The 56,558-nt window shown below is 60.5% G+C and carries 52 protein-coding genes and 1 riboswitch (2 of these 53 cut by a window edge); of the genes, 18 read left to right on the top strand and 34 right to left on the bottom strand.

All coding sequences use genetic code 11. The features are described from left to right. On the top strand, positions 1-268 hold the end of the coding sequence (locus D7S44_RS02225) for a MerR family transcriptional regulator (RefSeq protein WP_120451627.1). It extends 473 nt beyond the left edge of the window; 268 of the gene's 741 nt are visible here — the last part of the coding sequence; its start codon lies beyond the left edge, outside the window; the stop codon is at positions 266-268. 165 nt (positions 269-433) lie between these two features. Here D7S44_RS02225 and D7S44_RS02220 read toward each other — a convergent pair whose 3' ends face one another. The 4 genes from D7S44_RS02220 to osmF are packed head-to-tail and all read right to left on the bottom strand — an operon-like array spanning position 434 to position 4,186. Next, the gene (locus tag D7S44_RS02220; RefSeq protein ID WP_120451625.1) at positions 434-1,165 is read right to left on the bottom strand and encodes an ABC transporter permease; all 732 of its coding nucleotides are present in this window, start codon (positions 1,163-1,165) and stop codon (positions 434-436) included. After that, positions 1,165-2,100 (bottom strand): ABC transporter ATP-binding protein, encoded by a 936-nt coding sequence (locus D7S44_RS02215; protein WP_120451624.1) that lies wholly within the window; start codon positions 2,098-2,100, stop codon positions 1,165-1,167. The genes D7S44_RS02220 and D7S44_RS02215 overlap by 1 nt, the downstream gene beginning before the upstream one ends. Next, positions 2,087-3,268, bottom strand: a complete 1,182-nt coding sequence (locus tag D7S44_RS02210; protein WP_120451622.1) for an ABC transporter permease — start codon at positions 3,266-3,268, stop codon at positions 2,087-2,089. Before D7S44_RS02210 ends, D7S44_RS02215 begins: the two co-directional genes overlap by 14 nt. Positions 3,269-3,271: 3 nt before the next feature. Then, complete coding sequence (gene osmF, locus D7S44_RS02205; RefSeq protein ID WP_120451620.1) at positions 3,272-4,186, bottom strand: glycine betaine ABC transporter substrate-binding protein OsmF; 915 nt, start codon at positions 4,184-4,186, stop codon at positions 3,272-3,274. Between the two features lie 208 nt (positions 4,187-4,394). Here osmF and D7S44_RS02200 point away from each other — a divergent pair, with 208 nt between their 5' ends. Next, complete coding sequence (locus tag D7S44_RS02200; protein WP_120451618.1) at positions 4,395-5,870, top strand: MFS transporter; 1,476 nt, start codon at positions 4,395-4,397, stop codon at positions 5,868-5,870. 90 nt (positions 5,871-5,960) lie between these two features. On the opposite strand, the gene idi is transcribed toward D7S44_RS02200, so the two are convergent. The 3 genes from idi to D7S44_RS02185 all read right to left on the bottom strand — a co-directional run bounded on the left by idi (position 5,961) and on the right by D7S44_RS02185 (position 9,783). Further along, positions 5,961-6,494 (bottom strand): isopentenyl-diphosphate Delta-isomerase, encoded by a 534-nt coding sequence (gene idi / locus D7S44_RS02195; RefSeq protein ID WP_120451616.1) that lies wholly within the window; start codon positions 6,492-6,494, stop codon positions 5,961-5,963. A 119-nt stretch (positions 6,495-6,613) separates the two neighbouring features. Then, on the bottom strand, positions 6,614-8,509 hold the full coding sequence (locus tag D7S44_RS02190) for a methyl-accepting chemotaxis protein (RefSeq protein WP_120451614.1): 1,896 nt from the start codon (positions 8,507-8,509) through the stop codon (positions 6,614-6,616). 164 nt (positions 8,510-8,673) lie between these two features. Then, positions 8,674-9,783, bottom strand: a complete 1,110-nt coding sequence (locus D7S44_RS02185) for a suppressor of fused domain protein (RefSeq protein WP_120451611.1) — start codon at positions 9,781-9,783, stop codon at positions 8,674-8,676. Between the two features lie 262 nt (positions 9,784-10,045). Here D7S44_RS02185 and D7S44_RS02180 point away from each other — a divergent pair, with 262 nt between their 5' ends. Next, entirely contained in the window at positions 10,046-10,339 is a 294-nt protein-coding gene (locus D7S44_RS02180; RefSeq protein ID WP_179256402.1) for a hypothetical protein, read from the top strand. Between the two features lie 85 nt (positions 10,340-10,424). On the opposite strand, the gene D7S44_RS02175 is transcribed toward D7S44_RS02180, so the two are convergent. Then, the gene (locus D7S44_RS02175) at positions 10,425-11,297 is read right to left on the bottom strand and encodes an oxygenase MpaB family protein (protein WP_120451608.1); all 873 of its coding nucleotides are present in this window, start codon (positions 11,295-11,297) and stop codon (positions 10,425-10,427) included. A 72-nt stretch (positions 11,298-11,369) separates the two neighbouring features. Then, positions 11,370-13,667: a beta-glucosidase BglX gene (gene bglX / locus D7S44_RS02170; RefSeq protein ID WP_120451606.1), complete on the bottom strand. Its 2,298-nt coding sequence runs from the start codon at positions 13,665-13,667 to the stop codon at positions 11,370-11,372. Between the two features lie 156 nt (positions 13,668-13,823). Between bglX and dld the strand changes: the two genes are divergently transcribed. Next, positions 13,824-15,536 (top strand): D-lactate dehydrogenase, encoded by a 1,713-nt coding sequence (dld, locus tag D7S44_RS02165; protein WP_120451604.1) that lies wholly within the window; start codon positions 13,824-13,826, stop codon positions 15,534-15,536. A gap of 162 nt (positions 15,537-15,698) precedes the next feature. On the opposite strand, the gene D7S44_RS02160 is transcribed toward dld, so the two are convergent. From D7S44_RS02160 to D7S44_RS02150, 3 genes are all read right to left on the bottom strand, one after another. Further along, positions 15,699-18,137, bottom strand: coding sequence for a DUF3772 domain-containing protein (locus D7S44_RS02160; RefSeq protein ID WP_120451602.1), 2,439 nt, complete (start codon positions 18,135-18,137; stop codon positions 15,699-15,701). A gap of 146 nt (positions 18,138-18,283) precedes the next feature. Continuing rightward, on the bottom strand, positions 18,284-19,231 hold the full coding sequence (gene pbpG / locus D7S44_RS02155; RefSeq protein WP_120451600.1) for a D-alanyl-D-alanine endopeptidase: 948 nt from the start codon (positions 19,229-19,231) through the stop codon (positions 18,284-18,286). 226 nt (positions 19,232-19,457) lie between these two features. Further along, a complete protein-coding gene (locus tag D7S44_RS02150; RefSeq protein WP_120452839.1) occupies positions 19,458-20,045 on the bottom strand; it encodes a Yip1 family protein in 588 nt (195 codons plus the stop codon). A 209-nt stretch (positions 20,046-20,254) separates the two neighbouring features. Here D7S44_RS02150 and D7S44_RS02145 point away from each other — a divergent pair, with 209 nt between their 5' ends. Beyond that, positions 20,255-20,830 (top strand): DedA family protein, encoded by a 576-nt coding sequence (locus D7S44_RS02145; protein ID WP_120451598.1) that lies wholly within the window; start codon positions 20,255-20,257, stop codon positions 20,828-20,830. Here the strand turns inward: D7S44_RS02145 and D7S44_RS02140 are convergent. After that, entirely contained in the window at positions 20,827-21,609 is a 783-nt protein-coding gene (locus tag D7S44_RS02140; protein ID WP_120451597.1) for an SDR family oxidoreductase, read from the bottom strand. The two genes, D7S44_RS02145 and D7S44_RS02140, sit on opposite strands and share 4 nt — an antisense overlap. Before the next feature lie 117 nt (positions 21,610-21,726). Between D7S44_RS02140 and D7S44_RS02135 the strand changes: the two genes are divergently transcribed. From D7S44_RS02135 to D7S44_RS02125, 3 genes are all read left to right on the top strand, one after another. Continuing rightward, entirely contained in the window at positions 21,727-23,541 is a 1,815-nt protein-coding gene (locus tag D7S44_RS02135) for a glycoside hydrolase family 15 protein (RefSeq protein WP_120451595.1), read from the top strand. 185 nt (positions 23,542-23,726) lie between these two features. Beyond that, the gene (locus tag D7S44_RS02130; RefSeq protein WP_120451593.1) at positions 23,727-24,824 is read left to right on the top strand and encodes a L,D-transpeptidase family protein; all 1,098 of its coding nucleotides are present in this window, start codon (positions 23,727-23,729) and stop codon (positions 24,822-24,824) included. A gap of 247 nt (positions 24,825-25,071) precedes the next feature. Continuing rightward, entirely contained in the window at positions 25,072-25,707 is a 636-nt protein-coding gene (locus tag D7S44_RS02125) for a DUF2268 domain-containing putative Zn-dependent protease (RefSeq protein ID WP_120452837.1), read from the top strand. Positions 25,708-25,784: 77 nt separating this feature from the next. On the opposite strand, the gene D7S44_RS02120 is transcribed toward D7S44_RS02125, so the two are convergent. Beyond that, a complete protein-coding gene (locus D7S44_RS02120) occupies positions 25,785-26,810 on the bottom strand; it encodes a transporter (RefSeq protein WP_120451590.1) in 1,026 nt (341 codons plus the stop codon). A 165-nt stretch (positions 26,811-26,975) separates the two neighbouring features. On the opposite strand from D7S44_RS02120, the gene D7S44_RS02115 reads away from it, so the two are divergent. Next, positions 26,976-28,580 carry an inorganic phosphate transporter gene (locus D7S44_RS02115; RefSeq protein ID WP_120451588.1) on the top strand — a complete coding sequence of 535 codons (1,605 nt, stop codon included), beginning with the start codon at positions 26,976-26,978 and terminating at the stop codon, positions 28,578-28,580. 17 nt (positions 28,581-28,597) lie between these two features. Here the strand turns inward: D7S44_RS02115 and D7S44_RS02110 are convergent, their stop codons facing one another. From D7S44_RS02110 to D7S44_RS02095, 4 genes are all read right to left on the bottom strand, one after another. Then, positions 28,598-29,785, bottom strand: a complete 1,188-nt coding sequence (locus tag D7S44_RS02110; protein ID WP_120451586.1) for an MFS transporter — start codon at positions 29,783-29,785, stop codon at positions 28,598-28,600. Between the two features lie 72 nt (positions 29,786-29,857). Then, positions 29,858-30,808, bottom strand: a complete 951-nt coding sequence (gene dusC, locus D7S44_RS02105) for a tRNA dihydrouridine(16) synthase DusC (protein WP_120451584.1) — start codon at positions 30,806-30,808, stop codon at positions 29,858-29,860. A gap of 4 nt (positions 30,809-30,812) precedes the next feature. Then, complete coding sequence (gene rhlE / locus D7S44_RS02100; RefSeq protein WP_120451583.1) at positions 30,813-32,159, bottom strand: ATP-dependent RNA helicase RhlE; 1,347 nt, start codon at positions 32,157-32,159, stop codon at positions 30,813-30,815. A 207-nt stretch (positions 32,160-32,366) separates the two neighbouring features. Next, a complete protein-coding gene (locus D7S44_RS02095) occupies positions 32,367-32,759 on the bottom strand; it encodes a YbhQ family protein (protein WP_120451581.1) in 393 nt (130 codons plus the stop codon). Between the two features lie 179 nt (positions 32,760-32,938). Here D7S44_RS02095 and D7S44_RS02090 point away from each other — a divergent pair, with 179 nt between their 5' ends. Genes D7S44_RS02090 through D7S44_RS02080 form a run of 3 tightly spaced genes read left to right on the top strand, consistent with a single transcriptional unit; the run spans position 32,939 to position 35,909 of the window. Next, positions 32,939-33,700 carry an endonuclease/exonuclease/phosphatase family protein gene (locus D7S44_RS02090; RefSeq protein WP_120451579.1) on the top strand — a complete coding sequence of 254 codons (762 nt, stop codon included), beginning with the start codon at positions 32,939-32,941 and terminating at the stop codon, positions 33,698-33,700. After that, the gene (gene clsB, locus D7S44_RS02085) at positions 33,697-34,941 is read left to right on the top strand and encodes a cardiolipin synthase ClsB (RefSeq protein ID WP_120451577.1); all 1,245 of its coding nucleotides are present in this window, start codon (positions 33,697-33,699) and stop codon (positions 34,939-34,941) included. Before D7S44_RS02090 ends, clsB begins: the two co-directional genes overlap by 4 nt. Next, positions 34,941-35,909, top strand: a complete 969-nt coding sequence (locus tag D7S44_RS02080) for a lysylphosphatidylglycerol synthase domain-containing protein (protein ID WP_120451575.1) — start codon at positions 34,941-34,943, stop codon at positions 35,907-35,909. The genes clsB and D7S44_RS02080 overlap by 1 nt, the downstream gene beginning before the upstream one ends. Positions 35,910-35,956: 47 nt before the next feature. Here D7S44_RS02080 and D7S44_RS02075 read toward each other — a convergent pair whose 3' ends face one another. Both D7S44_RS02075 and D7S44_RS02070 read right to left on the bottom strand, forming a co-directional pair. Then, positions 35,957-36,664 carry a Bax inhibitor-1/YccA family protein gene (locus D7S44_RS02075; protein ID WP_120451573.1) on the bottom strand — a complete coding sequence of 236 codons (708 nt, stop codon included), beginning with the start codon at positions 36,662-36,664 and terminating at the stop codon, positions 35,957-35,959. Positions 36,665-36,756: 92 nt separating this feature from the next. Beyond that, complete coding sequence (locus tag D7S44_RS02070; protein WP_120451572.1) at positions 36,757-37,851, bottom strand: DUF1615 domain-containing protein; 1,095 nt, start codon at positions 37,849-37,851, stop codon at positions 36,757-36,759. Positions 37,852-38,000: 149 nt separating this feature from the next. Between D7S44_RS02070 and D7S44_RS02065 the strand changes: the two genes are divergently transcribed. Further along, a complete protein-coding gene (locus D7S44_RS02065; RefSeq protein WP_120451570.1) occupies positions 38,001-38,786 on the top strand; it encodes an OBAP family protein in 786 nt (261 codons plus the stop codon). Here the strand turns inward: D7S44_RS02065 and moaE are convergent. From moaE to moaA, 5 genes are all read right to left on the bottom strand, one after another. Then, positions 38,783-39,235, bottom strand: coding sequence for a molybdopterin synthase catalytic subunit MoaE (gene moaE, locus D7S44_RS02060; RefSeq protein WP_120451569.1), 453 nt, complete (start codon positions 39,233-39,235; stop codon positions 38,783-38,785). The genes D7S44_RS02065 and moaE overlap by 4 nt on opposite strands. Before the next feature lies 1 nt (position 39,236). Continuing rightward, positions 39,237-39,482, bottom strand: coding sequence for a molybdopterin synthase sulfur carrier subunit (moaD, locus tag D7S44_RS02055; protein ID WP_120451566.1), 246 nt, complete (start codon positions 39,480-39,482; stop codon positions 39,237-39,239). Beyond that, a complete protein-coding gene (moaC, locus tag D7S44_RS02050) occupies positions 39,475-39,960 on the bottom strand; it encodes a cyclic pyranopterin monophosphate synthase MoaC (RefSeq protein ID WP_120451563.1) in 486 nt (161 codons plus the stop codon). Before moaC ends, moaD begins: the two co-directional genes overlap by 8 nt. Before the next feature lie 3 nt (positions 39,961-39,963). Continuing rightward, on the bottom strand, positions 39,964-40,479 hold the full coding sequence (gene moaB, locus D7S44_RS02045; protein ID WP_120451561.1) for a molybdenum cofactor biosynthesis protein B: 516 nt from the start codon (positions 40,477-40,479) through the stop codon (positions 39,964-39,966). Positions 40,480-40,494: 15 nt separating this feature from the next. Continuing rightward, the gene (gene moaA / locus D7S44_RS02040) at positions 40,495-41,481 is read right to left on the bottom strand and encodes a GTP 3',8-cyclase MoaA (RefSeq protein ID WP_120451559.1); all 987 of its coding nucleotides are present in this window, start codon (positions 41,479-41,481) and stop codon (positions 40,495-40,497) included. Further along, positions 41,471-41,605, bottom strand: a riboswitch (molybdenum cofactor riboswitch). Its footprint overlaps the gene before it by 11 nt. A gap of 180 nt (positions 41,606-41,785) precedes the next feature. Between moaA and D7S44_RS02035 the strand changes: the two genes are divergently transcribed. After that, positions 41,786-42,691: a gluconeogenesis factor YvcK family protein gene (locus D7S44_RS02035; RefSeq protein WP_120451557.1), complete on the top strand. Its 906-nt coding sequence runs from the start codon at positions 41,786-41,788 to the stop codon at positions 42,689-42,691. Between the two features lie 5 nt (positions 42,692-42,696). Here the strand turns inward: D7S44_RS02035 and uvrB are convergent, their stop codons facing one another. After that, a complete protein-coding gene (gene uvrB / locus D7S44_RS02030) occupies positions 42,697-44,718 on the bottom strand; it encodes an excinuclease ABC subunit UvrB (RefSeq protein ID WP_120451555.1) in 2,022 nt (673 codons plus the stop codon). An 877-nt stretch (positions 44,719-45,595) separates the two neighbouring features. Between uvrB and D7S44_RS02025 the strand changes: the two genes are divergently transcribed. Further along, entirely contained in the window at positions 45,596-46,318 is a 723-nt protein-coding gene (locus tag D7S44_RS02025) for an ABC transporter ATP-binding protein (RefSeq protein WP_120451553.1), read from the top strand. Positions 46,319-46,321: 3 nt separating this feature from the next. On the opposite strand, the gene bioD is transcribed toward D7S44_RS02025, so the two are convergent. Genes bioD through bioB form a run of 4 tightly spaced genes read right to left on the bottom strand, consistent with a single transcriptional unit; the run spans position 46,322 to position 49,896 of the window. Further along, complete coding sequence (gene bioD, locus D7S44_RS02020) at positions 46,322-46,990, bottom strand: dethiobiotin synthase (RefSeq protein ID WP_120451551.1); 669 nt, start codon at positions 46,988-46,990, stop codon at positions 46,322-46,324. Next, positions 46,987-47,742, bottom strand: coding sequence for a malonyl-ACP O-methyltransferase BioC (bioC, locus tag D7S44_RS02015; protein WP_120451549.1), 756 nt, complete (start codon positions 47,740-47,742; stop codon positions 46,987-46,989). Before bioC ends, bioD begins: the two co-directional genes overlap by 4 nt. Continuing rightward, positions 47,726-48,865, bottom strand: a complete 1,140-nt coding sequence (bioF, locus tag D7S44_RS02010) for an 8-amino-7-oxononanoate synthase (protein WP_120451547.1) — start codon at positions 48,863-48,865, stop codon at positions 47,726-47,728. Before bioF ends, bioC begins: the two co-directional genes overlap by 17 nt. Beyond that, positions 48,865-49,896 (bottom strand): biotin synthase BioB, encoded by a 1,032-nt coding sequence (gene bioB, locus D7S44_RS02005; RefSeq protein WP_120451545.1) that lies wholly within the window; start codon positions 49,894-49,896, stop codon positions 48,865-48,867. Before bioB ends, bioF begins: the two co-directional genes overlap by 1 nt. An 86-nt stretch (positions 49,897-49,982) precedes the next feature. On the opposite strand from bioB, the gene bioA reads away from it, so the two are divergent. Beyond that, positions 49,983-51,275 (top strand): adenosylmethionine--8-amino-7-oxononanoate transaminase, encoded by a 1,293-nt coding sequence (gene bioA / locus D7S44_RS02000; RefSeq protein ID WP_120451543.1) that lies wholly within the window; start codon positions 49,983-49,985, stop codon positions 51,273-51,275. 77 nt (positions 51,276-51,352) lie between these two features. Next, the gene (locus tag D7S44_RS01995) at positions 51,353-51,829 is read left to right on the top strand and encodes a kinase inhibitor (protein WP_120451541.1); all 477 of its coding nucleotides are present in this window, start codon (positions 51,353-51,355) and stop codon (positions 51,827-51,829) included. A gap of 47 nt (positions 51,830-51,876) precedes the next feature. Here D7S44_RS01995 and D7S44_RS01990 read toward each other — a convergent pair whose 3' ends face one another. Both D7S44_RS01990 and pgl read right to left on the bottom strand, forming a co-directional pair. Continuing rightward, positions 51,877-52,809, bottom strand: coding sequence for an Rpn family recombination-promoting nuclease/putative transposase (locus tag D7S44_RS01990; protein WP_120451539.1), 933 nt, complete (start codon positions 52,807-52,809; stop codon positions 51,877-51,879). Between the two features lie 134 nt (positions 52,810-52,943). After that, positions 52,944-53,942, bottom strand: a complete 999-nt coding sequence (pgl, locus tag D7S44_RS01985; protein ID WP_120451536.1) for a 6-phosphogluconolactonase — start codon at positions 53,940-53,942, stop codon at positions 52,944-52,946. A gap of 159 nt (positions 53,943-54,101) precedes the next feature. Here pgl and D7S44_RS01980 point away from each other — a divergent pair, with 159 nt between their 5' ends. Continuing rightward, entirely contained in the window at positions 54,102-54,920 is an 819-nt protein-coding gene (locus tag D7S44_RS01980; RefSeq protein ID WP_120451533.1) for a pyridoxal phosphatase, read from the top strand. Here the strand turns inward: D7S44_RS01980 and modC are convergent, their stop codons facing one another. Together modC and modB are read right to left on the bottom strand one after the other, a co-directional pair. After that, complete coding sequence (modC, locus tag D7S44_RS01975; protein WP_120452835.1) at positions 54,921-55,979, bottom strand: molybdenum ABC transporter ATP-binding protein ModC; 1,059 nt, start codon at positions 55,977-55,979, stop codon at positions 54,921-54,923. Then, on the bottom strand, positions 55,979-56,558 hold the 3' portion of the coding sequence (modB, locus tag D7S44_RS01970; protein ID WP_120451531.1) for a molybdate ABC transporter permease subunit. Its footprint extends 110 nt past the window's final position; only the last 580 of its 690 coding nucleotides appear in the window; its start codon lies off the right edge, out of view; the stop codon is at positions 55,979-55,981. Before modB ends, modC begins: the two co-directional genes overlap by 1 nt.

Below are 56,558 nucleotides of genomic sequence, written 5' to 3'. Positions count from 1 at the left end.
CAAGAAAGCGGGTAAAGACGCGCTGATCCTCGGCTGGGCGGTGGAAGATCGCACCCGTATCTGGCTGGAAGCCTGGCGCCTCGCCCAGGAAGGCTGGCGGCTGGACGTGCTGGCGGAGCCGCTGGATCTGCCGCGTCCTGAGCTTTTTCCCGGTCAGACCATTTTTGTCTGGACCGGCAAAAAACTGACTCGTCGCCAGCAGGAGCAGCTGACGCACTGGCAGGAACAGGGCTTTTCCATCCGCGCGCACGAAACGCGCTTTCAGTAAAACGCACGCAGGGCCCTTTTCGCCTCGCCCTGCCCGCGTTATTATCCCCGGCTTTCGGGCTTCAATCAGGTTTTCGCATGAACTGGCAAAAAATCTTCTTCGCAACGCTGTTTTTCATTATGGCCGTCGGCGGCACCGGCGGGCTGATGCTGGTCGGCTACACCCTTATTCTCCACTCACGCTAAGCCAGCGCTGCAGGCGCTCAAACAGGCGATCGCTGACAATCGCCAGCAGCGCCACCAGCAGCGCCCCCTGAATGACGTAGGCGGTATTGAAGCCGCTCAGACCGATAATCACTGGCGAGCCGAGACTTTCCGCGCCCACCGTCGAGGCGATAGCTGCCGTGCCGATATTGACGATCACTGAAGTGCGTACGCCAGCCAGAATCACCGGCGCAGCCAGCGCCAGCTCCACCTGCCACAAACGCTGCCATGCGCTCATGCCGACCCCGTCGGCGATCTCCCTGCTGCTGGCGGGCACGCTGTCCAGTCCGGCCAGCGTGCCCTGTAAAATCGGCAACAGACCATAGAGCAGCAACGCCACGACCGCTGGCCAGGCGCCGAACCCCATGACCGGCACCGCAATCGCCAGCACCGCCACCGGCGGAACGGTTTGCCCGGCCGCCACGATGGTTTCCACCAGCGGACGAAAGCGGCGCCCCGCGCGGCGCGTGACCAGCACGCCGCCGCCTGCACCGATCAACAACGCCAGCACGCTGGCGGTAATCACCAGAAAGAGATGCGCCAGCGCCAGCTGTAAAAAGCTCTCCTGCTGGTAGAGCGGGCGCGCCTGCTCGGGAAACCACCAGGCAAAAAGCGGCCCGCTGTAGGGCAAGCCGACCAGCAGAGCGATAAACAGCATAATCAGCCACAGCAGCGGATCTTTCAGCCAGCGCATCATGGTCCCTCGCGCAGGGTCAGCAAATCGCTGAAGTAGAGCACGCCCAGCGGCTGCTGGCGCTCATCCACCACCGGCAGCTTATCGGCGCGCCGGGCGATAAACTGCGACAGCGCTTCGCGCAGCGACTGGGCGGCATTCAGCGGCTCGCCCTCCAGCCACTCGCCGCGCCGCGCCGCGTTGCCGACCTGGCCCAGCGACAGCAGCCGCACGCCCAGTTCGCTTCTGCCAAAGAAGTCCTGCACAAACGCGTTTTTCGGCTGCGTCAGCAGCGCGGCGGGTTTGCCCTGCTGAACGATCTCGCCGTTATCCATCAGCACAATGTTATCCGCCAGCGTCAGCGCCTCGTCGATATCGTGCGTCACCAGCACGATAGTGCGGCCCGACAGGCGGTGAATGCGCAGCATCTCCTGCTGCAGCGCGCCGCGCGTAACCGGATCGAGTGCGCCGAAGGGCTCATCCATCAGCAAGACTTCGGGATCGGCCGCCAGCGCGCGTGCGACGCCGACGCGCTGCTGCTGTCCGCCGGAAAGCTGATGCGGCAGACGACGCGCCAGATGCGCATCCAGGCTGAGCAGCGTCAGCAGCTCCTCAACCCGCGCGCGAATGCGGGCCTTCGGCCAGCCGAGCAGCGCAGGTACGGTGGCGATATTCTTCTCTACCGTCCAGTGGGGAAACAGGCCGATCGACTGAATGGCGTAGCCCATGCGCCGACGTAAATCGCGCGCGTCGAGCTGGCGGATCGACTCGCCAGCGAAACGTATTTCGCCCTCGTCATACTCCACCAGCCGGTTGATCATCTTCAGCGTGGTTGATTTGCCGGAACCAGAGGTGCCGAGCAGCACGCTGAACTCACCCTCACCAATCTGTAGCGTCAGATCTTTGACCGCCGCTTTGCCGCCAAAGTATTTACTGACGCCGTTAAAGTGAATCATGGGTTCTCTCCAGCAGGGAAATCAGCAGGCGGAACAGCGCATCGATCGCCACCGCCAGCGCAATCACCGGGATCACGCCGAGCAGCACCAGATCGAGCGCGCTGCTGAGCAATCCCTGAAAAATAATGGCGCCGAAACCGCCTGCGCCGATCAGCGCGGCGATAACCGCCATGCCCAGCGTCTGCACCACCACCACGCGCAGTCCGGCGAGCCACACCGGCAAGGCCAGCGGCACGTCGACGGCAAAAAAGCGCTGCAGCTGGCCCATGCCCATGCCGCGCGCGCTTTCGCGCACGTCGCGCGGCACCTGCTGCAGTCCGGCCACCACGCTGCGCACCAGCGGCAGCAGCGCGTAGAGCGTGAGCGCGATCAGCGCCGGGGCCATGCCGATGCCGCTGACGCCCCACTCCTTAAGCCAGGGAAAGGATTTCGCCAGCCCGGCCAGCGGCGCGATCAGCAGGCCGAAGAGCGCCACCGACGGCACGGTCTGGATAACGTTCAGCACGCTGAAGACGCCGCTCTGCCACGCCGGACGCCGGTAGAGCAAGACGCCGAGCGGCAGGCCGATCAGCAGCGCGGGCAGCAGCGTGCCGCAGAGCAGCGTCAGGTGCCGCGTCAGCGCCGCGTCGAACACCGCCTGTCGGTTGGCGTACTCCTTCAGCAGCGACAGCGCGTTGAGCTCGCCGCTGAACAGCATCAGCAGCGGCAGCAGCCAGATCTGCAGATTGAGCAATAGCCGCCAGAGGTTATTGCGCGTCAGGTTGCGCGCCAGCTCCGCGCCCAGCAGCAGCGTGACGCCGCACGCCAGCCACAAGCCGCTGCCGAAGCTGGTTCGCGCCAGGGCACTGCCCTGCGCCGCCAGTCGCGCCGCCTCATGTCCGCTCAGCCAGACCATGCCGGTCAGCAGCGCGTCGCAGGCGAGCAGCATCAGCGCCAGCGGCGCCCGCGTCGGACGCGCCCACAGCAGCAGCCAGAGCGCCGCCAGCGGCAGCGCCAGCCATCCGGCGTCGCTCACCTGGCCCAGCATCAACGGCTGGCCGGAGACCAGTCGATTCGGGGCGTAGCTGAGAAACGGCAGCCAGTAGAGCGCCAGGCTTAACAACAGCAGCAGCAGCAGCGCCACCGGCTGGCGGCGCGCTGGCAGCATCGCTTCCCGCGATAGCGCCATGGCTTACAGCAGCTTCTGCTGCTGCAGCCACGCTTTCGCCACGCTGCTGGCGTCCTGGCCCTCTACCGCGATCTTCGCGTTAAGCTGCTGCAGCGTTTTCTCATCCAGCTTACTGAAGACCGGTTTCAGCCAGCTGTCGATATCGGGATAAGCTTTCAGCACGGCAGCGCGGATCACCGGCGTTGGCGCATAGATGGGCTGTACGCCTTTGGGATCGCTCAGGGTTTGCAGGCCCAGCGCCGCGACCGGGCCATCGGTGCCGTAAGCCATCGCCGCGTTGACGCCGGAGGTCTGCTGCGCCGCCGCCTTGATGGTTACCGCCGTATCGCCGCCCGCCAGCGAGAGCAGCTGGCTCTGCGTCAGCTTAAAGTCATAGGCTTTTTCAAAGGCTGGCAGGGCGTCGCCGCGCTCGATAAATTCCGCCGAGGCTGCCAGTTTGAACGTGCCACCTTTTTTCAGGTAGCGGCTGAGATCCTCAAGAGAAGTGAGCTTGTTCTGCTGCGCGACATCCTGGCGCACCGCGATGGTCCAGGTGTTATTCGCGGGCGCAGGGGTCAGCCATACCAGCTGATTTTTTTCGGCGTCGAGCTTTTTCACCTTCTCGTAGCCCTGACGCGCGTTTTTCCAGACCGGGTCTTTTTCGTCATTGAAAAAGAAGGCGCCGTTGCCGGTATATTCAGGATAGATATCCAGTTCGCCCGCGGTAATCGCGCCGCGTACCACCTGCGTGGTGCCGAGCTGGATTTTGTTTACCGTCTTGACGCCGTGCTTCTCCAGCACCTGCAAAATCACATTGCCCAGCAGCGAACCTTCGGTATCGATTTTCGACCCCACGCGCACGGGGTCGGCGGCCTGCGCCGCGCCTGTTGCCAGCAGCAGCGCGGCTGCCGTCAATGCCAGAAAACCAGACCTTGCCATAAGGTGTTCCTTTAATTCGGTTATTTGTGAGGTGCTTATAGAGAATAGTCGTTTCGTCATGCATCGCGTAACACATTGCCTGAAGCGTGAACGGTTACGCCTCAACTTTTTCATATCGTTATCGGTCCGGTTATAACGCAAAGTAATTTACGTCCAGACGTCTGGACGGTAAGCTGTCCATTCACTCACAATAATCACAGACAACATTATGACCGATCTCACTTCATCTTCCGCCCATGTGGCGTTAACAGGGAACCGGCCCGACGGTGAAACGCAGTGGATCCGCAGCGCGGCGGACGTTTCTCGCCTGATCAACAGCGGCGACGGCGCGCGCAATAATGCGCGCATCGTGGTGGCGATCGCGCTGGGCGGCGTATTTCTCGACGCTTACGATCTCGGCGCGCTGGCGTTTGGCATTAAGGACGTAGCGCGCGAGTTCAGCCTGACGCCGACCGGCACCGGCATGGTCGCCTCCGCCATTACCTTTGGCGCCATTGTCGGCGCGTTAATCGGCGGCTATCTCACCGATAAAATCGGCCGCTATCGCGTATTTATGGCGGATATGTTCTTTTTCGTGGTGGCGGCGCTCGCCTGCGCCTTCGCGCCCAATGAGTATGTGCTGGGCGGCGCGCGCTTCGTAATGGGGCTGGGCGTCGGTATCGATCTGCCAGTGGCGATGGCGTTCCTCGCCGAGTTTTCCCGCCTGCGCGGCCAGGGCAATAAGGCCGCCAGCGTGGCGATGTGGTGTCCCACCTGGTATGCGGCGATCAGTATCTCTTACCTGCTGGTGCTGCTGCTCTATGGGGTGCTGCCGGAGAGCCACACCGGCTGGCTGTGGCGCTTAATCCTCGGGTTCGGCGCGGTGCCTGCGCTGATCATTATCGCTATCCGCAGCCGCTATATGAGCGAGTCGCCGGTCTGGGCGGCGAATCAGGGCGACCTGAAAGGCGCGGCTGCGATTCTGCGCAGCGGCTGGAACATCAATGCGCAGGTGGCCGAGGATGCGGCGGCAACGCCGACCCAGCCTGCGCGCCGCGCCAGCTGGCGCAACTACGGCGCGCTGCTGCGGGGCGTTTATCTGCGCCGCACGCTGCTGGCAACCCTGACCTCGGTCGCCTCTTCCTTCGCCTATAACGCAGTGGCGTTTGGCCTGCCGGTGATTATCACCAGCTTTTTCGCCCAGTCGATGCTCACCACCATTCTGGTATCGCTGGCACTCAATCTGCTGTTCGCCTTTGTCGGCGGCGTGCTGGCGGTGCGGCTGGTGCCGCGTCTTGGCGCATGGAAGATGTCGGTGGCGGGTTACGCCTGCCAGTGTGTGGCGCTGCTGGGGCTGGCGCTGACTGGTCGTCCCGAAGGCGGTCTGGAAGCGGGCATCGCTATTGCGATGCTGGCGCTGTTCCTGTTTGGCCAGGGTTTCGGCCCCGGCTCGCATACCATGACCTTCGCCTCGCTCAGCTATCCCACTTCGCTGCGCGGCGTCGGCGTCGGTTTTAATCAGACGCTGATGCGCGGCAGCTCCACCCTCTCGCTGTTTCTGTTTCCGGTGCTGGTCGCCGCGCTTGGTACTGGCGTCTTCTGGGTAATTTTCCTTGCGCCGCTGGTCGGTCTGCTCGCGCTGCTGGCGATACGCTGGGAGCCGTCGGGCTATGATGTGGACGCAGAGGATTTTGCTGAGCGTTAAAACGCGCGTCCCGCCTCTTTTCCGCGGCGGGATTCGGTTCTTCTTCTGCTTACCGGCTCAGGACCGTCTGGGAGAGGTCCGAGCCGCTATTCAGGCTGGCATACTCATCGCATTCAGGTAGGCGGGAATACGGGGAAAGGTGTAGAGAAACCAGGGCGTGAACTGCTGCGGCTCCTCCAGCATTGCACGCTGGATCTCACTGACGGAGCGATAGCACCAGTCGTCCGCCTCCTGCGGATTGGGCGTGGGTTTGTCATCGCTGACGGCGAAGTAAACATGCCCATACTCATGCTCGATCAGGCCGTTGCTGAGCGGCAGATTGTAGCTCAGCTCAAACACCGGGGTCAGCGACAGTTCCAGCCCCATCTCTTCGAATAAACGGCGTTCCGCCGCCTGCTGGGTCGGCTCCGCCGGACAGGGGTGGCCGCAGGTGGTATTGCTCCACAGTCCCCCGCAGTGGTATTTGCCGCTGGCGCGGCGCTGTAACAGCAGCTCGCCGGAAGAATTAAATACGTAGACCGTCACCGCGCGATGCAGTAACCCCTTCTCATGCACTTCCAGCTTTTCCATTTTACCGGTGGGACGATCGAGATGATCGACGAGAATAACTTCGATAGCAGACATGAGGGTTCCTTAAGATAACTCCTGGCTATTCTGGCACATCCCTGCTGTTTCATGCCGCGTGAATTCGTGCGGTTCCCCGCAAAAAAAGAGGGCCCGCCTGCGCGAGCCCTGAGTAGAGGTTACAGACGGAAGCTTTGCACTACCTGTTCCAGCTGGACGCTCTGCTCCTCCATCGCCTGGGCGGCGGCGGAAACCTGTTCCACCAGCGCGGCGTTCTGCTGCGTGGTGCCGTCAAGCTGGGTGATCGCCACGTTGACCTGCTCGATACCCATGCTCTGCTCGCGGCTGGCAGACATGATTTCGCTCATCAGCGTCGTTACGCTGCTGACGCCCTGCATCAGCTCGTCCATGGTTTCGCCCGCCTGTTCGACCAGCTGGCTGCCCGCGTCGATATTAGCCACTGATTCCTCAATCAGCTTTTTAATTTCGCGCGCCGAGTTGGCTGAACGCTGCGCCAGATTGCGTACCTCCGAGGCGACCACCGCGAAGCCACGCCCCTGCTCCCCTGCTCGCGCCGCTTCCACCGCGGCGTTTAGCGCCAGGATATTGGTCTGGAAAGCGATGCTGTCGATGACGCTGATGATATCCACAACTTTGCGCGAGGAGTGATGGATCTCGCCCATGGTGCTCACCACCTGACGCACCACTTCCGTCCCGCGCGCCGCCACCTGCGACGCATTGCCCGCCAGCTGGTTGGCATGGGTCGCGTTGTCGGCGTTCTGGCGCACCGTACCGGTCAGCTGCTCCATAGAGGCGGCCGTTTCGACGATAGAGCTGGCCTGGTCTTCCGTGCGTGACGAGAGGTTGGCGTTGCCGCTGGCGATCTCGCGCGAAGCGGCGGTAATCGCCAGCGCGCTGTCGCCGACCTGACGCATCAGCCCCTGCAGATAGCTGATAAAGTTGTTAAAGCTCTGCGCCACGGCGTTGAATTCCGGGCTGTTGCTGGTCGGCAAGCGCTGGGTCAGATCGGCCCCGCCCTGCGCCAGCGCGTCGATATTGCGATGCAGTACGTTGAGGCGCTGCATCATCGAACGGATAAAGCCCAGCAGCACCAGCAGCAGTATGACCGCCAGCGGGATCTGCACCAGGCCGAGACGCGTCAGCATACTGTGCGCCTGCGCGGTCAGCAGGCTGGTCGGCACATCGCTGGCCAGATACCACGGGCTGCCCGCAATAGACTGCAGGAACAGCGTATGCTCGCCATCTTCGCCGTCAAAGGTGGTTTCAGTCGGCTGCGTGCCGGCGCTGCTCAGCAGGCCTTTCAGCGGCGCCGCCATCGGCAGCTGCAGATCGGTCAGATTTTCGAGCTTCGGCGTACCGTCCACCAGCGCGGCGTTGCCCACGACTTTGCCGTCAGCTTCGACAATCAGCACGCGTCCCTGAATGGCGTCACCCATCTCTTTCGCCAGGTGGTTGAAAAAGCCGAGGGTGACGTCGATGGTGGCGACGCCCCAGACGGTGCCGTCACGGTAGATCGCCATGGCGCAGTTGGTGCGCGGCTGCGGGCTGGCGGCGTCCTGGTAGGCTTTCGCCCAGGCGCACTGCCCTTTAGGCGCGGCCATGCCATCTTTGTACCAGGGCTGTTCCCAGTATTTGTCGGCGGCGTCGGAGTTCCAGTAGGTATTAACCTGAAGCTGATTGCTGGCGTTGCGTGCAAAGAAGCTGCTGTCTTTCTCTTTTGCCGGATCGCGACGATTAGGCAGTGGCCAGATACCGCCGCCGAAGACGTTGCTGTCCTGATACTGGTTCACCAGCGCAGGCAGCAGCTGATCAATGGCGGCGCTCTCCATCACGCCTGCGCCCTCGGTAATCGCGCGCTGCTGCGCCTGCACGCGGTTCATCTGTTCCACGATGCCAGTCGCCAGCGCGTCGACCTGATCGCGCACCAGCTGGCTCTGGTTAGCGGTTAACTGCGGCGCGATAAACTGTTTAATCACCACGACTGTGATAAGCATCAGAACGAGAAAAAAAAGGACAAGAACCGCAGTGAAGCGGGATTGTGTTGTTTTTAGCATCTGCTTTCCCCTGGCAGAAACGGCGCGATTGCCTGATCAGGGTTAACGGCGCGGGCAGGAGTAACTTGAGGCGCGCGAGATCACAAATTTAACAACTCGTTGACAGAGCCGATAATTTAGTGAGTAACGGGGATGCGGCGCGCTGCGCTAACAGCGCGTCGACGTCAGATTTCGCTGTCTACCACCTGCTGGCGCGGGCGGAAAATATGATTATTGCCCGCCGCCATCAGCAGCTCCGTTAGCTGCTGGCCGCCCAGTTCATTCGCCTGCGCGAACTGGCGCTCCGCTTCGGTGATCGGCGTCGCCCACAGCAGGTTAGGCCGATCGCCGTCGCGCCTGGAGAGCGTAAACTGCGCGGCCTCATCCGCCAGCGCGTTGGTCAACAGGAAGCTGTCAAAGCCGACCGGCGCCACTTCCGACGCCAGCGTATGGCCCTCGCCCAGCCAGGTCAGACGCGCCCAGGGAAGATGAGCGAACTCTGCCAGCGCGCTCGCCATCTGCACCGCGTTGCCCTCGGTCATCACCTCGCCATCCACCGCCATCGCCAGCTCGATACGGCGATATTGCGGCGCCAGCTCGTCGAACAGGTAATCGACCTGCGGCATGGGTCGGATACTCATGCCGAGCGTGAGGAAATACCATGTGCCGCGGTGCCAGTGCTGGGAGATCGCCATCGGCGGCCAGCTGCCCTGATCGATCGCGTAATATTTTACCGACTCGCCGAACTGCGTCTGGTAGCTCTGCAGCAGCGCCTGCTGCACCCGCTCCCACTCGTTGCCGTCGTGCCAGTCGCGCCAGAACTGGCGCTGGTGTTCCGCGCGCGCGTAGTAGTCGTTGGTGGAGGCGGAACCGAGCGGGGCGGTAAGCCGGTTCTTTTTGATACAGCCGGAGGAGAAGCTGACCTGCTTCTCCTGGTAGAGGCTCCAGCCAGGAATAACCGCCAGCAGCTGACCGTAATACCACAGCGCCGCGCCGTCGTCGCTCGGCTCCCATAACACCTGCAGGCCTGCGGGATCGAGCGGCGGCTCCGCCTCCAGGGTGCGGCAGAACTCGGCGCTGAGCAGCGGCGCGATGCCCTGCTCCATCGCAGCGCGATCCTCCTGCGCCGGCGCAGGCAGCAGATTGCGCAGCCAGCAGCCGCGCACCGCGTACTGGCTGCGAAACAGATCCGTCGGCCAGATATAGAAGTAAGCGGTGCGCGCATCCTGCTCGACAATCGCCGTCAGAGTATGTTGCTGATTGTGGACCTCAGCAATCAGAGGTTGGTAAGTCATAGCGCCTCGACAAAGCTTAGGGATCCATTTCCCCGAGATTAGAGCAGGATCCGGACTGCCGCCATGTGAGACAAGGGTAAAACTCTCAAAGTCAGCGCAACGCGACTGCGCAAGGGTAAGCAAAAGTAAAGCGAGCCACGTAGGCCGATGCGGAAATGCTCAACGATGCTTAAGCATTGCCCGCCTGCCAGGTGAAAATCTATTCGCGTTTCTGAGACGCAGCCGCATGTTATGGTCAGGCTACCCTTTTTTTCGGAGGCGCATGATGCTGCCCGTTCCCGATTTCGCCTGGCGCGAGTTAGCGGTTCTCGCGCTTTTTCTCTGGCTTCTTTATCGCTATACCTGGCTTACGCTGGCGGCGACGCTGATTGTGGTGGGCCTGGCGGCGCTGGTGTTGTTGCCTGTCGATCTTTACTTCAGTCTGCCGTCGCTGGGCGCAATCGGCGCCGGGATCGGCCTGCTGGCGCACTACTTCCAGCAGCGTCGGGCAGCGCGACAGCGTCAGATGAGCACGCCGCGCGGCTACACCCAGCCGCATGATGAATTTAATACTTAACCTTTTATTACCTTTGCTGGCGCGGGGCAGTTAAGCGGCTCCGCTGCGACAGGCAGGCTAACGCGGGTGAAACGTTAAGAAGCCGTTAAGGCTGGCGTCCCATACGCAGCATGGCGCGATGGTATGCGCCGCGCGTAATCGACCAGCGCAGCGTTTTCGCCAGCAGCCGCATTTCGGCATCGAGCAGCGCGCGCGACAGCGGGCTGAAACGATAGCCCGACATCTGCTGCGCCCAGTCTGGCAGCAGCGCCATGCCCGATTTCAACATGACTTTCATCGCCGGTTTCGCCTGCCAGCCCGGCGCGGGCGCCTCGCGCAGCAGTCGGGTCACCTCTGCGGTGCGCTCGTCGTAGCGCAGCTCGCCACGCATGGCTTGCAGATAGCGCGCCACCGCCTCGACGCTTTTCGGCACTGCTGTTGCGCCCAGCGCTTCGGCGATCTGCGCCGCTTCCCGGTAATAGCGATCCTGCTCCGCCAGGCTGAGCTGCGGATTTTTAAAGCGCAGATGGGCGGCGAGAAAAGCGCTGGTTTCGGCAACGTGCACCCAGGTAAGCAGATGCGGATCGCTGGCGGCATAGGGCTGTCCGTAATTGTCGACGCCGCTGACGCGCAGATGAATATTTTTGACCCGCTCAATCAGCAGGTTCGCGTCATGGCGGTTGCCGAAGGTGGTGACGGCGATAAACTGGCTGGTGCGGCGCAGACGGCCCAGCATATCCTGGCGAAAGTTAGAGTGATCCCAGACGCCCGCCAGCGCGGAAGGATGCAGCATCTGCAGCAGCAAAGCGCTGATGCCGCCGCACAACATAGAGGGAAAGTCGCCGTGTACGCGCCAGATGACGCTGTCCGGGCCAAACAGGCCGGGATCGCCGGGCGGCTGTGAAATATCGAACTCATTAAGCGCCAGGCCGTTAACGCGGAAAACCTGGTTCTGGATACGGTTGCGGATGCTGTTCATAAGGGTGCGGCCAGTTCAGGCACGCTTCCCCTTCTTCCGACGGCAAAGCCGGAAGAAGGGTATCGCGCATGATTACAGATAGTCGAACTGCGCGTTCTGGGTACGTACAGAGTCAAGCCCGATCATCACCCGGAACTTACCGGGTTCTGCCACCTGCTGCATCTGCTGGTTCCAGACCTTCAGCGCATCCACGTCGATCTTGAAGCTCACCGTCTGCGATTCGCCCGCTTTCAGCATAATCCGCTTAAAGCCGCGCAGTTCGCGTACCGGACGACTGATGGAGGCGACCGGATCGTTCAGGTACATCTGCACCACCGTCGCCCCGTCGCGGTCGCCGGTGTTGGTCACCGTGACGCTCGCCTCAACCGTGCCATTGCGCGGCATCGTTGGCGCTGACATTTTCACCGGCGAGACGCTGAAGCGGGTGTAGCTCAGCCCATAGCCAAAAGGATAGAGCGGGCCGTTTACCGTATCATAGTAGTGCGAGGTGTATTTGTTCGGTTTGGCGAAGTTGTAAGGCCGTCCGGTCGGCAGATGGTTGTAGTAAAGCGGGATCTGCCCTACCGAGCGCGGGAAAGTGATCGGCAGCTTGCCGGACGGGTTGTAGTCGCCGAACAGGACGTCAGCGATAGCGTTGCCCCCTTCCGTACCGCTGAACCAGGTTTCCACCAGCGCATCCGCCATACGATCTTCGTTAACCAGCGTCAGCGGTCGGCCATTCATCAGCACGATCACCAGCGGCTTGCCGGTGGCCTTCAGCGCCGCCAGCAGCTTCTGCTGGCTGGCCGGAATAGAGATCTCGCTGCGGCTGGAGGCCTCGTGCGCCATGCCCTGCGCCTCGCCGACCGCCGCGACCACCACGTCCGCCTGTTTCGCTTTCTCTACCGCCTCATCAATCATCGCCTGCGGCGTGCGCGCGTCAACCGAGACCGCCTGCTCATAGAGGTTGAGGAAGTTCTGGACACCTTTGTTGTCGCTGATGTTGGCACCTTTGGCATAGAGCAGCGTCGCTTTGCCCGCGGTCGCATTGCGCATGCCCTGCAGCAGGCTAATCGACTGTTTCGCCACGCCCGCCGCCGACCAGCTGCCCATAATGTCGCGCTGGCTGTCCGCCAGCGGGCCAATCAGCGCGATAGTGCCGGCGCGCTTCAGCGGCAGCGTCTCCAGACGGTTTTTCAGCAGAACGATGCTTTTGCGCGCCACGTCGCGCGCTTCCGCGCGGTGCAGGCGGCTTTCCGCATTGGTATCCTGCGGATCGCTCTCTTTGGGACCGAGATGGCTGTAGGGATCGTTGAACAGTCCCATATCATATTTCACATTGAGCACATGGCGCGCCGCATCGTCGATCTCCGCCATGCTGACCGCCCCGCTCTTCACCAGGCCCGGCAGATATTTGCTGTAGTACTCGTCGCTCATGCTCATGTCGATGCCCGACTTCAGGGCGACGCGCACCGCATCTTCGGGATCGCTCGCCACGCCGTGCTTGAGCAGCTCTTTAATCGCGCCGTGGTCGCTGATGGTAATGCCCTTGAATTTCCATTCGTCGCGCAGCACCGTTTTCAGCAGCCAGCTGTCCGCCGTGGCGGGCACGCCGTTAAGGGAGTTGAGCGCCACCATTACGCCGCCGCTGCCGGCATCCAGCGAGGCTTTATAAGGCGGCAGATAGTCCTGGAACAGGCGCTGCGAGCTCATGTCGACGGTATTGTAGTCGCGGCCGCCTTCGATGCCGCCATAGGCGGCGAAGTGTTTGACGCTGGTCATCACCGCATAGCGATCGGCGGGGCTTTTGCCCTGCATCGCCTTCACCATGGTGCTGCCCATCTGCGAGGAGAGCCAGGTGTCTTCGCCGAATCCTTCGGAGATACGGCCCCAGCGCGGTTCGCGGCTGACGTCTACCATCGGTGCCCAGGTCATGTTCAGGCCGTCGTCGGCGGCTTCATAAGCAGAGACGCGCCCGACTTCGCTTACCGCATCCAGATCCCAGCTGGCGGCAAGCCCTAGCGGAATAGGAAAGATGGTGCGCTGACCGTGTACCACGTCATAAGCAAAAAAGAGCGGAATTTTCAGGCGGCTAAGCTGCATCACCTGATCCTGCATGGCGCGGATATCCTGGCGCGTCACGGTATTGAAAATCGCGCCGACCTGACCTTTCTGGATCATGTCGCGAATCGCCTCTTTCGGGTTGTCCGGCCCCACGCTGATTAGCCTGAGCTGGCCGATTTTTTCGTCCAGCGTCATTTTGGTCAGAAGCTGGTTAACAAAAGCGTCGCGCGCCTGGGCGTTCATGGGATGGGGTCCAGTCAGCTCTTCGGCTAGCGCGGGTTGCAGAGCGAGTGAGACAGCGAGACTAACAGAGTAAATCCATTTCATCAGGTTGGGTTCTCTTAAGTGACTGCGCAATATCGAATAAACAGGCGGCAGTGTGCCACAAGTTCAGGATAGCAGGTAGCCGTTAGCGTCACACTGCCGCCTGCTTTTCACTGACGTGCTACAGTAAGGGCGCCATGTCATGACAAGGAGTTGCACATGATCCACTCAGCGTCTCATTCCGCTTTACTCACCGACCTGCGCCGCCACGTTGGCGCCTCTCATCTGCTGACCGACAAAGAGCAAACCGCACGCTACCGCAAAGGCTTTCGTTCCGGCGAGGGCGACGCGCTGGCCGTGGTGTTTCCCGGTACGCTACTGGAGATGTGGCGCGTGCTGCAAACCCTGGTCAGCGCCGACGCCATTATTCTGATGCAGGCGGCCAATACGGGCCTGACGGAAGGATCGACGCCCAACGGCAACGACTACGATCGGCCGGTGGTGATTATCAGCACGCGACGTCTCGATAAGCTGCAGCTGATCGATGACGGCAGGCAGGTGCTGGCTTTCCCAGGCAGCACCCTTTATCAGCTGGAGAAAACGCTGAAGCCGCTTAATCGCGAGCCGCATTCGGTTATCGGCTCCTCCTGTATTGGCGCCTCGGTGCTGGGCGGCGTCTGCAATAACTCCGGCGGCTCGCTGATCAAGCGCGGTCCGGCCTATAGCGAGATGGCGCTGTTTGCTCAGGTCGATGAGCAAGGCAAGCTGAAGCTGGTAAACCATCTCGGCATCACTCTCGGCACGTCGCCGGAAGAGATCCTGGGCAGGCTCGATGATGAGCGCTGGCGTCCGGAGGATGTGCAGCACGACGGGCGTCACGCCTCCGATCCCGACTATGCCGACCGCGTACGTCACGTGGACGCCGATACGCCAGCGCGCTTCAATGCCGATGCGCGCCGGTTGTTTGAGGCATCCGGCTGTGCGGGCAAGCTGGCGGTATTCGCGGTGCGGCTGGACACTTTCCCCTGCGAACCGCAGCAGCAGGTGTTCTATATCGGCACCAACGATCCGGCGGTGCTGAGCGATATCCGCCGCCATATTCTGGCCCACTTTACCCAGCTGCCGGTGGCGGCCGAATATATGCATCGCGATATGTATGACATCGCCGAAGTCTACGGCAAAGATACGTTTCTGATGATCGACAAGCTCGGCACCGACAAAATGCCGCTGTTCTTTACGCTGAAGGGGCGCGTCGACGCCTGGCTGGCGAAGCTGAGCTTCGTTAAGCCGCACTTTACCGACCGTCTGCTGCAGCGCATTAGCACCCTGTTCCCGGCGCACCTGCCGAAGCGCATGAAGCAGTACCGGGATAAATATGCGCATCATCTGCTGCTGAAGATGTCCGGTGCGGGCGTCGAGGAAGCGCGCGAGTATTTGAAAGATTATTTCCACGAAGGCGGCGGCGAGTTTTTCGAGTGTGAAGGCAAAGAGGGCGCGCACGCCTTTTTACATCGTTTTGCCGCAGCAGGCGCGGCGGTGCGCTATCACGCGGTGCACGCCGACGAGGTAGAGGATATCCTGGCGCTCGATATTGCGCTGCGCCGCAACGATCGCGACTGGTTTGAAACCCTGCCGCCGGAGATTACCCAGTCGCTGATCCATCGTCTCTATTACGGCCACTTCTTCTGCCACGTTTTCCATCAGGATTACATTGTGAAAAAAGGGGTGGACGCGCATGCGCTGAAAGAGCAGATGCTGGCGATTTTAGAGGCGCGCGGCGCGGAGTATCCGGCGGAGCATAACGTCGGGCATCTCTATCAGGCGAAGCCGCAGCTGGCGGCCTTTTATCGTCAGCTCGATCCTACCAATACCTTTAATCCGGGCATTGGCAAAACCAGCAAGCAGAAAGGCTGGGCGGTGAAGCAGTTTTAAAACAGGCGGCTATGGCAGGCCTACTCGCGCCGGTAGCATGGTCAGAACGCAAAGTCGTTTAAGAGATTCTTGCTCGCTCATCTCGCGCCATCTCTGGTGCGAGTCGCTTTGCTCTTCTGCCCATGCTACCGGCGCTTTCGCAGGCTCTGTAACCTTAAACCATCAGGACAGCGGATCCGCTTCCTGCTCCGCGATTTGCTGGCGACGCTCAATAATCATGGTCTGCGGCGTCGACAGTACGATGCCCTCTTTACGCAGTCGCGTCAGGATATCGAACAGCAGATCGCTTTTCGCGCCCGCAATCTGACGCTGGCTGGCGACGTTGCCGGTAACGCTCAGCACGATGCCCTGCGGCGTGAGATCCTTAAAGGAGACCGAGGGTTCCGGCGTCTCGAGAATGCGTTCGTTCTCGTTATAGACCTCCAGCAGCAGCTCGCGCACTCGCACCGGATCGATATTGAGCGGGAAAGTGAGCATGATGGTCACTACGCCCTGCGCGTTGCCCATGGTGGCGTTACGCACGTTCTGCGAGATAAACTGCGAGTTCGGCACGATGACCGTCGACTTGTCGCCAAGCTGGATTTCGGTGGCGCGCACGTTGATGCGGCGGATATCGCCTTCGATACCGCTAATGGTCACCAGATCGCCCACCTTCACCGGGCGTTCGGTCAACAGGATCAGGCCGGAAATAAAGTTCTTCACAATCTCCTGCAAACCAAAACCGATACCGACCGACAGCGCGCTGACGATCCATGCCAGCTTGTTCCACTGCAGGCCCATAACCGAGAGCGTCAGCAGGATCACCAGCACAAAGCCAATATTGCTGAACAGCGTCACCAGCGACACGCGCATGCCGGCGTCCATGGTGGTTTTCGGCAGGAAGTCGCTGTCGAGCCAGCGGCGCACCCGGCGCAGCACATAGATGCCCACCACCAGACAGATAATGGCGTTGACCATGTGCGCCGGCACGATGTTCAGCGACTCCAGCCCCTTACCGCCCCAGAACTCAATCGCTTTTTGCAGCAGCTCGATCGGCGTCGACGAGGCGAAGGTGCCGTTAAGCAGCGCCAGCGCGACAAAGCCGATCAGCAGGGTTTTACCCAGCGCTGCCAGCAGCGTCGCCGCCTGCTGCAGATGGCGCTCGTCGATATTCAGCGACGTTTGCAGCCGCCTTCCCGTCAGGCTGTTAACGGAAAAGAGGTTTTCGCAGCCGTCGTTAATCAGATGGCTAAGGAAGTAGAAGGAGCCAAACAGAATGCCGCACCACACCACCTCATAGCTCAGGAAGCGCGCCAGCGTCACATAGCCGATAATCAGCGACAGCAGAATGGCAACCGCCGTCAGCGTCAGCGCCATCTGAATCAGCCCCACCAGCGTGGAGCGCACTTCCGGCGGGTTGCCCTCGTGCACCATGCGGCGGCGCACGCGGTTGGTGCGCATGCTGATCGCCAGAGCGGTGCTGCCGATCAGCAGCGCCGTCAGGCCATTGGCGAAAATAGTGGTGTTCAGGCTGGTGCCGACGGTGTAGTTAAAGTTCTCTACCGTCTGGAAAATAAAGACCAGCGCGGCGGTAATCGGCGGGAACGGCTTCAGCGCCATCGCCACTTCACTGGAGATGGCAGGCAGACGCCAGCTTGGCCGACGCGTGGAGAGAAAGGCGCGTCCCAGACCGGCGATAAGGCCGCAGAAGACGCTGAGCTTCACCAGGCTGACCACAAAATCCTGCACGTCGCCGGAGACTTCATCGCGGCGCGCGAACGCCAGCGCGGTGAAGTTAAAGGTCAACACCACCGCCGCCAGCGTGGTCAGCGCGATGGTCGCCGCGAGGAAGCTGCGGCGCAGCCGCCCTTCCGGCATCTTGTGAATGCTGATCCAGGCAAGAAACTCTTCGCCGTAGCGACGCCCCAGCGTCATCACCAGCATCGCCGCCAGCAGCCAGGCGACGGTGCCGAAACGGTAGCCCGGCTCCCACGACAGCGCGGCGGTATCTTTTAAATCCTGCAGGAAGTCGTTGATCTTCTCGTTATCAAGATCCTGTTTCACAAACAGCGGTGCCCAGAAGCGCGGCCCGAAAATACTGCCGGAGTTGAGCGCCAGCTGGGTTTTCATCAGATCGCGGCGCAGGTTGGTGATCTGCGACGAGAGCATCAGCGCGCTGTTTTTAATGCCATCCGCCTGCTTAATCTGATCGTCCAGCTTGCCCTTCTGGCTCTCCAGCGAGCTGCGTTTGCGGGTGACTTCCGGCGTCTCTTTTACGCCGCTGTCCGCTTTGGGCGCAGGGCCCAGCACCGCCAGCTGCGCGTCGAGCTGCTGACGCTGCGGCTGGAGCGCCTGAGCGAGCGTATCGGCGCTGCCCGACAGCTCCAGCGCCATCTCGTTGAGCTGTGTCAGCTGGTTTTCATTGGTCTGTCCCGACACCTGACCTTTGATCTTGTCGAGAACTTTCTGCATTTTCGGCAGTTCAACCGCCGCGTTCACTTTAGCCGCGACGTCGGTTTGTTGCGCGGCATCGGCCGCATCATCGTCTGCCTGGCTCCGGGCGGGGAACAGGGCCACCGCCAGCAGCATCAACAGCGCGAAAAAGGAGCGTAACTTAAACATAAGAGTGGGGTTCCAGCACAAATTCAGGCGATCGACCATCGCGTTCGCGCGTAGTGTAGGGCCAGGCGCACCGGGAAACTATAGGAATGCTGGCCGTTCTCGTCGAGCCGGGTTTCGGCGTCCGCGCAGGCGGACGCCGGTAAGGCTTATTCCACCGCGCTGCCGCTGCGGGCGTTGCTCGCCACCTGCCCGGCTTTCTGTTTCTTATAGGCCAGCGCCGCCGCTGGCACTGGCGCAGCCTTGCCGGTCAGCAGCCAGTCGCGCAGGCGGTTAGCGTCGGCGAAATGGGTATATTTGCCGAACGCATCCAGCACCACCAGCGCCACCGGCCGGTTATTGATCAGGGTGCGCATCGCCAGGCAGTGACCCGCCTCATCGGTATAGCCGGTTTTGGTCAGCTGAATGCGCCAGTCATTTTTATAGATCAGATGGTTGGTGTTGCGGAACGGCAGCGCATAGCTCGGGTGGGTGAAGACCGCGGTCTCTTCTTTGGTTGTGCTCAGCTGGCCCAGCAGCGGATAGTCACGCGTCGCGCGCAGCAGCTTAACCAGGTCTTCCGCGCTGGAGACGTTATGAATCGACAGGCCGGTCGGCTCGACGTAGCGCGTATGCGTCATGCCCAGCGCACGCGCTTTGGCGTTCATGGCGCGGATAAAGGCGTCGTAGCCGCCGGGATAGTGATGCGCCAGGCTGGCCGCCGCGCGGTTCTCTGAGGACATCAGCGCCAGCAGCATCATATTGCGGCGGCTGATTTCGCTGTTGAGTTTGACGCGGGAAAAGACGCCGCGCATCTCTGGCGTATGGCTGATATCCACCGAAATTCGCTCATCCAGCGACTGCTTCGCATCGAGCGCCACCATCACCGTCATCAGCTTGGTGATAGAGGCGATAGGCCGAACGCGATCGGGATGGCTGGAGAAAAGCACCTTACCGGTATTAAGGTCGACGATCATTGCGCTGCCCGAGGCGATTTGCGGCTCGGCGACCGGCGCGAGCTGAGAAAGAGACGTAGCCGCCTGCGCGGGCGCAATAGCCGCCTGGCCACCGAACAGCAGCGCCAGCGAAAGCAGTGAATAGCGAATGGTTACAGGCATCTTATAAAAAAGTACCGATTAAAATATTACGCCGTGTTGTACACAGGCCGCCCGCCGCAGAGCCGACCACGCGGGGGCTGGCAGCAGCATAATACGCGGAAGCGTAAGAAATTTCCTGGTGAGAATGTTTCTGAGCGTTAAAAAAAACGTCCTGCGACAGCGCTGTCGCAGGACGTTATGCGGTTTAAGTCAAATCATTCCCTTACCGGCTTGATTTGACGCTGATTTAGAACAGTCGCGGCCCGTAACCCCACAGCACCACGGTCAGCGCCAGCAGCACCTCAAATACCAGCACGCCGATCGCCAGCGTCGAGCCGGAGAAGCGCAGACTTTCGTCACGGTCGATATTGAGGAACAGCGGAATGCCGATATAAAGCAGATAGCCGGTGTACACCAGCGCCAGCGCGCCAATCAGCACGCAGAGCCAGACCAGCGGATAGAGCGCCACGATGCCGCTTAAAAAGAGCGGCGTGGCGACATAGCCGGCGAATACCGTACAGCGCTGCATGCTGGGCCGCTGCGGATAGTCGCGCGCCATCCAGTGAATGACGCGGCCCATTACCGCTACGCCGCCCAGAATAAGCAGATAAAACAGGATGCCGAGCGCAATCCCGGTCAACAGGTTTAGCTGAACAAAGCGCCCTTCGCCCAGGTTCCAGCCCAGCTGCGTTGTGCCGATAAAGGCGCAGATCACCGGGATCGCCGCCATCAGCAGAACGTGGTGGGTGTAATGGTGCGAAACGCTCTCATTTTCTTGCTTGATATCGCGCATTTCCCGATCGGGATGCGCCATAAGACCCCAGACATGGTTCATATAATCACCTCGCAGATGCGACAGGCTGCCCAGAATCCACGTCGCTGACCCCTCAGGCAGCATCACCTCAAGTATAAACGGCGTTGCTGCTTTTGTAGCCAGCAGGCGGTTAATCGACAAAAAATAGTCGCTGTGGCCTAAGCCAGCCGGAATGATCGGCCGAAGCGGTATAGAATGTATTAACCGCGGACAGAACAGGGAGTTTACTTTTGCATTTCGATATCAACGGATTAATTACGCAGTATGGCTATCTGGCGCTGCTTATCGGCTGTATCGCCGAAGGCGAAACCTTTACTCTGCTGGGCGGCGTGGCGGCGCATGAGGGATTACTGAACTTTGTCGGCGTGGTGCTGGCGGCCATGGCGGGCGGCGTGATTGGCGATGAGCTGCTCTACTGGATTGGCCGTCGCTATGGCACGAAAATTTTGCGTAAGCTGAAGAAGCATCAGGACAAGGTCGTCAAGGCTAACCGGCTGATCCAGCGTCATCCCAGCCTGTTTGTTATCGGCGTACGCTTTATGTACGGCTTTCGCATCATCGGCCCGATTATTATCGGTGCCAGCCACCTGAAGCCGCTGAAATTTCTGGTGCTGAATATTATCGGCGCCGCGATCTGGGCGACAATCTTCGTCGCCCTGGGTTACTTTGCCGGCGGCGTCATCGCCCCCTGGCTGCACAAGCTCGATCAGCACCTGAAACATGTTCTGTGGCTGGTTGCGGCGGTCGTCTTCGCTTTCGCGCTGCGCTGGGTGATCCGCCGCTGGAACAACCGCCGCGCCGGTTAGATATCTTTCCCGCCGTAAAACTGCGGATTGGCCAGCATAAAACCGCCATCGACGATAAAGGATTGTCCGGTGGTATAGCTGGCCCACTCCGAGCAGAGCCAGGCCACAAGGCTGGCGATCTCGCGCACGTCGCCAGGGCGTCCAATGGGAATCTCCGGCGTTTTAACCCTCTGCGCATCGCCGTCGCCCATATTGTTCATCGGGGTGGCAATAGCGCCGGGCGCCACGGAGTTCACCAGAATATTGTGTTTAATCAGGCTAATGGCCATCGATTTGGTCAGGCCGCCCATGGCGTGCTTCGCCGCCGTGTAGGCGACGGCGTTGGGCAGCGGCGTGTGCTCATGCACCGAGGTGATATTGATGATGCGTCCGCCAGCGCCCTGCTCCACCATTTTGCGCGCGGCAATTTGGCCGCAGACAAAGGCGCCATCGACGTCGACATTGAACACCTTGCGCCACTCCTCAAACGGGGTATCAAGGAATTCAGATTTGGCGTTCGCGCCTGCGTTATTCACCAGCGCGTCAATACGGCCAAGTCGGGAGATCAGCTCTGAAAGCGAACGGCCGCCCTCCTGCGGATCGGCCAGATCGAGGTGAATGATTTCGGCGCGACGGCCTCTTTCACGCACCAGACGCGCGGTCTCTTTCGCGCCCTCCTCATCGGAACGCCAGGTGATGCCGAGATCGTAGCCCTGCTCCGCCAGCATCAGCGCGCTGGCGCGGCCGATGCCGGAGTCAGATGCGGTGACGACGGCGACTTTATTCTCTGATGTGGTCATGGTTGCTTCCTCAGGATGTCGGGTAAGGTGAAGTATAGAAGCAATCCCGTTATGTCCAGCCGCGGCCCTGATGCCGCTTTGTCTATAGTTAAAAGAGTGCCCGCTACGGAGATGAGGATGAGCAAAATAAAACGCCCGATTGAAGATCACGGCATCATTGGCGATCTGCGCACCTGTGCGCTGGTGGCGAACGACGGCACCATCGACTATCTCTGCTGGCCTGCGCTCGACAGCCCGTCGGTATTCGCCGCGCTGCTCGACAGCGACGACGCGGGACTCTTTTCGCTGGCGCCGGAGTGGAAAAATGTGCGTCGGCAGCAGCTCTATCTGCCAGACACCAATATTCTTCAGACGCGCTGGCTGGGCGCGGAGGGCGTCGCGGAAATCACCGACTATATGCCGATCTGCGACGACGCGAAAAAGCTGCCGCGCCTGATTCGACGGGTCAAGATGGTGCGTGGCACCGCCTGGTTCAGGATGCGCTGCGCGCCGCGTCATGACTATGCGCGTGCCAAAACCCGCGCGCAGGCAGAAGGCGACTGCATCGACTTTTACGCGGAGAACCAGCCCACGCTGCGCCTCGCCGCCACGGTACCGCTGACCTGCGAAGCGCACGCCGCCACGGCGCATTTTGAACTCAAGTCGGGCGAGCACGTCGAGTTTGAATTCGGCAATCAGGAAGATGAGCGCGTTAACGCCGTCGACACTGAAACCTGCTTCGAAGGAACCATCAATTACTGGCGAAGCTGGAGTAAAAAAAGCAACTACAACGGACGCTGGCAGGAGATGGTGCAGCGCTCGGCGCTGGCGCTGAAGCTGCTCACCTCCAGCCAGCACGGCTCTATCGCCGCCGCCGCCACCTTTGGCCTGCCGGAAGAGCTGGGCGGCGTGCGCAACTGGGACTATCGCGCCTCCTGGATACGCGACGCCTCGTTCAGCATGTATGCGCTGATGCGCCTCGGCTATGTGGACGAAGCGAAAAACTTTACCCGCTGGGTTGGCCGCTGCGTCGAGAACAGCCACCACGACGAGATGCGTCTGCAGGTGATGTATCGTCTCGACAGCGGCATCGAACTGCATGAGATCGAACTGCTTAACCTCTCCGGCTACGCCGACTCGCGGCCGGTACGCATCGGCAACGACGCCTGGCAGCAGACGCAGCTCGATATTTACGGCGAGCTAATGGATGCGGTCTATCTGGCGAATAAGTATGGCGAAGCGATCTCAGAACGCGGCTGGCAACACGTTGCGCAGATGATCGATATGGTGAGCGAAAGCTGGAACCAGCCCGATGCCGGTATCTGGGAAATGCGCGGCGAGCCGGAGCACTTTCTTCACTCGCGGCTGATGTGCTGGGTGGCGCTGGATCGTGCGCTGCGCCTTGGCATGAAACGTTCGCTGCCGATGCCCTATGCGCGATGGGATAAGGCGCGCAGCGAGATCCGCGCCGATATCTGGCAAAACTTCTGGAACGCCGAACGCGGCCACTTCGTTTCGACGCGTCACGGCAACCATCTTGACGCCTCTATGCTGCTGATGCCGCTGGTGCGCTTCGTCGGCGCCACCGATCCGGAATGGCTGGCGACGCTCGACGCCATCAAGCGCGAGCTGGTAAGCGACGGTATGGTGCGCCGCTACAACATTGATGAGACGCCCGCCGACGGCCTGACCGGCTCGGAAGGCTCTTTCGCCGCCTGTTCGTTCTGGTATGTAGAATGTCTGGCGCGCGCCGGACGCATCCACGAGGCGCATTTCGAGTTCGAGAAACTGCTGAGCTACGCCAATCCGCTGGGATTATATGCCGAGGAGTTCGACAATCACGGCCGCGCGCTGGGCAATATGCCGCAGGCGCTGACCCATCTGGCCCTGATCAGCGCCGCCTTTTTTCTCAATCGCAAACTGAGCGGCGAAGTGACCTTATGGCAGCCCTGACCGGCTCCCTTATCAGGGCAAGGAGGCCCAATAACACAGTCGGTTACCTAAAGTCTGCGATGGCTGCTAAAATCCTGATTCACAACATCGAAACAATGCCCATATAATGTGCAGCCGGCCACGCTGACCGGTACGGGTTCGATAAACTGACAAGCCTGCTAACAGGCCATAACGACTTGTAAAATATGAAAATGATTCGCGCGTTTGCTTCAATGGCTCTGGCGCTGGCAGCATTCAGCCAGTCCGCCTTCGCTGTGGTTTACCCCTTACCAGCCGCCAACAGCCGTCTGATTGGGCAAAATATTGAGATTACCGTCCCTCAGGACAACAAGCTGCCGCTGGAAGCTTTTGCGGCGCAGTACCAGATGGGCCTCAGCAATATGCTGGAAGCCAATCCGGGCATGGATGTCTACCTGCCGCAGGCAGGCAAAAAGATGATCGTTCCGCAGCAGCTGATCCTGCCTGACGCCCCGCGCGAAGGCATCGTGATCAACAGCGCGGAAATGCGTCTCTACTACTATCCGAAAGGCACTAAAACCGTTGTGGTTCTGCCGATCGGCATCGGCGAATTAGGCAAAGATACGCCGGTTAACTGGACCACCACGGTGCAGCGCAAGAAAGCGGGTCCGACCTGGACGCCGACCAAAGCGATGCATGCTGAGTACGCCTCGCGCGGCGAGAATCTGCCGGAAGTGTTCCCGGCCGGTCCGGACAACCCGATGGGCCTCTACGCGCTCTATATCGGTCGTCTCTACGCCATTCACGGCACCAACGCCAACTTCGGTATTGGCCTGCGCGTCAGCCACGGCTGCGTACGTCTGCGCGCCGACGATATCAAATGGCTGTTCGACAACGTGCCGGTCGGCACGCGCGTGCAGTTTATCGATCAGCCGGTCAAAGCAACGGTGGAGCCGGATGGTTCGCGCTATGTAGAGGTGCATAACCCGCTCTCCACTACCGAAGAGCAGTTTAACTCACGCGAAGTGGTGCCGATTACCCTGACCTCTGCGGTGACCAAAGTGATCACTGACGCCAGCGTCAGCCAGGATCAGGTCAACGCGGCGATTCAGAATCGTACCGGTATGCCGACTAAAGTGAACGGCGTTGCTGACAGCGTGCAGACTGCGCCGACCGAAGTGCCGGAAGCGCCGAACGCACAGCCTAAAGAGGAGCCGATGACGCCGGTTACGCCGCAGGGCGCCAGCGTTGCCAATCCTGATGCCGCGCAGCAGGCGCAGCCAGCCGCTGCCCCCGCTCCGGCCCCAGTAAATAACCCTTCGTAAAGGCTGTTAACTGTGAAATTGAAAAAGCCCGCCTGTGCGGGCTTTTTTATTGGTGGGCTGGCGGGAAGGTAAGAGCATTTTGCCTTCCTGGTTCTGTTGGCTCACCACATTCGGGTACAGCTTTTTAAAAGTGACTTTTGACCTGCGACAGAGGCGGACTTGACGATGCCGCATTGCAGTATGGCGGTGTCGAGTGATCTCTCTGTTAGTATGCGCTTATTCACTAACAGCTTTAGGTATCCCTGTAATGTCTCAAATGACCCTTCATATTCTAAATGCGCAGAAGAAACTCACCGCTCACTGTGAATGGCTCAATTTCTGCCTGAATGAGACTTACGACCAGGCCAAACGAGTGATGCCGCTCCCCTCTCTGGATGTTGTGGTAAAAGCGGGAGTCCATGTCATCCCGGAAAAAGGGCATCTGGGATATTGCCCTGAGCAGAGTGTGGTGTACGTGACGGTTGATCCTGAAAATCCCGCCTTCTGTAAAAACAACGCTCATTCTCTGGAACGCATGTTTGCTCATGAACTGCATCATGCAGCAAGGTGGGGCGGGCCAGGATACGGTTCTACTCTTGGTGAAGTAACGGTATCTGAAGGGCTCGCCGGCCATTTTTCCCTCGAGCTTTTTGGCGGAGAACCTGAACCCTGGGAAAGCCTCCGTTCAGACGAAATACAGCCTCATCTTCTATACCTTTGCGAAAACTGGCATCGCACGGATTACGACCATAATGCGTGGTTTTTCGGAACCCGTTATTGGCCACGATGGCTTGGCTATACCGCCGGGTTCAACCTCGTTTCCAGATACCTTGACGCGACCCCGCATCTACGGGCCTCAATGCTTGCGCATATAAGCGCAGAGGAGTTCAGGGCATTTAGTTAAGGCAGAAACAGGTGAAGGCATCGCCTGAATCATGATTGCATTTCCCGGGCAATAACCAGGCCGCCGCCTCTTCCACCCTACTTCCCCGGCCGCCGCAACGCCAGCCAGCCCGCCACGATGGTAAAGGCCAGCACCACCAGCACCAGAATCAGAAAGCCGTGCGGATTGCCCGAGAGCGGAATGCCGCCGACGTTCATGCCGAAGAAGCCGGCAACAATGTTAATCGGCAGCGCCAGCACGGTCATCATGGTTAACAGAAACAGCGTGCGGTTGCTGTGCTCCATCAGACGCGCGGCGATCTCCTCCTGCAACAGCCTGATGCGCTCCATCAGGCTGGCGAGATCGTTAAGCACCACGCTGAACTCTTCGGTAAAGGCGCGCAGCTCGCGCAGGGTATCCAGGTTGAGCCAGACGGGCGGACGATTAAGCAGGCGAAACAGCGCGGCGGGCTCCGGCGCCAGCAGGCGCTGGATGCGCAACAGCATACGGCGCAGATGCCCAAGCTCGCTGCGGTTCGCTTTGATCGCCGGACTGAGCAGCCGCTCTTCAATCGCATCCACGGCGAGGCTGGTGCGCCGCACCACCTGCTCCAGCTGGCGCTCCTGCTCGCCCAGCAGGCTGAGCAGCATCTCTTCCGCATTGCGGAAGGCGCACGACTGCAGTTGCTGATGCATACGTTCGATCATGCCGACCTGGCGATAGCGCGCGCTAACCAGCAGCTGGCGACGGCACCAGATCCAGAGCGTGGCGTTCTGCGCGCTGTGCTCCTCCTGGCTAAAGGTAACGTCATTCAGGATCGCCAGCAGCGCTTCGCCCTGCTCCGCCAGCCGGGTGCGCGACGAGGCCGAATGAATCTCTTCAAAGAAATCTTCATCAACCTGAAAGTGGCTCTGAACCCAGTGCTGGGCGCGGGCGTGATTGAGATTGATATGCAGCCAGAGAAACTCGCCGTCGCGGCGCGGATTCTCTCCGGCCAGCACCGCTTCGCGCGCGTTCAGGCGGCGGGGTGGCGCGTCTGGAGAGATCAGGTAACCGTGAATTAAACCGGCCACCTCGTCGTCAAAATCGGATTTATTAGGCGCAAGCAAGAGGTCTGAAACCATGGACGGGATAAATGTAAGAGCGGACCAGATCCACAGACTGATGCAGAGTGATGACAGAACAATGACAGCGGCCGCGCAACATCATTGTTCTGTCATATAAAGCGCGTATCCCTGCCAGTAATGGGTGCGGACAGGGCGCGCCCGCAATCTTTTACCGAGGTGTTTATGAGCGAAAATAGCTTATCGTCATCCCCATCGGTTGGCGGGCGTCCAAATCTCACTGGCAAACGCAACCGTTTTTCAAAGCCGCTGTTTCTTATTCTGCTGATCGCCGGGCTCTCCTTTGCCGGATTCAACCTGTTCAGCGACGTGCAGGAGACCGATACGCCAGTTACCAGCTACGTCCCCTTCTTTCTGCTGGGGCTGGCGCTGGTGATCGCGCTGGGGTTTGAGTTCGTCAACGGCTTTCACGATACCGCCAACGCCGTGGCAACGGTGATCTATACCCATTCGCTGACGCCTGGCGTGGCGGTGGTCTGGTCAGGTCTGTGCAACTTTCTCGGCGTGCTGCTTTCCAGCGGCGTGGTCGCGTTCGGCATCATCTCGCTGCTGCCGGTAGAGTTGATTTTACAGGCGGGCAGCGGCGGCGGCTTCGCCATGATTTACGCGCTGCTCTTCTCCGCCATTATCTGGAACCTGGGCACCTGGTATCTTGGCCTGCCCTCCTCCTCTTCCCATACGCTGATCGGCTCGATTATCGGCGTCGGCGTTGCTAATGCGCTGCTGCACGGCCGCAGCGGCATGAGCGGCGTGGACTGGGACCAGGCGATTAAGATCGGCTATTCGTTGCTCCTGTCGCCGCTGGTGGGTTTTTTCTGCGCGGCGCTGCTGCTGCTGGCGATGAAGGCGTTTATCCGCAACCGCGATCTTTATGAAGCGCCGAAAAGCAGCGAGCCGCCGCCGATCTGGATCCGCGGCCTGCTGATCCTCACCTGTACCGGCGTCTCGTTCGCGCATGGCTCCAACGATGGACAGAAAGGCATGGGTCTGATCATGCTGATTCTGGTGGGCACCATGCCGATCGCCTATGCGCTGAACCGCTCGCTGCCGCCGGAGCAAATTCCGCGCGTGGCGGCGCTGGCGCAGGTCACGGAAAACCAGCTGCTGCAGCTGCAGCCCGCCAGTGCTCGTCCGCCGGTGGCGCGTGACGTGCTGACCGACTATGTGCGCACTAATCAGCTGAACCCCAACGTGCTGCCCGCGCTGGCGCTGACGCTGGGAGATATCAGCGAGCAGATCCGCCGCTACGGCTCAATGGAGAATATTCCGGCGCAGGCGGTTTCCAACACCCGTAATCAGATGTACCTGACCTCGGAATCGATCAAGCATATTCAGACCAACAAGGTGGCGATGCCGGAAGAGACGCAGCGCAATCTGACGGCGATTAAGCATGAACTGGACAGCGCCACGCGCTTTATTCCAATGTGGGTCAAGGTGGTGGTGGCAATTGCGCTCGGCCTTGGCACCATGGTGGGCTGGCGTCGTATCGTGGTAACCGTCGGCGAACGCATCGGCAAAACCCACCTTAACTACGCCCAGGGCGCCAGCGCGGAACTGGTGGCGATGGCGACCATCGGCGCGGCGGACAGCTTCGGCCTGCCGGTCTCCACCACCCATGTGCTCTCGTCCGGCGTGGCGGGCAGTATGGCGGCCAACCGCTCCGGCCTGCAGCTCGCTACGCTGCGCAATCTGGCGATGGCATGGATACTGACCCTGCCGGTCTCCATCCTGCTGGCAGCCGGGCTTTACGCGCTCTTTTCACGCTTCTGATCGCTAACGGCGCGGCGTTACGCCGCGCCGCTGTAGCGCTGCGTCAGGCGCAGCGTAATGGCGAAGGCGCCCAGCACCATCATCGCCGCCGCCAGGTAGACCGACTGCATCCCCCAGTAGCCGATCAATAAGCCCGCCACTGGACCGGTCAGGCCCAGCCCCAGATCGAGAAACGCCGAGTAGACCCCCAGCGCCGATCCCTGATCCTGTCGCTCTACCTGCCTGACCGCCTCTACGCCCAGCGCAGGGAAGATCAGCGAAAAGCCGCAGCCGGTCAGCAGCGCGCCAAGATCCACCAGCAGGCTGCTCTCCGCCTGCCAGATAATCAGCAGCCCCGCGCACTCCAGCAGAAAAGAGAGGATAGCGACCCGCAGCCCGCCGAAGCGCGTAATAGTCCGGCTGAACAGCAGGCGGAACAGCACAAAGCCGAGGCTAAACAGCGACAGCGCAAAAGCGGCACCGCTCCAGTCGCGGCTGGCAAAATAGAGCGTAATAAAGGTAGAGATAACGCCGAAGCCGATGGTGCCGAAGCCGAGCGCCAGGCCGAACAGCCAGACGCGTGAAAAGACGCGGTGAAAAGGAATGCGCTGCCCCTGCGTCGCCTCGACTGCGGGTTTACGGCTCGCCAGCAGGTAGCCCACCACGCCCATCAGCACGACCAGGCCGGCAAAGCCGCTGATACCGAATCCCTGGTTCAGCATCACGCCGAGCGGCGCGCCGATCGCCATCGCCAGATAGGTGGCGACGCCGTTCCAGGAGATGACGCGCGCCGTCTGCAGCGGCCCGACGATATTCATGCCCCACAGCGTCGAACCGGTGCTGCTGAAGCTCTCACCGACGCCGAGAAACAGGCGTCCGACCGCCAGCAGCAGCAGGCTGAGCAGCGGCCAGTCGCGGCAGAGCGCGGCAACGATGGTCAGCACGCCGCTCATGCCGCAGCAGAGCGTACCGAGCATCACGACCCGCTTTGGACCCAGGCGATCCGCCAGTCGGCCCGACTGGGGACGGCTCAGCAGCGTGGCGAAATATTGCAGGCTAATGATGAGGCCCGCCACAAAAGAGCTGAAGCCCAGCTGGTTATGCACGAAACCCGGCAGCACCGCCAGCGGCAGGCCAACGGAGAGATAACAGAAGAAGGTAAAGATAAGAACGGAGAGAATGCGTTTGTTGAGTTGACCGTTAGTCAGTACCGCGACATCAGACATAGCAGGCTGGCTTGTAGTGAAAAATGGCTTTCACTATACGCTTAGCCTGCTAACGGGTCGCCTGAATTTTTATCACAGGGCAAAGCTAACCGTCTGCCGATCAATCACCTCGGCGATAGCGGAGGAGCTTTTCAGCGCGCGGATTTCGGTGAAGAGACCGTCGGCCTGCGGATAGGCTTTACGCAGGTAGCCGAGCCACTGCTTGATGCGCGCAACGTGATAGAGGCCGGTATCGCCCTGCTTCTCCAGCCGCGTATATTTCTGCAGCAGCGCCACCACATCCGGCCAGGCCATCGGCGCGTCGTTGTATTTCACTACCCGGCTGAGATTCGGCACGTTGAGCGCGCCGCGGCCGATCATAACCGCATCGCAGCCGGTCACGCGCAGGCAATCCTGCGCGCTCTGCCAGTCCCAGATTTCGCCGTTCGCCACCACCGGAATACGCAGCCGCTGACGGATCTCGCCAATCGCCTGCCAGTTGATCGCCTCAGCGCGGTAGCCATCCTCTTTAGTGCGTCCATGCACCACCAGCTCGCTGGCCCCCGCCTGCTGCACCGCGTCGGCAATTTCAAAGCGACGCTCGCCGGAATCCCAGCCGAGCCGCACTTTCACCGTTACCGGCAGATGCGCAGGCACTGCCTCGCGCATCGCTTTTGCACCGCGATAGATCAGCTCCGGATCTTTAAGCAGCGTGGCGCCGCCGCCGCTGCCGTTTACCAGCTTTGACGGACAGCCGCAGTTAAGATCGACGCCCCATGAGCCCAGCTCTGCCGCACGCGCCGCGTTCTCCGCCAGCCACTCAGGATACTGACCGAGCAGCTGCAGGCGCACCCGCGTGCCGGAAGGCGTGCGGCTGCTGTTGCGCAGCTCGGGACAGAGCCGGTAAAACGATTTTACCGGCAGCAGCTGATCAACCACGCGCAAAAACTCGGTGACGCAGAGGTCGTAATCGTTGACCTCGCTCAACAGCTCGCGCACCAGCGAATCCAGTACGCCCTCCATCGGGGCCAGCAACACCCGCATGGCGTTACGCGGTTCCGGTTTTCTTCGCTGCCGGACGACGCGCCGGACGCGCAGGCTTATCGCCCTGCGCAGTCTGGCTTTGACGGCGCGGCTGCGGCGCGCGCTTGTCGCCCTGCGGACGCGATGACGACGGTGCGCCGCCCTGTCCACGACCGCGACCGCGCGGCTGCTGCTGCTGACGACCGTTCTGAATCGGCTCCGCCTTGATGCTCGGATCCGGCTCGTAGCCCGGGACCGCCAGGCGCGGGATTTCACGCTTCAGCAGACGCTCGATATCGCGCAGCAGCTTGTGCTCATCTACGCAGACCAGCGACAGCGCGGCACCGGTGGCGGCGGCGCGGCCGGTACGGCCGATGCGGTGCACATAATCTTCCGCTACGTTCGGCAGCTCATAGTTCACGACATGCGGCAGCTCTTCGATATCGAGACCGCGCGCGGCGATATCGGTAGCGACCAGCACGCGAATCGCGCCGGTTTTAAAGTCGGCCAGCGCGCGGGTACGTGCGCCCTGACTTTTGTTACCGTGGATCGCCGCAGCGGTGATGCCGTCTTTATTCAGCTGTTCCGCCAGGTGGTTGGCGCCGTGTTTAGTGCGGGTAAATACCAGCACCTGCTGCCAGTTGCCTTCGCCAATCAGCTGCGAGAGCAGTTCCCGCTTGCGCTTCTTATCAACGAAATGCACCTGCTGCGATACCTGTTCAGAGGCGGTGTTGCGACGCGCCACTTCTACCTGCTCCGGGTTGTGCAGCAGTTTTTCCGCCAGCGTTTTGATTTCGTCGGAGAAGGTGGCAGAGAAGAGCAGGTTCTGACGTTTGGCCGGCAGCTTCGCCAGTACGCGACGGATATCGTGGATAAAGCCCATATCGAGCATGCGATCCGCTTCGTCCAGCACCAGCACTTCGATTTGAGACAGATCGACCGCGTTCTGGTGTTCCAGATCGAGCAGACGGCCCGGCGTAGCGACCAGAATGTCGACGCCGCCGCGCAGTTTCATCATCTGCGGGTTAATGCTGACGCCGCCGAACACCACCAGCGAACGCAGCTGCAGATATTTGCTGTAGTCACGGACGTTTTCGCCGATCTGCGCAGCCAGTTCGCGCGTCGGCGTCAGGATCAGAGCGCGTACCGGACGGCGACCGCGGGCCGATGCAGCCTGAGTAGAAAGTTTTTGCAGCAGCGGCAATGTAAAGCCGGCCGTTTTGCCGGTGCCGGTCTGCGCGCTGGCCAGCAGATCGCGGCCGGAGAGCACCACGGGGATCGCCTGGCGCTGAATAGGCGTAGGTTCACGGTAGCCCTGTTCAGCGACCGCACGCAAAATATCGGCACTCAGGCCGAGAGAGTCAAAAGACATTAAGTGTGTTACTCCGGTCCGCCCTGACCGCGATTCACGGTGTAGTTTTCAGGGGGGAAAGTGACGCCAGCCGAGGGCTAACGTGTGAAAAGGGCACAAACTACGATGCGTAAGGCGGGCAGTGTAACAGCTTTCGCCGCAGGGTGCGAGAAAGCCGGAAACAACAGGGGCCGCCTTCCGGCAGCCCCTGTCAGCGAACACGGCGGTTCAGCTACGCTTTTTCTGGATGCGCCCTGCCGGCTCCTTCGCCAGCAGCGAGACCAGCGCCGGGCCCACCAGCATCACCACGCCCAGCATGCCAATCAGCAAAGCGTTGTGCACATAGCGCGAGACAATAAACAGCGTCATCATCGCCGCGCCAAAATAGTAGGTGGTGGTCGCTTCTTCAAGGTAATCACCGATGCTACGCAAACGAACACTACGCTGCAGGACCAGCATGGCGATAAACACCACGGCATAGGCGGCTACCAGCGTGCTGCACACTTCGATCAGAGCCTTATGCTTCCAGCCCCAGATCAGCGCGGCGATCACCAGCGCATGCATAGCAATATGCACGCAGGTTTGTCCGGTGACAATTTGAACACGATTAGACCATTTCATTCTCTTCTCCTGGCAGACCCAACAGGTCGCCCAAGTGCAACCGGCACAGGCCGGTAACGGTTTCCTCAATGTAAAGCAATTTTCGGATAACGCCCTAAATTTCCATCCTTATCCGCACCCGTTTGTGACAAAGACTACACTTTACTTTTGTTGCTGATGAAAAGGAGTGCGTCGAGAGTATGCCACAAACCAAGCAAGGATTTTCCCTTAAAGTCCTGACGATCAATACCCACAAGGGATTTACTACTTTTAACCGTCGCTTCATCCTGCCGGAACTGCGTGAAGCGGTACGCGCCACCTCGGCAGATATCGTCTTTCTGCAGGAGGTAATGGGCACACATGCCATTCACCCTCTGCACCATGAGAACTGGCCAAACACGCCGCATTACGAGTTTCTTGCCGATACCATGTGGAACGATTTTGCCTATGGCCGCAACGCCGTCTACCCGGAGGGGCACCACGGGAACGCGATTTTGTCACGGTTTCCCATTCAGGAGTATGAAAATCGTGATATTTCTGTTGCAGGAAGTGAAAACCGCGGCATGTTGCACTGCAAAATCACCCTGCCGGAGCCGCACGGCACGCTGCATGTTATCTGCGTGCACCTCGGCCTGAAAGAGGCGCACCGCCACGCGCAGATGAAAATGATGTGTGACATGGTCGCCTCGCTGCCGCCCGACGCGCCGCTGGTCGTCGCGGGCGATTTCAACGACTGGCAGCTGCGCGCCAATCATATTCTGAAGCACGGCGCTGGATTAAAAGAGGTATTCAGCATGAAACATGGCCGCCCGGCGCGTACCTTTCCCGCCCGCTTTCCGCTGCTGCGGCTCGATCGTATTTATGTTCGCAACGCCACCGTCAGCCATCCCTGGGCGCTGCCGCGCAAACCCTGGTCGCACCTGTCGGATCACGCCCCGCTCGCCGTGGAGATCCACCTATGAATTTTGAATGGCGAGAAGGCAACAGTCTGCGCCTGCTGGAAAACGGCGAAGAGTTTTTCCCACGCGTATTCGGCGCTATCCGCCGCGCCGAGCGCACCGTGCTGCTGGAAACCTTTATTCTGTTTGAGGATGAGGTCGGCAACGCGCTGCACCGCGAGCTGCTGGCCGCCGCGCAGCGCGGCGTAAAAATCGAAGTTATGGTGGATGGCTATGGGTCGCCGGATCTCTCCGATAAGTTCGTCAACAGCCTGACGGCGGAAGGGGTGCGCTTCATCTATTACGATCCGCGCCCGCTGGTAATGGGCATGCGCACCAACGTGTTTCGCCGCCTGCACCGCAAAATTGTGGTGGTGGACGAAACCGTCGCCTTTGTCGGCGGCATCAATTTCTCCGCCGAACACAACACCAGCTACGGCCCCGAGGCGAAGCAGGATTATGCGGTGGAGGTCAAAGGCCCCATCGTGGCGGATATCACCTGCTATGTGCGCGAGGCGATGGGCAGCGAAGCGGTGACGCGCCGCTGGTGGGGCGGCCGCTCGCATCGTCCCGCGGTCAACGCCACGCCCGGCAATGCGCAGGTGCTGTTCGTTTATCGCGATAACGACGAGCATCGCGACGATATCGAAAAACATTATCTCGATATGCTGCGCACGGCGAAAGAGGATGTGATTATCGCCAACGCCTACTTTTTCCCTGGCTACCGTCTGCTGCGCGAAATGCGCAGCGCGGCTCAGCGCGGCGTCAGAGTCAGGCTGATCGTTCAGGGCGAGCCGGATATGCCGATCGTTAAAGTCGGCGCGGAGCTGCTCTATAACTATCTGGTGGATGCGGGTGTGGAAGTCTATGAATATATTCGTCGCCCGCTGCACGGCAAGGTGGCGGTTCAGGATCGCCAGTGGGCCACCGTCGGCTCCAGCAATCTCGATCCGCTGAGCTTATCGCTCAACCTTGAAGCTAACCTAATCGTCTACGATCGCGACTTTAACCAGACGCTGCGCGACAACCTGGAGCAGCTGCTGGCAAAAGATTGCCAGCGCGTGCAAGAGGATCGCCTGCCGCCGCGCACCTGGTGGCAGCTGACCAAAAGCGTGATTGTCTTTCACTTCTTACGCCATTTCCCGGCTATCGCAGGCTGGCTTCCCGCGCACACGCCGCTGATTGCGCAGGTCGACCCGCCGGTACAGCCGGAAATGGAGACGCAAGACCGTGTCGAAACCGACAATGAAGGGGCTAAATCCTGATGGCGGAAAAACATCCAAAATGGAAGCTGGCGAAAAAGGTGCTTACCTGGATCTTTTTTATCGCGGTGATTGTGCTGCTGGTGATCTACGCCCGCAAAGTTAACTGGGAAGATGTCTATAACGTTATCGTCAACTACAACCGCTTCGCGGTGCTGAGCGCCGTCGCGCTGGTGATAGTGAGCTATCTGACCTACGGCTGTTATGACCTCATCGGCCGCGCCTACTGCGGTCATAAGCTGGCGAAGCGGCAGGTGATGCTGGTCTCTTTTATCTGTTACGCCTTTAACCTGACGCTGAGCACCTGGGTTGGCGGCGTCGCAATGCGCTATCGGCTCTACTCGCGGCTGGGGCTGGACAGCGCCACCATCACGCGCATCTTTTCCCTGAGTATCGCCACTAACTGGCTCGGCTATATTTTGCTGGCGGGCGTGGTATTCAGCGCAGGCATGGTACCGATCCCCGGCGGCTGGTTTATCGGCGAGACCACGCTGCGCATCATTGGCGTGGCGCTGCTGGTTGTCGTGGCGGTCTTTCTCTGGGCCTGCGCCTTTTCAAAGCGCCGCAAGTGGACCATCAGACGCCAGACGCTGCAATTGCCATCGCTGCGCATGGCGCTGTTTCAGTTTGCGGTATCGTCCGCTAACTGGCTGGTGATGGGAGCGATTATCTGGCTGCTGCTGGCGCGTCAGGTGGATTACCCCATTGTGCTCGGCGTACTGCTGATCAGCAGTATCGCAGGGGTAATCATTCATATTCCGGCCGGTATCGGCGTGCTGGAGGCGGTGTTTCTGGCGCTGCTGAGCGGACAGCACGCTTCGCACGGCACCATCATTGCGGCACTGCTCGCCTATCGCGTGCTCTATTTTATTCTGCCGCTGCTGCTGGCGCTGGTGCTCTATCTGGTGCTGGAGAGTCGCGCGAAGCATCTGCGCGCGAAGAATGAACAGAAACTGCAGAAGAGTTCGTAAAGCGGAATCGCCCCATCCCGACAGCGCGGGATGGGGCAAAGCGCCTGTTAGCGGCGGTTGCCGAAGATGCGCAGCAGCATCAGGAACAGGTTAATAAAGTCGAGATAGAGCTTCAGCGCGCCCATAATCGAATAGCGGCGCAGCGATTCGCGGTCGCGCACGTCGATCTGTTCGCCAATCTGGCGCAGCTGTTGCGTGTCATAAGCGGTCAGCCCCACAAACACCACCACGCCGATATAGGTAATTGCCCACATCAGCGCCGGGCTTTTCAGCCAGAAGTTCACCAGCGACGCCAGCAAAATACCAATCAGCGCCATAAACAGCAGGCTGCCGAAGCGGCTCAGGTCGCGTTTCGTGGTGTAGCCGTAAAAACTCATCGCACCGAACATCCCCGCCGTCACAAAGAAGGTGCTGGCGATCGAGCTGTAGGTATAGGCGAGGAAAATACTGGCCATCGTCAGGCCGGTCAGCACCGAATAGAGCATAAACAGACCGGTCGCCAGCGCGCCGCTCAGGCGATTCACCATGCCAGAAAGCACGAACACCACTGCCAGCTGCGCGATAATCAGACCGAAGAAGGTCATGCGGCTGGAGAAGATAAAGAACATGATGCGCTCGTTGCCTGCCGCATACCAGGAGACAAAAGCGGTCAGCAGCAGCCCGCAGGTCATCCAGCCGTAGACCTGCGCCATATACGTCTGCAACCCGCTTGTGGCGGGCTGCACCAGGGAATCATTGCGTGGATATCTGTCCATGATGCACCTCATAAAAGTGAAAAGGCGTCGGAAGACCGACGGTCATGCCTAATTGTGGCACAGCATAGCTTAACTGCTCCACAATGCGCGCCTCAGCGGCGCGATAAACATTGCTGATAGCGGCTGTCGACGCGCTGAGCGAACCAGGCCGTAGTGAGATTGCGGGTGATTTTCGGGCTCTCCAGCTTAATGCCCGGCAGCATTTCGCGCGGCAGCGGCCGACCGGCCATCTTGTCCGCCAGCGCAAAGACCTGCTTCCAGAGCGTGCTGTCGCTGAAGCTCTCCTGCTCTCCTTTCTCTAAATCGCGGCGAATGGCGCTCTCGCTCATATCGATCTGCTTCGCTAGGGTACGCACCGCCAGCTCCGTCGAACCTGCTTTATCCGATCCATAAAGGATAAGATCGCCATCCAGCGCCAGCTTCATGCCGGTGGCGCGCGCCACCGCCGCCTGAAAGGCCGCGTTGCGGCTGGCGTACCAGCCTGCATTGAAGTCGGCAAAGCGGTAGAGCGGCTTGCTGTAGTCCGCCGGGTAGCCGAGCAGATGCATAATGCCGAAATACATACCACCGTGGCGGGTAAAGACCTCGCGGCGAATCGAGCCGTCGATCGGCCAGGGATAACCTTTGGCGTGCGCTTCGGCGAAGCTGACGCTGACCTGCATCGGGCCGCCGGTATGGATCGGGTTAAGGTTGCCGAACAGGGTCTGCCCCATCGGCACCATATCAATAAAATCATCGAAAATGGCGCTCAGCTCTTTTTCGCTGCGTACTTTATCGAGCCGCGCCGCATAACTTTCGCCGTTGGGCGATTTAATCAGCAGCGCGGTGCGCACCAGAAACGCCGGTACATGCACCTTCGCTGCGCGGCGATCGATCTCGCCCCAGGCGATTTTCGGCAGGCCGGGCACGGCCGCTTCGGCGCTAAAGTTCGATTCCTGATCCGCCACGGCGATAGCGGCGCACAGGTTGCTGACGCTGGGATCGATCTGCTGAGTGCGGAATGAGGTGTAAATATCGGTGGCCCAGCCGGGCTTGTCGCTGACGTGCGCGGGCAGCAGACGCTGAATCTGCGCCTTAACGTCGGCAGGCTGGCGCACCGGCGCTTCGGGCGTTTTTTTCGTACTACAGCCCGCCAGCACCAGCGCGGCGAGCAGCGAGAAACGTTTGAGCGATGCTGAAACTGACATACCTGTCCTTGCGAGAAAACAAACCCTTACCTTAGCATCGAAGCCGGGACAAACCATCAGACGAGGCGTAAATTCCCGCTTCACCGTCGCGCTTGCTTATCGGCCATTCTCAACCAGGTTTAGCTTTTATCGTCTAAAAGGAAATTGTGATGCAAAAACTCTGGATCGGCGCGACTGTCGCCCTGCTGCTCAGCGGGTGCGGCGCGAATAATACCCCTGCGCAGGTCGCCACGCCCGGCGCGCCTGCCTCGGCAAAAATGAAAACCCTCTCTACAGGCGCTGACCTGCTGCAGTCGCGTCCGCCCATTGAGGCGATCAGTACCTATCTCGACGGCTTTCACTTCTATAACGGCGACCAGAACGGCCAGATGGAGGCGCACCACTACGTCACAGTGCTGAATGACGACGTGATGCAGGCCGTGATTTATGACGGCAATACCAAAGACGCGCGGCTGATGGGCGTGGAGTACATTATCAGCGCCCGGCTTTACCAGACGCTGCCGCCGGAAGAGAAAAAGCTGTGGCACAGCCACCGGTATGAGGTGAAATCAGGCACCCTGATTGCGCCAGGCCTGCCGCAGGCGGCGGATCATGCGCTGATGGCGCGCATCGCCAATACCTACGGCAAAACCTGGCACACCTGGCATACCGATCGCGACCAGACCCTGCCGCTCGGCATTCCGGCGCTGATGATGGGCTTTACCGCCGACGGTCAGCTCGATAATCGCCTGCTCGCCGATCGCGATAAGCGCTTTGATATCGACAGCCGCAAGGTGCGCGCATCGCGCGCCGATATCGTCACGCAGCCAGTTCTACCGGGCGCTGACGCCTGGCAGCGCGGCGAAGTCATTCAGCTTAAACGCGTTTCCGGCGGCGGCGAGCATGCCCACGGCCAGACGCACTTCGGCCCGGCGGAGCAGCTCAGCAAGCCTTAATCCCAGCGCTGCGCGGCCTGATGGTCGCTGTCGCGGGCGTCTACCCAGCGATCGCCCTGTTCGGTCGCCTCACGCTTCCAGAAGGGCGCGCGGGTCTTCAGGTAATCCATAATAAATTCCGCAGCGGCGAAGGCGCTGCTGCGGTGCGCGCTGGTCACGCCGACAAACACGATCTCATCGCCGGGAAACAGCTCGCCGATGCGGTGGATCACGCTGACGCGCTGTAAAGGCCAGCGGCTGCGCGCCTCGTCGACAATCTCCTGCAACGCTTTCTCCGTCATGCCCGGATAGTGCTCAAGCGTCAGCGCGGCGACGCTGTCGCCCAGGTTGTGGTTGCGCACTTTCCCGGTAAACGTCACTACCGCGCCATCGGCGTTGGAGGTAGAGAGCCAGGCGTATTCGTCAGCCATGCTGAACGGCGCCGCGCCGACGCGGATCTGCGTTGCCATATCAGCCTCCCGTCACCGGCGGGAAAAACGCCACTTCGTCGCCCGCTTTCAGCGGATGCGACATCGGCACCAGGGTCTGGTTTACCGCGGCCAGCAGCTTGCCGGAATCGAGCGCCAGCGCCCAGCGATCGCCTTTTTGCGCCAGCGCGCCGCGCAGCGTCGCCACGTCGGGAAACGCATCAGGCATCTCCAGCGCGCTGGTGCCGACCAGTTCGCGCACCTGGGCGAAAAAGAGCACGTTAATCATGAGTCACCGCCTGGAAATCGCCGGACTTGCCGCCGCTTTTGCTCAGCAGGCGCAGCTGGTCGATAACGATATCTTTCTGCACCGCTTTACACATGTCATAGATGGTCAGCGCCGCCACCGACGCGGCGGTCAGCGCTTCCATCTCGACGCCGGTTTTGCCGCTCAGGCGGCAGAGCGAGGTGATGCGCACGCGCTGATGTTCCGGCTCAGCGACCAGGTTGACTTCGACTTTGCTCAGCATCAGCGGATGACAGAGCGGGATCAGCTCCCAGGTGCGCTTGGCAGCCTGAATGCCGGCAATGCGCGCGGTCGCGAAAACGTCGCCTTTGTGGTGGCTGCCGTCGACGATCATTTGCAGCGTCTCGGCGGCCATCAGCACCAGCGCTTCCGCGCGCGCCTCGCGCACCGTTTCCGCTTTGGCCGAGACGTCAACCATATGGGCTTCGCCTGCGGCGTTAATATGGGTCAGTTGAGACATGGCTTACAGCTTCTTTAAGTGTGAAACGAAATTACAGGGGCCGGTGCGGGCGTCGATCTGATCGGCGATAATGCGCTCCCAGGCGCTTTCGCAGGCGCTGGTCGATCCCGGCACGGCGAAGATAAGGGTGCCGTTGGCCATGCCGGCGACGGCGCGCGACTGCAGCGTCGAGCCGCCGATATCTTCCCAGGAGAACATGCGGAACAGCTCGCCGAAGCCCTCAATTTTTCGGTCGAACAGCGGCTCAATCGCTTCTGGCGTGTTGTTCTTCGCATTGAATCCCGTACCGCCGTTAATGACCACCACCTGCACATCCTGGCTGGCGATCCAGCGCGACACGATAGCGCGGATGCGGTAGCGGTCTTCGCCGACGATAGCGTGATCGACCACCACGTGCCCGGCTTCGCTCGCCGCGGCACGCAGGTAGTCGCCTGAGGTGTCGTTGCTGGCGTCGCGTCGATCGGAAACGGTCAGCACCGCCAGGTTGACCGGAATAAATTCACCCGTAGATTTGCCCATTACTCGCTCCTGAGATTAACCGCCGATGAAAGAAAGGTTCTGCGTGATGCCGGTATTGCCCTGATGCAGGAAGTGCGTCTGCTTCTTCTCGCCCAGGCTGTGGGCGATGCGCGCCTGCAGCTCCGCCTGCTGGTCATCGGAAACCAGCAGATCGCGCAGCGGCACGCCGCTGTCGCCAAACAGGCAAAGATGCAGGTTGCCGTGCGCCGACACGCGCAGGCGGTTGCAGCTGGCGCAGAAGTCGCGCGAATAGGGCATAATCAGGCCGATCTCGCCGACGTAATCAGGATGATAAAAGACCTGCGCCGGTCCGTCGCTGCGGCCGCGCTCGCGGCGCTGCCAGCCTTGCGCTATCAGCTGGTCGCGGATCACCGCGCCAGAGACGTGCTGCTGGCGGAACAGCGCGCCGCCCTCGCCCGTCTCCATCAGCTCGATAAATCGTAGCTGAATCGGGCGGGTGCGGATCCAGTCCAGGAAGGTTGCCAGGCTGCGGCTGTTGAGGTCGCGCATCAGTACGCTGTTGACTTTGACCTGCTGAAAGCCAGCGTCGAAGGCGGCGTCGATGCCCGCCATCACCTGATGGAACTTGTCCTGACCGGTAATGGCGTGGAACTGGCGCGCGTCGAGACTGTCTACGCTGACGTTTAGCGCCGTAAGCCCGGCATCGCGCCAGGCGGCGACGTCGCGCGCCAGCCGATAGCCGTTAGTGGTCACAGCGATCTGGCGAATAGCGGCGTTTTCACGCACGGCGGCGATGATGTCGGTAAAATCGCGACGCAGCGACGGCTCGCCGCCGGTCAGACGCACCTTTTCGGTGCCGGCCGCGGCGAAAGCGCGCGTGACGCGTCGAATCTCATCGAGCGAAAGAAAACTTTTGTTGCGCACACCCTGGGGTTTATAGCCGTCGGGCAGGCAGTAGGTGCAGCGGAAATTACAGACATCCGTCACCGAGAGACGCAGGTAATAAAACCGACGTGCAAATGCATCAGTAAATTGTGACACCAGAACACCTTTTCCAAATACGGGAGATGCAGGCATTTCTTTCTGCACCCTGGCAGCGCGTCGGCTGCGGCCTGAATCCCCTATCGTTTGACTTAGGCATTCAGGCTTTGAGTGTATGTCGCCCAACATGGACGACATGGTTGGCAAATGGTAGCGCGAATTTTGCCGCTCTGCCATCACCTAATTTCGCTATATATATTGATACATAACGATTTTTCGCCGCATTTTCGCGGCAGTAAGGTTAACATGGCCCGCTGAAAGCAGCGCCGGTACGGTAAGTCGGCAGCGGGTGTAAAGAGGAAATATGAACCGAACTTTGTCAGACCTCGATCGCGTGGTAGCGCTGGGCGGCGGACACGGCCTGGGACGCGTGATGTCCGCCCTGTCGCCGCTGGGTTCGCGCCTGACGGGCATTGTCACGACCACCGATAACGGCGGCTCCACCGGACGCATCCGTCGTTCAGAAGGCGGCATCGCCTGGGGCGACATGCGTAACTGCATTAATCAGCTGATTACCGAACCCAGCGTCGCCTCGGCGATGTTTGAGTATCGCTTTGCCGGCAACGGCGAGCTGGCAGGTCATAACCTGGGCAACCTGATGCTCAAGGCGCTGGATCACCTCAGCGTCAGGCCGCTGGAGGCGATCAATATCATTCGCAATTTGCTCAAGGTTGACGCCTTTCTTATCCCGATGTCGGAGCAGCCGGTGGATCTGGTGGCATTAGACAGCGAGGGCAACATGGTTTACGGCGAAACCGATATCGACGCCATGAAACAGCCGCCGCAGGAGCTGATGCTGCATCCTAACGTCGCGCCGACGCGGGAAGCGCTGGAGGCGATCGCCGAAGCGGATCTGATTTTGATCGGCCCCGGCAGCTTTTACACCAGCCTGATGCCGAGCCTGCTGATGGAGGAGATGGCGCGCGCGCTGCGCCGGACGCCCGCCACCATGGTATTTATCGGTAACCTTGGGCGCGAGCTCAGCCCGGCCGCCGCGAACCTGACGGTAGCGGACAAACTGGCGATGATGGAGAAATATATCGGCAAGCGGGTGATTGATGCCGTGGTGGTGAGCCCGGCCGCCGATACCTCCGGCGTCGAGAACCGCCTTATCGTGCGCGAGCCGCTGGAGGCCGCCGATATTCCCTATCGTCACGACCGCCAGCTGCTGCGCGTGGCGCTGGAACACGCCATTCAGCGTTTTAGCTAAAGCCGCTACGAGGCGGCGATAAAGAGTTCGCGCAGCTCATGCAGCTTGTCGCGCACGTTCGCCGCCTCTTCGAACTCCAGGTTTTGCGCGTGCTGCTGCATCTGCGACTCCAGCTCGTGGATTTTTTTCTGCAGCGCCTGCGGCGTCAGCGCCAGATAGCTGGCGTCGGCCTCGGCGGCGCTGCGGCTGCTGGCTTTGGCCTTGCCGCGCGTCTTGATGACGTTCTGGCCCAGCTCGAGAATATCGGTGATCTTCTTGTTGAGGCCCTGCGGCACAATCCCTTTTTCCTCGTTGTACTTCTGCTGCTTCTCGCGGCGGCGCTCGGTCTCTTCAATGGCGCGCGCCATAGAGTTGGTGATCCTGTCGGCGTAAAGGATCGCCTTGCCGTTAACGTTACGTGCGGCGCGACCGATGGTCTGGATCAGCGAGCGTTCGGAGCGCAGGAAGCCCTCTTTATCCGCATCGAGGATCGCCACCAGTGACACCTCCGGCATATCCAGACCTTCGCGCAGCAGGTTGATCCCGACCAGCACATCAAACTCGCCGAGGCGCAGATCGCGGATGATCTCCATACGCTCAACGGTATCGATATCTGAGTGCAGATAGCGCACCTTCTCGCCGTGCTCTTCAAGATACTCGGTCAGATCTTCCGCCATGCGCTTGGTCAGCGTCGTGACCAGCACGCGCTCGTTGATGGTGACGCGCTTGCGGATCTCCGACAGCAGATCGTCCACCTGGGTCGCCACCGGTCGTACCTCCAGCAGCGGATCGAGCAGTCCGGTAGGACGCACCACCTGATCGATCACCTCGCCGCCTGATTTCTCCAGCTCGTAGTTGCCCGGCGTCGCAGAGACGTAAATAGTCTGCGGCGCCAGCGCCTCGAACTCTTCAAACCTGAGCGGTCGGTTATCCAGCGCGGAAGGCAGGCGGAAGCCATACTCCACCAGCGTCTCTTTACGCGCGCGGTCGCCTTTATACATCCCGCCAATTTGCGGAATGGTGACGTGCGATTCGTCGACGATCAGCAGACCGTCGGCAGGCAAATAGTCGAACAGCGTCGGCGGCGGCTGGCCTGGCCCGCGCCCGGAGAGGTAGCGCGAGTAGTTTTCGATGCCCGAGCAGTAGCCCAGCTCGTTCATCATCTCCAGATCGAACTGGGTACGCTGCGTCAGGCGCTGCTCTTCCAGCAGCTTATTGTTCTCCAGCAGCACCCGGCGACGATCCACCAGCTCGTCTTTGATCTCTTCCATCGCCTGCAGGATACGTTCGCGCGGCGTCACGTAGTGCGTTTTTGGATAGATGGTGTAGCGCGGCACGGTAGAGACAATCTGCCCGGTGAGCGGATCGAACAGCGACAGCCGCTCCACCTCTTCGTCGAACAGCTCGACGCGCAGCGCAATATCTTCCGACTCCGCCGGAAAGATATCGATCACTTCGCCGCGGACGCGGAAGGTGCCGCGCTGGAACGCCTGATCGTTGCGCGCATACTGCAGCTCCGCCAGACGACGCAAAATACTGCGCTGGTCGATGATCATGCCGCGCGTCAGGTGCAGCATCATTTTCAGATAGAGATCGGGATCGCCCAGACCGTAAATGGCGGAGACCGACGCCACGACGATAACGTCGCGCCGCTCCAGCAGCGCCTTGGTCGCCGAGAGACGCATCTGCTCGATATGTTCGTTTACCGAGGCGTCTTTTTCGATAAAGGTATCGGAGCTGGGCACATAGGCTTCAGGCTGATAGTAATCGTAATAGGAGACGAAGAACTCCACCGCGTTATCGGGGAAGAACTCCTTCATCTCGCCATAAAGCTGCGCCGCCAGGGTTTTGTTGGGTGCCAGCACCATCGCAGGCCGGTTGAGATCGGCAATGACGTTGGCGACGGTAAACGTCTTGCCGGAGCCGGTTACGCCGAGCAGCGTCTGATGGGCAAGACCATCCTCCAGCCCCTCTTTGAGACGACGAATCGCCTCGGGCTGATCGCCGGAGGGCTGGAAAGCGGAATTTAGTTTAAAGACTTTACTCATGACTTGCGGTTCCTGCTGAAGAATGCGGCGGGTAGCGGAGTCATTTTACTCTGCCGTGGCGATTTTGCCAGAAATTAATACTGGATAAATCTCCAGTAACGCGGCACAGTGAGACGCTGACGTCTCGCCGCGGCTGAAAGGCTGTAACAACGCGACAACAATTTTTCTGTTGCGCAAGGTTATCCCCAGCCGGAGCGGATTTATAACATTTGTCAAGAGAGCCTCGTTAAATTTCAGCTGTGTTACGCAGCGGAATAATCTCAGGCTTGTTTTTTAATAACTATCTGTTTTTAAAATAAATATGTGAAAAGCCCAGTTTCTCATCATAATGTAACCAGGCCGCGTATTTCCTCGCTTGCGCTCTGTTTTCACTGTCTAATGCACAAGGTTATCCACAGGAATGGTGGATAACTAAAGGCAGCCCTTTTGCCATCGGCTGTGCATAATTTTTTGTTGTTAAGCCGCCCGCGTGAAAAATTTTTTTTTGCACCTCAATTCCTGTCACAAACGCTGGCGTTAACTCTGCTTTTTCAGCCCGCCGCTGCTTTTTTACCCAGCCGCGTTTGACATTAAGACCAGCAAAAATTCAACAAGCTGTCTAATCGCGGCCCTTTTGCACCATAAACGTTAAGTCATTAGCACCGTGAAAGTGCAGCGCTCTGATTACCCCCGGAAATTGTTAAGCACTTTTCATCTTTAACGGCGAAATAGCGCCTGGCTGGCCTCTCCAGGGCAACGAAACGTTCTGGCCCGGTAATTGCAGGATGCAGTAACAAAGAGGCAAAGCGATATTTACGACACCGCCACCGTTAAAGACTTGTTTGCCAGACGTCAAAGAGCGGAAGCATTCAGGCGAAATCTGTAAGAGGAGAGTCAGATGCTGAGTTTACGTTCGGTGAATCAGTTTTACGGGCAGAACCATATTTTGTGGGATGTGGATCTCGACCTGCCGCCAGGCACCTGCACCGGCGTGTTAGGCCGTCCGGGTATGGGCAAAACCACGCTGGTAAACTGCATTATGGGTCGTCTGCCGATTAACAGCGGCTCAATGACCTGGCAGGAGGATGGCTCGCCGCCGCGCGATCTGCTGCGGCAGCCTGCTGAACAGCGTGCATGCATGGGGATCGGCTATGTGCCGCAGGGTCGTCATATCTTCTCGCAGATGAGCGTTGAGGATAACCTGCTCATCGCGCTGCTGGCGGGCAGCGCGCCGGGCGATAAACCGCACGTTATCCCTGAAATGGTGTTCGACCTTTTTCCGGCGCTCTATTCGCTGCGGCAACAGCGCAGCGGCGAGCTGCCTGTCGACCAGCAGCAGCAGCTGGCGCTGGCGCGCGCGCTGGTGCTGCGTCCCAGGCTGCTGATCCTCGACGAGCCGACGGACGGCATGTCGCCCTGGCTGGAAGAGGAGATGGGCAACCTGATCCGGCGTCTGAATCTCGATTACGGCCTGACCATTTTACTGCTGGAGCAGCGAATTTCGCTGATTCGCCGCGTCGCCGACTACTTTCTGCTGCTCCACCGCGGCCGCAATGTCGCGCAGGGGCGCGTGGCGCAGCTGGACGATCTTACCGTCAACAAGTGGCTGACGGTAAGCTGATCGCTACTGCGGCAGCGTCAGGAAGCGGCCGCACTCCGCCTGCGCCGCCGCATCCGGCAGCCAGGGGATTTCGCCGAGAAACGGCGCGGGAATGCGCTGTTTTAGCGTTGTCATATAGGCCTGATGGCGCTTGCCCGGCGGCTCGATATCGTTGGCGATCCAGCCCGCCAGCCGCAGGCCGCGCGCCTGCACCGCATCGGCGGTGAGCATCGCGTGATTGATGCAGCCCAGTTTGACCCCAACGACCAGTATTACCGGCAGCTGTTCCTGCTCGACCCAGTCGGCGTAGGTCTGCGTCTCCGACAGCGGCGTGTACCAGCCGCCTGCGCCCTCGACCAGCACCCATTCCGCCTGCGCTTCCAGCGCGCGCAGCCCTTCAGAGAGCGTATCGAAAGCGATCGGCCTGCCCTCGTCCGCGCTGACGATATGCGGCGAGGTCGGCTCAACAAACGCCAGCGGGTTAACCTGCTCATAGCTCAGCGCCAGGGTGCTGTAACGCTGCAGCGCCAGCGCGTCGCTGTTACGCACGCCCTCCGGCGTAACGTCGCAGCCGGAAGCGACCGGCTTGTACCCAGCGGTGCGATAGCCCGCCGCGCCTGCCGCCTGCAGCAGCGCGCCGCTGGCGACGGTTTTGCCAACCTCAGTATCGGTGCCGGTAATAAACCATTTCATCGTTGTGTGACTCCAAAAAGCAGTTGATAGGTCAGACGGTAGCCCTGCGCATCGCGCGGCCATAGCGCTTCAAGCTGCGCCAGCCGCTGCCGCGTCATCGGCGCGCCATCCCGGCCCTGGTGCAGATGGGTGGCACCAATACCTTTCAGCGATCGCATCGCGCTCAGCGCGCTGGGAAAATGCATGAGCTGCGTCTGCCGTATAAAGCGCAGATTCAGTCCGGCACCCGCCGCGCGCACCTGCGCCTCGGTTAAAAAACGGTTAGCGTGCTCGCCAGCGCCCAGCGGCTGCCAGGCGTCGTGCACCTCCTGCAGCGAGCCAGCCAGCAGCGTCGAAAAGAGCATAACGCCATCGGGACGCAGCACGCGGGCGAACTGCTGCAAGGCCGTGCGCAAATCGCTGCTCCACTGCACCGCCAGGTTGCTCCATACCCGGTCAACGCTCTGGCTCGCCAGCGGCAAGGCGTCAATATCGCCCGCCAGGTAGCTGCTCGCCGCGTCGAGGCTGCGCGCCTGCTGCAGCATCTGCGGCGAGAGATCGAGCGCCACGACGCGCTGCCCGCGTTGCTGCCAGAGGCGGCTGTACCAGCCGGTGCCGCAGCCTGCGTCCAGCAGAACGCCGCCGGAAACGGGCGGCGCCAGCGCCATCAGCGCGTCACCGCAGCGGCGCTGCAGCTCGGCGTGCTGTTCATAATGGCCCGCCGCGCGGCCGAACGCGCGCGCCACCGCGCCTTTGTTAACCCGCAGCGTCATGCAGCGCCTCCAGCAGTGCGTCGATATCGTCCGCCCGATGCGCGGCAGTCAGCGTAATGCGCAGCCGCGCGGTGCCGGGCGGCACGGTTGGCGGGCGGATGGCGCTGACCCAGCAGCCCGCCTGCGCCAGCCGCTGCGACAACGCCAGCGCGGCGCCATTTTCGCCAACGATCAGCGGCTGTATCGCGCTTTCAGAGGGCATCAGCGACCAGGGCAAGCCAGCCGCGCCAGCGCGGAAGCGCTGAATATTGTCATTCAGACGCTGACGCAGCGCGTCGCCACGTTGAATCTGATGCAGCGCCGCCAGCAGCGCGCTCGCCTGGGCGGGCGGCATCGCCGTTGAATAGATAAGATGACGAGAAAACTGCAGGAAATAGTCGGCGGTGGCGTCGTCGCACAGCAGTGCGGCGCCGCTGACGCCAAAAGCTTTACCAAAGGTCACCACCAGCAGCTCCGGCTTTATGCCCTGCTGCCAGCAGTTGCCGCGCCCCTGCTCGCCTGTTACGCCGATGCCGTGGGCGTCATCCACCAGTAGCCAGCCGCTGGCGCGCCGGACGGCGGCGGCAATGTCCGCCAGCGGCGCGCTGTCGCCGTCCATGCTGAAAATTCCCTCGGTGATCACCAGGGTTTCGCCGTCGCACGGCGACGCCAGCCGCTGCGCCAGGCTCGCTACATCGTTATGGTGAAAGCGACGCAGCGCCGCGGGCGTGTGGCCTGCTGCATCCAGCAGCGACGCATGCGCCAGTTTGTCGGCGATCAGGCGATCCTGTTTCTGCGCCAGCAGATGCACGATCGCCTGATTGGCGGCGAAGCCGGAGATAAACAGCAGCGCGCGCGAATAGCCGAGCCAGTCGGCAAGCTGCGTCTCCAGCTCAGCATGCCAGCGGCTGTAGCCCGTAACGTGGCCTGACGCGCCTGCGCCCGGCGCGCCCTGACGCCAGCCCTCCATCACGGCCGGATGCTGACTCAGGCCGAGATAGTCGTTGCTGGAGAAGTGACGGTACGTTTTACCCTCGACCTGCAGCGTGCGGGTGTCGTTGCGCGTGACGAGGCGGCGCTGCCGCCAGCCGTCAGCGGCGCGGCGCGTCTCCAGCGCCTGCGCCATACGGGTGGAGAAACTCATTACACCGCCGCGTTGTAGAACTGTTCGGTGTCGGCGTGGAACAGCTGATCGCTCAGTTGCTGCTGCTGTTCATTATCGCCGTGTGCAGTATGGGTATGTTCAGGGTTAAGACCCAGCTTGCGGAACAGCAGCAGGTCCTTATCCTCTTCCGGGTTCGGCGTGGTGAGCAGCTTACAGCCGTAGAAAATCGAGTTGGCGCCCGCCATAAAGCACATCGCCTGGGTCTGCTCGTTCATCTGCTCGCGGCCCGCCGAGAGACGCACATGGGAGGTCGGCATCATGATGCGCGCCACGGCGATGGTGCGAATAAAATCGAACGGCTCAACATCGTCATTGTCCGCCAGCGGCGTGCCTTTGACCTTTACCAGCATATTGATGGGCACGCTCTCCGGCGGCGTCGGCAGATTCGCCAGTTGCACCAGCAAACCGGCGCGATCGCTCACGGTTTCGCCCAGCCCGACAATGCCGCCAGAGCAGACTTTGATCCCCGCGTCACGCACTTTACCAAGCGTATCCAGACGCTCCTGATAGCTGCGCGTGGTGATGATGCTGCCGTAAAATTCCGGCGAGGTGTCGAGGTTGTGGTTATAAAAATCCAGCCCCGCCCCCGCCAGACGCTGCGCCTGATTGTCGCTTAGCGTGCCGAGCGTCATGCAGGTTTCCATCCCCAGCGCCTTCACGCCCTGCACCATCTGCTCCAGATAAGGCATGTCGCGATCGCTGGGGTTTTTCCACGCCGCGCCCATGCAGAAGCGGCTCGATCCCGCCGCTTTTGCTTTGCGTGCCGAGGCCAGCACCTCCTCCACTTCCATCAGCCGCTCTGATTCCAGACCGGTTTTATAGCGGGCGCTTTGCGGGCAGTATTTGCAGTCTTCCGGACAGGCGCCGGTTTTGATCGACAGCAGGGTGCTGACCTGAACCTGACGCGGGTCGAAATGCTGGCGGTGAACCTGCTGCGCCTCGAACATCAGCTCAAGAAAAGGTTTGTCAAACAGCGCCTGCGCCTGCGCCAGAGTCCAGTGTTGTGCCATTGCTTACTCCAAAAAAGGGTGTCATCCCGACAGTTAACGTGGTTATACTTGTAAACTAAATCTTTTTATTTTGGTTTACAACTACCATGTTCACCTCTCAGGACGCCGAATTCGACCGCCAGCATATCTGGCATCCCTATACATCGATGCGCGATCCGCTGCCCTGCTACCCGGTGGTTGCGGCGCAGGGTATGCATCTGCAACTGGCCGACGGCCGCCAGCTGGTGGACGGCATGTCCTCCTGGTGGGCGGCGATCCATGGCTATAACCATCCCCGTCTGAACCAGGCGATGCAGGAACAAATGGCGCAGATGTCGCATGTCATGTTTGGAGGCATTACGCATCCAGCGGCAGTCGCGCTCTGCCGTCAGCTGGTTGCGCTGACGCCCGCCGCGCTGGAGTGCGTGTTTCTTGCCGATTCCGGTTCAGTCGCGGTGGAAGTAGCGATGAAAATGGCAATGCAGTACTGGCTGGGGCGCGGCGAAACGCGGCAGCAGTTTCTGACGCTACAACGCGGTTACCACGGCGATACCTTTGCGGCGATGTCGGTTTGCGATCCGGATAACTCGATGCATAGCCTGTGGCGCGGCTACCTGCCGGAGCACCATTTCGCCGCCGCGCCGCAGTGCGGCTTTGACGATCCCTGGGACGAGCGCGACGCGGATGATTTTGTGCGCCTGATTGAGCAGCACCATCCCCGACTGGCGGCGGTGATCCTTGAACCGATTGTGCAGGGCGCAGGCGGCATGCGTTTCTACCACCCACGCTATCTGCAACGGGTGCGCGAATGCTGCGATCGCTATAACGTGCTGCTGATTGCCGATGAAATCGCGACCGGTTTCGGCCGTACCGGCAAACTTTTCGCCTGCGAACATGCAGAGGTGACGCCCGATATCCTCTGCGTCGGCAAGGCGCTGACCGGCGGGATGATGACGCTGGCGGCGACGCTCGCTACGCGCCATGTCGCTGATACCATCAGCAACAGCCCGGCGGGTTGCTTTATGCACGGGCCGACCTTTATGGGCAATCCGCTGGCGTGCGCCGTGGCGGTAGAAAGCCTGTCGCTGCTTAACGAAGGCCACTGGCCGCAACAGGTGGCGCGTATTGAACAGCAGCTGCGCGATGAGCTGCTGCCGCTGCGCGCGGCGCCGCAGGTGGCGGACGTGCGCGTGCTGGGGGCGATCGGCGTTGTCGAGACGCATCGTCCTGTCAATATGGCCCGACTGCAGCGCTTTTTCGTCGAGCGCGGCGTCTGGATCCGTCCATTTGGCCGCCTGATCTACCTGATGCCGCCCTATATCATTACGCCAGAGGCGTTAGGCGCCCTGACGCAGGCGGTTGCCGAAGCGCTGACGCAGGAGGCGCACTTTAGCGGCTAACCACTGGAACCGCCTGCTTTTTTGGATAAGATGGAGAACGTTCGCAGTGAACAGGTCCTGACAATCGAGGAGAGAAGATGCGCGTTTTCAGCAATGATTTTAAAGACGGCGACAAGATGCCGGAGCGCCAGGTGTTTAACGGTATGGGCTACCAGGGCGATAATATCTCCCCGCATCTGGCGTGGGACGAGGTGCCGGAGGGTACGAAAAGCTTCGTCGTCACCTGTTACGATCCCGATGCGCCGACCGGTTCCGGCTGGTGGCACTGGGTGGTGGTGAATATTCCCGCCAGCACCCGCCTGCTGGAGCAAGGCGCCGGTTCAGGCCAGTCGATGCTGCCGCCGGGCGCATTGCAGACGCGTACCGATTTCGGCAAAGCGGGCTACGGCGGCGCGGCACCGCCGCAGGGCGAAAGCCATCGCTATATTTTTACCGTGCATGCGCTGGATGTAGAAAAAATCGAGGTGGATGCTGAGGCGAGCGGCGCGATGGTCGGCTTCAACGTACATTTTCATGCGCTGGCGAGCGCTTCAATAACGGTGAAGTACTCGTAACGGGAAGTGGATGCGGCCCGCGAAAAGCGGCGCCGCTATAGCAAGGGTTAGTGGCGGATCTGCGCCAGCTCCGCCTCGCTCAGGCCCGTCGCCTGCTGTACAGCGTCACTCGGCATGCCCATCTCCAGCAGACGGCGGGCAACTTCAAGTTTGCCTTCGTTACGGCCTTCCTGACGGCCTAACTGAATACCTTTTTCGATGCCTTTCTCAATACCCTTCTGTTCAAGCTGTTCTGCAATGGTCATCAAGAGGTCCCCCTGCTGCGGCATCCGTTGTGCCAGTTTGCGAACAAAGGCTTCGGCGTCTGAGCTTTCGCCAGCCTGAATAATATAGTGTACCAGCGATATTACCTGCGATGAAGAGAGATAACCGGCCAGCAGAATAGAGGCCAGCTTGTCCAGCATCTCGCTCAGATCGCGCTGATGAATATGTTTTTGCAGCAGCGTCAGCGCGGCCATGGTGCGATGGCCAGCGATCTCTTCGTCAGGAATAACGGTTACGTCTACCAGCGGAAAAGGCGTGCCGTAAAGCCGCGATGCCAGCGCCGGATCGCTGAACTCATCCAGCCAGCAGGTGGACCATGGATAGGGGCTGCGTTTACCGGCATAGAAGAGTACCGGTATCACCAGCGGCAGTTTTTTATGGCCTGCATCCAGATGGCGCTGCATGGCAGCGACCGCATAACGCAACAGTCTGAACGCCATATGCTTGTCCGGCGTAGACTGGTGCTCAATCAGGACATGAACATAGCTGTCATCGCCAGTAGTAGTTTTCAGGCTATAGAGCACATCGCTGAAGTACTGACGCAGATCGTCTTCGACAAAAGAGCCGGACTCCAGCTTCAGGGTGGAGAGATCGCAGACGGCGCGCAGTTCGGGTGGAAGGTGGATAAGCATAAAATCGCGGGCGATTTCCGGCTGGCCGAGAAACTGCCGGAACGCGGCGTCATGCGGGGTAGGCGTACGGTTGCTCTTCTTCATCTTTCCTGATTCCGAAAAAAACAATCCGCGTATCCTGTCACAGGCAAAAAAGCGCAATATTGATCTTGCAGCGGCGTTGAGCACTTTAGAAAAAGCGTGCGGAGCCGCTACCCCGCACGCCTGAACAGGCAATCTTAATCCAGCTGATGGATCACCACCCACATTGGGCCCTGACCCACCGCATAGCGCGCCAGCGGCGTCAGCAATCCTTGCGGCTCGCTGATACGGTAAACTTCGATATGGTGCGACTTCTGTCCTGACGCCACCAGATAACGGCCGCTGTTATCGATATTAAAGCCGCGCGGCTGCGTTTCCGTTGGCTGATAGCCTTCGATTGAGAGCAGGCCGCCATCTTCGCTGACGCTGAATATCGTAATGGTGCTGCTGGTACGATCGCAGGCGTACAGGAAGCGGCCGTCAGGCGTCAGATGAATATCCGCTGCCCAGCGGGTCTCGTTAAAGCCCGGCGGCATCATATCCAGCGACTGCACGCGCTCGACTTCGCCGTGCGCATTATTCAGCGACCAGACGTCAACGGTACTGTCCAGCTCGTTCACGCAGTAGGCGTAGCTGCCGTTGGGATGAAACGCCATATGGCGCGGACCCGCGCCCTCTACCGTGGTCACCTGCGCCTGCGCGCGCGGCGCCAGCTTGCCGTCGGCGCTCAGGGAATAGAGGCAAATACGATCCTGCTTCAGCGCCGGGACGAACAGCGTCTGGTTGGCGTTATCGATATTGGCGGAGTGACAACCATCCAGCTCGCGGATCACCTGAGAGGGCGCCTGCGGCAAGCCATCTTCGCCAATCGGACTGATGCTGACGCAGGCGTCGTTATAGGAGCCGCAAAACAGATAGTTGCCTGTCCGATCGGTGGAAATGTGGGTCGGGCTGCCCGGCAGCGGCGCTTCGCCCGCCTCGCTCAGGGTGCCGTCGGCAGCAATACGAAACGCCACTACGCGGAAGTTCGGACGCACGCCGACGTACAGGAAATCTTTCTTCGGGCTGACCACCATCGGCTGAACCTGGCCGGAGACATCCGTCACCTGCAACAGCGAAAGTGCGCCCTCTTCATCTAACCGCCACGCGTGGATCTGCTGGCTCTCGGGACTGGCGGTATAAACGACTTGTTTCATGCATTCTCCTTGTTCGCAGCCTGTCAGTATTGTGTCTGTGGCTCACTGTAGTCTCTTTTTCTACGGTGCGCCGGGATCATTTGTGCCCTGCTTTTTGTCTCAGGACCGCGCCCCGGTGTAGACTCGATGCCTCTTTAATCCCTTCTGACGGAATAAGCCATGAGCTATCGCGTAATTGCCCTCGACCTCGACGGCACCCTGCTGACGCCCGCTAAAACCATCCTGCCCCAGTCGATCGAGGCGCTGAAGCGCGCGCGTCAGGCTGGCGTCAAGGTGGCTATCGTCACCGGTCGTCACCACTGCGCTATCCACCCTTTTTATCAGGCGCTGGAACTCGATACACCCGCAATCTGCTGTAACGGCACTTATTTGTATGATTATCAGGCAAAAAAGGTACTGGCTGCCGATCCGCTGGATAAGGATCAGGCGCTGCGCGTGATTGAGATGTTAGATGAGAAGGGTATCCATGGCTTGCTCTACGTTGACGATGCGATGCTCTACCAGACGCCAACGGGACATGTGACGCGCACGCTGAAGTGGGCGGAATCGCTGCCGCCGCATCAGCGACCGCTGTTTGTTCAGGTGCCTGACCTGGCGACGGCGGCACGCGAGGCGCAATCAATCTGGAAGTTCGCGCTCTCGCATGAAAACACCGACGAACTGCAGCGGTTCGCGAACCAGGTGGAAGCGGAGCTGGGGCTGGCGTGCGAATGGTCGTGGCACGATCAGGTCGATATCGCGCAGCGCGGCAACAGCAAAGGCCGGCGGCTGGCGGAGTGGGTCGCCTCGCTGGGCCTCAGCATGCAGGACGTCATCGCCTTCGGCGACAACTATAACGATCTCAGCATGCTGGAAGCCGTCGGGCTGGGCGTGGCGATGGGCAACGCCGACGAGGCGATTAAGGCGCGTGCGAAACAGGTGATCGGCACCAACCTTGAACCAGGCATCGCTGCGGTTATTCAGCAGCAGCTGCTGTAATCAGGCGGTGACTGACACGCTTTTAATCTGGGCATAGAGCCACTGATCCGGCCGAATGCCCAGCTCATCCCGCGCCCAGGGCGAAATGCGCGCCCAGAGTTCGCTGACGCCGATACGCAAGCGAACCTCAACCTGATCGCCCACCTCAAGCAGCTCTACCACCTGCGCCGGCAATATATTGCGAATCGAGCTGTGCTGCGGCGGCTGCAGCGCCAGCGAGACGTCCGCCGAGGCGATACGAATACGCAGCGGCGTTTTTACCGGATGGTTAACCCGGCTCACCCAGATATGCTGGTCGCCGAGCGACAGTGCGCTCATCGGATAATCGGGATGGTGTTCCAGCACCTGCACGCGCAGCACGCTGGTCAGCTCGCTCAGCGGCAGCCAGGGACGCATCGCACTGCTGCTCCAGACCTTTTCCAGCGGGCCGAAAGCCTTCACGCCGCCGCGATCGAGCACCAGCACGTTCTCCGCCAGCTGTAAAATTTCATCAAGGCTGTGGGTCACGTAGAGCACCGGGATTTCGACCTGCTTCGCCAGCTTCTGCAGATAGGGCATCAGCTCGCGCTTGCGCGGCAGATCGAGCGAGGCGAGTGGTTCGTCCATCAGCAAAATATCGGGCGCGCTCAGCAGCGCACGGCCAATGGCGACACGCTGTTTTTCACCGCCCGAAAGCGACAGCGGAAAGCGATCCAGCAACGTTTCCAGCCCCAGCAGCGTGACCAGCGCGTCGAACTGCCCTTTCATCGCGGACGACATGCCGTAGTGTAAATTACCGCGCACGCGGTAGTGCGGAAACAGCCGTGCATCCTGAAAGACATAGCCGACGCGGCGTTTTTCCGGCGGCAGCATCACGCCTTTCTCTACGTCGAGCAGCACACGGTCATTTAGCGCGATCGTGCCGCGTTGCGGCTGCGTCAGGCCGCTGATGGCGTTGATCAGTGACGTCTTGCCCGCGCCGGAGACGCCGAATACCGCAGTAATGCCCTTCGCCGGGATCTGCGCGTCGATATCGAGCTGGTGATCCCCCAGCCGTTGTGAAAAATTCAGCGTCAGCATCAGGCGCCCATCCTTTTGCGGCCCCAGCGCGCCAGCCATTCGGAAATCATCAGGGAGAGCAGCGCCAGCGCGATCGCGATAACGCAGAGACGCGCCGCCGCGCCCTCAGCGCCAGGGGTTTCGATCAGGGTAAACATCGCCAGCGGCAACGTACGCGTCTCCTGCGGGATATTGGAGACAAAGGTAATGGTCGCGCCGAACTCGCCCAGCGAACGGGCAAAAGCCAGCACGGTGCCGACGATTATGCCGGGCAACGTCAGCGGCAGCGTGATAGTGAAAAAGACGCGCCAGCGTCCGGCGCCGAGCGTGCGCGCCGCCTGCTCCAGCCGCATATCTACCGCTTCCAGCGCCAGCCGGATAGCGCGTACCATCAGCGGAAAGGCGATCACCGCAGAGGCGAGCGCCGCGCCGCGCCAGCTAAAGGCGAAGCTGAAGCCGAACCAGTCATACAGATACTGGCCGATCACGCCGCGTCGTCCCAGGCCGATCAGCAGCAGATAGCCGACCACCACCGGCGGCAACACCAGCGGCAGATGAATAATGCTGTCGAGCACAGATTTGCCTGGAAACCGGCAGCGC

This window comes from Pantoea piersonii, assembly GCF_003612015.1.
GTDB classification, from domain to species: Bacteria; Pseudomonadota; Gammaproteobacteria; order Enterobacterales; family Enterobacteriaceae; genus Pantoea; species Pantoea piersonii.
Note: the sequence above shows the minus strand (reverse complement) of the source record. Positions and strands in the feature narration are given on the sequence as shown.

Bases quoted from the DNA above. Each gene is read 5' to 3' on its own strand.
- D7S44_RS02185 (WP_120451611.1), bottom strand. From the start codon at position 9,783: ATGACTTACCAACCTCTGATTGCTGAGGTCCACAATCAGCAACATACT.
- D7S44_RS02210 (WP_120451622.1), bottom strand. From the start codon at position 3,268: ATGGCGCTATCGCGGGAAGCGATGCTGCCAGCGCGCCGCCAGCCGGTG.
- D7S44_RS02200 (WP_120451618.1), top strand. From the start codon at position 4,395: ATGACCGATCTCACTTCATCTTCCGCCCATGTGGCGTTAACAGGGAAC.
- moaB (WP_120451561.1), bottom strand. From the start codon at position 40,479: ATGGGCAAATCTACGGGTGAATTTATTCCGGTCAACCTGGCGGTGCTG.
- D7S44_RS01995 (WP_120451541.1), top strand. From the start codon at position 51,353: ATGCGCGTTTTCAGCAATGATTTTAAAGACGGCGACAAGATGCCGGAG.
- D7S44_RS02090 (WP_120451579.1), top strand. From the start codon at position 32,939: ATGCCACAAACCAAGCAAGGATTTTCCCTTAAAGTCCTGACGATCAAT.
- bioC (WP_120451549.1), bottom strand. From the start codon at position 47,742: ATGACGCTGCGGGTTAACAAAGGCGCGGTGGCGCGCGCGTTCGGCCGC.
- D7S44_RS02190 (WP_120451614.1), bottom strand. From the start codon at position 8,509: ATGCTAAAAACAACACAATCCCGCTTCACTGCGGTTCTTGTCCTTTTT.
- D7S44_RS01980 (WP_120451533.1), top strand. From the start codon at position 54,102: ATGAGCTATCGCGTAATTGCCCTCGACCTCGACGGCACCCTGCTGACG.
- D7S44_RS02160 (WP_120451602.1), bottom strand. From the start codon at position 18,137: ATGTTTAAGTTACGCTCCTTTTTCGCGCTGTTGATGCTGCTGGCGGTG.
- idi (WP_120451616.1), bottom strand. From the start codon at position 6,494: ATGTCTGCTATCGAAGTTATTCTCGTCGATCATCTCGATCGTCCCACC.
- moaE (WP_120451569.1), bottom strand. From the start codon at position 39,235: ATGGCAACGCAGATCCGCGTCGGCGCGGCGCCGTTCAGCATGGCTGAC.
- osmF (WP_120451620.1), bottom strand. From the start codon at position 4,186: ATGGCAAGGTCTGGTTTTCTGGCATTGACGGCAGCCGCGCTGCTGCTG.
- D7S44_RS02175 (WP_120451608.1), bottom strand. From the start codon at position 11,297: ATGAACAGCATCCGCAACCGTATCCAGAACCAGGTTTTCCGCGTTAAC.
- D7S44_RS02075 (WP_120451573.1), bottom strand. From the start codon at position 36,664: ATGGACAGATATCCACGCAATGATTCCCTGGTGCAGCCCGCCACAAGC.
- D7S44_RS02130 (WP_120451593.1), top strand. From the start codon at position 23,727: ATGAAAATGATTCGCGCGTTTGCTTCAATGGCTCTGGCGCTGGCAGCA.
- clsB (WP_120451577.1), top strand. From the start codon at position 33,697: ATGAATTTTGAATGGCGAGAAGGCAACAGTCTGCGCCTGCTGGAAAAC.
- bioF (WP_120451547.1), bottom strand. From the start codon at position 48,865: ATGAGTTTCTCCACCCGTATGGCGCAGGCGCTGGAGACGCGCCGCGCC.
- D7S44_RS02110 (WP_120451586.1), bottom strand. From the start codon at position 29,785: ATGTCTGATGTCGCGGTACTGACTAACGGTCAACTCAACAAACGCATT.
- D7S44_RS02215 (WP_120451624.1), bottom strand. From the start codon at position 2,100: ATGATTCACTTTAACGGCGTCAGTAAATACTTTGGCGGCAAAGCGGCG.
- dusC (WP_120451584.1), bottom strand. From the start codon at position 30,808: ATGCGGGTGTTGCTGGCCCCGATGGAGGGCGTACTGGATTCGCTGGTG.
- bioB (WP_120451545.1), bottom strand. From the start codon at position 49,896: ATGGCACAACACTGGACTCTGGCGCAGGCGCAGGCGCTGTTTGACAAA.
- moaC (WP_120451563.1), bottom strand. From the start codon at position 39,960: ATGTCTCAACTGACCCATATTAACGCCGCAGGCGAAGCCCATATGGTT.
- pgl (WP_120451536.1), bottom strand. From the start codon at position 53,942: ATGAAACAAGTCGTTTATACCGCCAGTCCCGAGAGCCAGCAGATCCAC.
- D7S44_RS02125 (WP_120452837.1), top strand. From the start codon at position 25,072: ATGTCTCAAATGACCCTTCATATTCTAAATGCGCAGAAGAAACTCACC.
- D7S44_RS02115 (WP_120451588.1), top strand. From the start codon at position 26,976: ATGAGCGAAAATAGCTTATCGTCATCCCCATCGGTTGGCGGGCGTCCA.
- bioD (WP_120451551.1), bottom strand. From the start codon at position 46,990: ATGAAATGGTTTATTACCGGCACCGATACTGAGGTTGGCAAAACCGTC.
- D7S44_RS02220 (WP_120451625.1), bottom strand. From the start codon at position 1,165: ATGCGCTGGCTGAAAGATCCGCTGCTGTGGCTGATTATGCTGTTTATC.
- rhlE (WP_120451583.1), bottom strand. From the start codon at position 32,159: ATGTCTTTTGACTCTCTCGGCCTGAGTGCCGATATTTTGCGTGCGGTC.
- moaD (WP_120451566.1), bottom strand. From the start codon at position 39,482: ATGATTAACGTGCTCTTTTTCGCCCAGGTGCGCGAACTGGTCGGCACC.
- D7S44_RS02065 (WP_120451570.1), top strand. From the start codon at position 38,001: ATGCAAAAACTCTGGATCGGCGCGACTGTCGCCCTGCTGCTCAGCGGG.
- dld (WP_120451604.1), top strand. From the start codon at position 13,824: ATGATCCACTCAGCGTCTCATTCCGCTTTACTCACCGACCTGCGCCGC.
- D7S44_RS02080 (WP_120451575.1), top strand. From the start codon at position 34,941: ATGGCGGAAAAACATCCAAAATGGAAGCTGGCGAAAAAGGTGCTTACC.
- D7S44_RS02140 (WP_120451597.1), bottom strand. From the start codon at position 21,609: ATGACCACATCAGAGAATAAAGTCGCCGTCGTCACCGCATCTGACTCC.
- D7S44_RS02180 (WP_179256402.1), top strand. From the start codon at position 10,046: ATGATGCTGCCCGTTCCCGATTTCGCCTGGCGCGAGTTAGCGGTTCTC.
- D7S44_RS02095 (WP_120451581.1), bottom strand. From the start codon at position 32,759: ATGAAATGGTCTAATCGTGTTCAAATTGTCACCGGACAAACCTGCGTG.
- D7S44_RS02025 (WP_120451553.1), top strand. From the start codon at position 45,596: ATGCTGAGTTTACGTTCGGTGAATCAGTTTTACGGGCAGAACCATATT.
- pbpG (WP_120451600.1), bottom strand. From the start codon at position 19,231: ATGCCTGTAACCATTCGCTATTCACTGCTTTCGCTGGCGCTGCTGTTC.
- D7S44_RS02120 (WP_120451590.1), bottom strand. From the start codon at position 26,810: ATGGTTTCAGACCTCTTGCTTGCGCCTAATAAATCCGATTTTGACGAC.
- D7S44_RS02035 (WP_120451557.1), top strand. From the start codon at position 41,786: ATGAACCGAACTTTGTCAGACCTCGATCGCGTGGTAGCGCTGGGCGGC.
- D7S44_RS02070 (WP_120451572.1), bottom strand. From the start codon at position 37,851: ATGTCAGTTTCAGCATCGCTCAAACGTTTCTCGCTGCTCGCCGCGCTG.
- bioA (WP_120451543.1), top strand. From the start codon at position 49,983: ATGTTCACCTCTCAGGACGCCGAATTCGACCGCCAGCATATCTGGCAT.
- uvrB (WP_120451555.1), bottom strand. From the start codon at position 44,718: ATGAGTAAAGTCTTTAAACTAAATTCCGCTTTCCAGCCCTCCGGCGAT.
- D7S44_RS02135 (WP_120451595.1), top strand. From the start codon at position 21,727: ATGAGCAAAATAAAACGCCCGATTGAAGATCACGGCATCATTGGCGAT.
- D7S44_RS02150 (WP_120452839.1), bottom strand. From the start codon at position 20,045: ATGAACCATGTCTGGGGTCTTATGGCGCATCCCGATCGGGAAATGCGC.
- modC (WP_120452835.1), bottom strand. From the start codon at position 55,979: ATGCTGACGCTGAATTTTTCACAACGGCTGGGGGATCACCAGCTCGAT.
- bglX (WP_120451606.1), bottom strand. From the start codon at position 13,667: ATGAAATGGATTTACTCTGTTAGTCTCGCTGTCTCACTCGCTCTGCAA.
- D7S44_RS01990 (WP_120451539.1), bottom strand. From the start codon at position 52,809: ATGAAGAAGAGCAACCGTACGCCTACCCCGCATGACGCCGCGTTCCGG.